General features: G+C 50.1%; 58 protein-coding genes, 1 other RNA gene and 2 other annotated features (1 of these 61 running past the window's edge). Of the genes, 51 read left to right on the top strand and 8 right to left on the bottom strand.

The window, feature by feature from the left end:
* From radC to pheA, 16 genes are all read left to right on the top strand, one after another.
* On the top strand, positions 1–372 hold the 3' portion of the coding sequence (gene radC / locus ABJ225_RS10120) for a RadC family protein (RefSeq protein WP_053426435.1). The gene continues 330 nt to the left of window position 1, outside the view; the window shows 372 of its 702 coding nt (coding positions 331–702); the start codon falls outside the window, past its left edge; the stop codon is at positions 370–372.
* 242 nt (positions 373–614) lie between these two features.
* Complete coding sequence (locus ABJ225_RS10115; protein WP_053426436.1) at positions 615–1,622, top strand: rod shape-determining protein; 1,008 nt, start codon at positions 615–617, stop codon at positions 1,620–1,622.
* Between the two features lie 157 nt (positions 1,623–1,779).
* Positions 1,780–2,658 (top strand): rod shape-determining protein MreC, encoded by an 879-nt coding sequence (gene mreC / locus ABJ225_RS10110; protein ID WP_056535104.1) that lies wholly within the window; start codon positions 1,780–1,782, stop codon positions 2,656–2,658.
* Complete coding sequence (mreD, locus tag ABJ225_RS10105; RefSeq protein WP_056535107.1) at positions 2,655–3,176, top strand: rod shape-determining protein MreD; 522 nt, start codon at positions 2,655–2,657, stop codon at positions 3,174–3,176. Before mreC ends, mreD begins: the two co-directional genes overlap by 4 nt.
* A 160-nt stretch (positions 3,177–3,336) precedes the next feature.
* On the top strand, positions 3,337–4,014 hold the full coding sequence (gene minC / locus ABJ225_RS10100; RefSeq protein WP_053427729.1) for a septum site-determining protein MinC: 678 nt from the start codon (positions 3,337–3,339) through the stop codon (positions 4,012–4,014).
* A gap of 1 nt (position 4,015) precedes the next feature.
* Positions 4,016–4,819 (top strand): septum site-determining protein MinD, encoded by an 804-nt coding sequence (minD, locus tag ABJ225_RS10095; RefSeq protein WP_056535109.1) that lies wholly within the window; start codon positions 4,016–4,018, stop codon positions 4,817–4,819.
* Positions 4,820–4,961: 142 nt separating this feature from the next.
* Positions 4,962–5,720 carry a M23 family metallopeptidase gene (locus tag ABJ225_RS10090; protein ID WP_238284448.1) on the top strand — a complete coding sequence of 253 codons (759 nt, stop codon included), beginning with the start codon at positions 4,962–4,964 and terminating at the stop codon, positions 5,718–5,720.
* A complete protein-coding gene (locus ABJ225_RS10085) occupies positions 5,713–6,579 on the top strand; it encodes a M50 family metallopeptidase (RefSeq protein ID WP_318341478.1) in 867 nt (288 codons plus the stop codon). Before ABJ225_RS10090 ends, ABJ225_RS10085 begins: the two co-directional genes overlap by 8 nt.
* Positions 6,580–6,667: 88 nt before the next feature.
* A complete protein-coding gene (locus tag ABJ225_RS10080) occupies positions 6,668–8,098 on the top strand; it encodes an Rne/Rng family ribonuclease (protein ID WP_347319949.1) in 1,431 nt (476 codons plus the stop codon).
* A 67-nt stretch (positions 8,099–8,165) separates the two neighbouring features.
* Positions 8,166–8,242 (top strand) — a sequence feature (ribosomal protein L21 leader region).
* Positions 8,243–8,255: 13 nt separating this feature from the next.
* On the top strand, positions 8,256–8,564 hold the full coding sequence (rplU, locus tag ABJ225_RS10075; RefSeq protein ID WP_048006231.1) for a 50S ribosomal protein L21: 309 nt from the start codon (positions 8,256–8,258) through the stop codon (positions 8,562–8,564).
* An 11-nt stretch (positions 8,565–8,575) separates the two neighbouring features.
* A complete protein-coding gene (locus ABJ225_RS10070) occupies positions 8,576–8,905 on the top strand; it encodes a ribosomal-processing cysteine protease Prp (protein ID WP_056535115.1) in 330 nt (109 codons plus the stop codon).
* 12 nt (positions 8,906–8,917) lie between these two features.
* Positions 8,918–9,208 (top strand): 50S ribosomal protein L27, encoded by a 291-nt coding sequence (rpmA, locus tag ABJ225_RS10065; protein WP_034757227.1) that lies wholly within the window; start codon positions 8,918–8,920, stop codon positions 9,206–9,208.
* A 143-nt stretch (positions 9,209–9,351) separates the two neighbouring features.
* Complete coding sequence (locus tag ABJ225_RS10060) at positions 9,352–9,882, top strand: Spo0B C-terminal domain-containing protein (protein WP_053426442.1); 531 nt, start codon at positions 9,352–9,354, stop codon at positions 9,880–9,882.
* Positions 9,883–9,912: 30 nt separating this feature from the next.
* Positions 9,913–11,202: a GTPase ObgE gene (gene obgE, locus ABJ225_RS10055; protein WP_056535118.1), complete on the top strand. Its 1,290-nt coding sequence runs from the start codon at positions 9,913–9,915 to the stop codon at positions 11,200–11,202.
* Between the two features lie 73 nt (positions 11,203–11,275).
* Entirely contained in the window at positions 11,276–11,731 is a 456-nt protein-coding gene (locus tag ABJ225_RS10050) for an ACT domain-containing protein (RefSeq protein WP_048006227.1), read from the top strand.
* A gap of 260 nt (positions 11,732–11,991) precedes the next feature.
* Positions 11,992–12,840, top strand: coding sequence for a prephenate dehydratase (gene pheA, locus ABJ225_RS10045; RefSeq protein ID WP_056538370.1), 849 nt, complete (start codon positions 11,992–11,994; stop codon positions 12,838–12,840).
* A 58-nt stretch (positions 12,841–12,898) separates the two neighbouring features.
* Here the strand turns inward: pheA and ABJ225_RS10040 are convergent, their stop codons facing one another.
* Together ABJ225_RS10040 and ABJ225_RS10035 are read right to left on the bottom strand one after the other, a co-directional pair.
* Positions 12,899–13,435, bottom strand: coding sequence for a transcription repressor NadR (locus ABJ225_RS10040; protein WP_218246285.1), 537 nt, complete (start codon positions 13,433–13,435; stop codon positions 12,899–12,901).
* A 31-nt stretch (positions 13,436–13,466) separates the two neighbouring features.
* Positions 13,467–14,582: an IscS subfamily cysteine desulfurase gene (locus tag ABJ225_RS10035; RefSeq protein WP_347319944.1), complete on the bottom strand. Its 1,116-nt coding sequence runs from the start codon at positions 14,580–14,582 to the stop codon at positions 13,467–13,469.
* Positions 14,583–14,707: 125 nt separating this feature from the next.
* Here ABJ225_RS10035 and nadB point away from each other — a divergent pair, with 125 nt between their 5' ends.
* The 13 genes from nadB to yajC all read left to right on the top strand — a co-directional run bounded on the left by nadB (position 14,708) and on the right by yajC (position 27,156).
* A complete protein-coding gene (gene nadB, locus ABJ225_RS10030; protein WP_347319942.1) occupies positions 14,708–16,261 on the top strand; it encodes an L-aspartate oxidase in 1,554 nt (517 codons plus the stop codon).
* A complete protein-coding gene (gene nadC, locus ABJ225_RS10025; RefSeq protein WP_318341474.1) occupies positions 16,230–17,090 on the top strand; it encodes a carboxylating nicotinate-nucleotide diphosphorylase in 861 nt (286 codons plus the stop codon). The genes nadB and nadC overlap by 32 nt, the downstream gene beginning before the upstream one ends.
* Positions 17,077–18,174, top strand: coding sequence for a quinolinate synthase NadA (nadA, locus tag ABJ225_RS10020; protein ID WP_218246281.1), 1,098 nt, complete (start codon positions 17,077–17,079; stop codon positions 18,172–18,174). Before nadC ends, nadA begins: the two co-directional genes overlap by 14 nt.
* Before the next feature lie 163 nt (positions 18,175–18,337).
* Positions 18,338–19,906 carry a SafA/ExsA family spore coat assembly protein gene (safA, locus tag ABJ225_RS10015; RefSeq protein ID WP_347319940.1) on the top strand — a complete coding sequence of 523 codons (1,569 nt, stop codon included), beginning with the start codon at positions 18,338–18,340 and terminating at the stop codon, positions 19,904–19,906.
* Between the two features lie 46 nt (positions 19,907–19,952).
* A complete protein-coding gene (locus ABJ225_RS10010; RefSeq protein WP_347319938.1) occupies positions 19,953–20,882 on the top strand; it encodes a phosphotransferase in 930 nt (309 codons plus the stop codon).
* An 88-nt stretch (positions 20,883–20,970) separates the two neighbouring features.
* Complete coding sequence (locus ABJ225_RS10005; protein WP_481900617.1) at positions 20,971–21,708, top strand: YhcN/YlaJ family sporulation lipoprotein; 738 nt, start codon at positions 20,971–20,973, stop codon at positions 21,706–21,708.
* A gap of 126 nt (positions 21,709–21,834) precedes the next feature.
* Entirely contained in the window at positions 21,835–22,365 is a 531-nt protein-coding gene (locus ABJ225_RS10000) for a BofC C-terminal domain-containing protein (protein WP_347319934.1), read from the top strand.
* Between the two features lie 449 nt (positions 22,366–22,814).
* Complete coding sequence (gene ruvA, locus ABJ225_RS09995; RefSeq protein WP_053426454.1) at positions 22,815–23,423, top strand: Holliday junction branch migration protein RuvA; 609 nt, start codon at positions 22,815–22,817, stop codon at positions 23,421–23,423.
* Between the two features lie 18 nt (positions 23,424–23,441).
* Complete coding sequence (gene ruvB / locus ABJ225_RS09990) at positions 23,442–24,443, top strand: Holliday junction branch migration DNA helicase RuvB (protein WP_218246276.1); 1,002 nt, start codon at positions 23,442–23,444, stop codon at positions 24,441–24,443.
* Entirely contained in the window at positions 24,440–24,646 is a 207-nt protein-coding gene (locus tag ABJ225_RS09985; RefSeq protein ID WP_048006216.1) for a DUF2905 domain-containing protein, read from the top strand. The genes ruvB and ABJ225_RS09985 overlap by 4 nt, the downstream gene beginning before the upstream one ends.
* Before the next feature lie 21 nt (positions 24,647–24,667).
* Positions 24,668–25,693: a tRNA preQ1(34) S-adenosylmethionine ribosyltransferase-isomerase QueA gene (gene queA / locus ABJ225_RS09980; protein ID WP_079516464.1), complete on the top strand. Its 1,026-nt coding sequence runs from the start codon at positions 24,668–24,670 to the stop codon at positions 25,691–25,693.
* Between the two features lie 33 nt (positions 25,694–25,726).
* On the top strand, positions 25,727–26,866 hold the full coding sequence (gene tgt, locus ABJ225_RS09975; protein WP_053426458.1) for a tRNA guanosine(34) transglycosylase Tgt: 1,140 nt from the start codon (positions 25,727–25,729) through the stop codon (positions 26,864–26,866).
* Positions 26,867–26,886: 20 nt separating this feature from the next.
* Positions 26,887–27,156, top strand: a complete 270-nt coding sequence (gene yajC / locus ABJ225_RS09970; protein ID WP_053426459.1) for a preprotein translocase subunit YajC — start codon at positions 26,887–26,889, stop codon at positions 27,154–27,156.
* A gap of 67 nt (positions 27,157–27,223) precedes the next feature.
* On the opposite strand, the gene ABJ225_RS09965 is transcribed toward yajC, so the two are convergent.
* Positions 27,224–27,613 (bottom strand): TIGR04086 family membrane protein, encoded by a 390-nt coding sequence (locus ABJ225_RS09965; RefSeq protein WP_162838958.1) that lies wholly within the window; start codon positions 27,611–27,613, stop codon positions 27,224–27,226.
* Positions 27,614–27,769: 156 nt separating this feature from the next.
* Between ABJ225_RS09965 and ABJ225_RS09960 the strand changes: the two genes are divergently transcribed.
* Positions 27,770–28,405, top strand: a complete 636-nt coding sequence (locus ABJ225_RS09960) for a DUF421 domain-containing protein (RefSeq protein ID WP_159640553.1) — start codon at positions 27,770–27,772, stop codon at positions 28,403–28,405.
* Between the two features lie 32 nt (positions 28,406–28,437).
* On the opposite strand, the gene spoVB is transcribed toward ABJ225_RS09960, so the two are convergent.
* Positions 28,438–29,982 (bottom strand): stage V sporulation protein B, encoded by a 1,545-nt coding sequence (gene spoVB / locus ABJ225_RS09955; protein WP_347319928.1) that lies wholly within the window; start codon positions 29,980–29,982, stop codon positions 28,438–28,440.
* Positions 29,983–30,116: 134 nt separating this feature from the next.
* Between spoVB and ABJ225_RS09950 the strand changes: the two genes are divergently transcribed.
* The 7 genes from ABJ225_RS09950 to dtd all read left to right on the top strand — a co-directional run bounded on the left by ABJ225_RS09950 (position 30,117) and on the right by dtd (position 39,326).
* Entirely contained in the window at positions 30,117–30,437 is a 321-nt protein-coding gene (locus ABJ225_RS09950) for a post-transcriptional regulator (protein ID WP_347319926.1), read from the top strand.
* 172 nt (positions 30,438–30,609) lie between these two features.
* Positions 30,610–32,871 (top strand): protein translocase subunit SecDF, encoded by a 2,262-nt coding sequence (gene secDF, locus ABJ225_RS09945; RefSeq protein WP_218246274.1) that lies wholly within the window; start codon positions 30,610–30,612, stop codon positions 32,869–32,871.
* A 187-nt stretch (positions 32,872–33,058) separates the two neighbouring features.
* A complete protein-coding gene (locus ABJ225_RS09940; RefSeq protein WP_218246273.1) occupies positions 33,059–33,403 on the top strand; it encodes a LapA family protein in 345 nt (114 codons plus the stop codon).
* A 109-nt stretch (positions 33,404–33,512) separates the two neighbouring features.
* Positions 33,513–35,873 (top strand): single-stranded-DNA-specific exonuclease RecJ, encoded by a 2,361-nt coding sequence (gene recJ, locus ABJ225_RS09935; protein WP_347319924.1) that lies wholly within the window; start codon positions 33,513–33,515, stop codon positions 35,871–35,873.
* Entirely contained in the window at positions 35,864–36,376 is a 513-nt protein-coding gene (locus ABJ225_RS09930) for an adenine phosphoribosyltransferase (protein WP_048006207.1), read from the top strand. The genes recJ and ABJ225_RS09930 overlap by 10 nt, the downstream gene beginning before the upstream one ends.
* Before the next feature lie 305 nt (positions 36,377–36,681).
* Positions 36,682–38,874 carry a RelA/SpoT family protein gene (locus ABJ225_RS09925; RefSeq protein WP_056535148.1) on the top strand — a complete coding sequence of 731 codons (2,193 nt, stop codon included), beginning with the start codon at positions 36,682–36,684 and terminating at the stop codon, positions 38,872–38,874.
* Positions 38,875–38,888: 14 nt separating this feature from the next.
* Positions 38,889–39,326 carry a D-aminoacyl-tRNA deacylase gene (gene dtd, locus ABJ225_RS09920; protein ID WP_056535151.1) on the top strand — a complete coding sequence of 146 codons (438 nt, stop codon included), beginning with the start codon at positions 38,889–38,891 and terminating at the stop codon, positions 39,324–39,326.
* Between the two features lie 44 nt (positions 39,327–39,370).
* Here the strand turns inward: dtd and ABJ225_RS09915 are convergent, their stop codons facing one another.
* Positions 39,371–40,924: an N-acetylmuramoyl-L-alanine amidase family protein gene (locus ABJ225_RS09915; protein ID WP_347319921.1), complete on the bottom strand. Its 1,554-nt coding sequence runs from the start codon at positions 40,922–40,924 to the stop codon at positions 39,371–39,373.
* A 178-nt stretch (positions 40,925–41,102) separates the two neighbouring features.
* Between ABJ225_RS09915 and ABJ225_RS09910 the strand changes: the two genes are divergently transcribed.
* The 11 genes from ABJ225_RS09910 (at position 41,103) to ABJ225_RS09860 (ending at position 51,456) form a co-directional block, all read left to right on the top strand.
* Positions 41,103–41,279: an RNA polymerase subunit sigma-70 gene (locus ABJ225_RS09910; protein ID WP_079516458.1), complete on the top strand. Its 177-nt coding sequence runs from the start codon at positions 41,103–41,105 to the stop codon at positions 41,277–41,279.
* Between the two features lie 58 nt (positions 41,280–41,337).
* Positions 41,338–41,561, top strand: a binding site (T-box leader).
* 87 nt (positions 41,562–41,648) lie between these two features.
* Entirely contained in the window at positions 41,649–42,920 is a 1,272-nt protein-coding gene (hisS, locus tag ABJ225_RS09905; protein WP_347319919.1) for a histidine--tRNA ligase, read from the top strand.
* Between the two features lie 24 nt (positions 42,921–42,944).
* Entirely contained in the window at positions 42,945–44,711 is a 1,767-nt protein-coding gene (gene aspS / locus ABJ225_RS09900; protein ID WP_347319917.1) for an aspartate--tRNA ligase, read from the top strand.
* Between the two features lie 72 nt (positions 44,712–44,783).
* A non-coding RNA gene (gene ssrS / locus ABJ225_RS09895) (6S RNA) lies at positions 44,784–44,973 on the top strand.
* Between the two features lie 206 nt (positions 44,974–45,179).
* On the top strand, positions 45,180–46,700 hold the full coding sequence (locus ABJ225_RS09890) for a Na+/H+ antiporter NhaC family protein (protein WP_218246269.1): 1,521 nt from the start codon (positions 45,180–45,182) through the stop codon (positions 46,698–46,700).
* Between the two features lie 110 nt (positions 46,701–46,810).
* On the top strand, positions 46,811–47,575 hold the full coding sequence (locus ABJ225_RS09885) for a tRNA threonylcarbamoyladenosine dehydratase (RefSeq protein ID WP_056535163.1): 765 nt from the start codon (positions 46,811–46,813) through the stop codon (positions 47,573–47,575).
* Between the two features lie 169 nt (positions 47,576–47,744).
* Positions 47,745–48,515: a hypothetical protein gene (locus ABJ225_RS09880; RefSeq protein WP_148984609.1), complete on the top strand. Its 771-nt coding sequence runs from the start codon at positions 47,745–47,747 to the stop codon at positions 48,513–48,515.
* Positions 48,516–48,518: 3 nt separating this feature from the next.
* Positions 48,519–48,899, top strand: coding sequence for a GntR family transcriptional regulator (locus tag ABJ225_RS09875; RefSeq protein ID WP_048006199.1), 381 nt, complete (start codon positions 48,519–48,521; stop codon positions 48,897–48,899).
* Positions 48,880–49,596 carry an ABC transporter ATP-binding protein gene (locus ABJ225_RS09870; protein WP_148984608.1) on the top strand — a complete coding sequence of 239 codons (717 nt, stop codon included), beginning with the start codon at positions 48,880–48,882 and terminating at the stop codon, positions 49,594–49,596. Before ABJ225_RS09875 ends, ABJ225_RS09870 begins: the two co-directional genes overlap by 20 nt.
* On the top strand, positions 49,593–50,519 hold the full coding sequence (locus ABJ225_RS09865; protein WP_056535167.1) for an ABC transporter ATP-binding protein: 927 nt from the start codon (positions 49,593–49,595) through the stop codon (positions 50,517–50,519). The genes ABJ225_RS09870 and ABJ225_RS09865 overlap by 4 nt, the downstream gene beginning before the upstream one ends.
* Positions 50,512–51,456: an ABC transporter permease gene (locus ABJ225_RS09860; protein ID WP_148984606.1), complete on the top strand. Its 945-nt coding sequence runs from the start codon at positions 50,512–50,514 to the stop codon at positions 51,454–51,456. Before ABJ225_RS09865 ends, ABJ225_RS09860 begins: the two co-directional genes overlap by 8 nt.
* A 379-nt stretch (positions 51,457–51,835) precedes the next feature.
* Here the strand turns inward: ABJ225_RS09860 and ABJ225_RS09855 are convergent, their stop codons facing one another.
* Positions 51,836–52,555 (bottom strand): protein-glutamine gamma-glutamyltransferase, encoded by a 720-nt coding sequence (locus tag ABJ225_RS09855; RefSeq protein ID WP_286188250.1) that lies wholly within the window; start codon positions 52,553–52,555, stop codon positions 51,836–51,838.
* 118 nt (positions 52,556–52,673) lie between these two features.
* The gene (locus tag ABJ225_RS09850) at positions 52,674–53,945 is read right to left on the bottom strand and encodes a replication-associated recombination protein A (RefSeq protein WP_347319914.1); all 1,272 of its coding nucleotides are present in this window, start codon (positions 53,943–53,945) and stop codon (positions 52,674–52,676) included.
* Between the two features lie 178 nt (positions 53,946–54,123).
* On the opposite strand from ABJ225_RS09850, the gene cymR reads away from it, so the two are divergent.
* From cymR to mnmA, 3 genes are read left to right on the top strand one after another with little or no spacing between them, the layout of a single operon-like run.
* A complete protein-coding gene (gene cymR / locus ABJ225_RS09845) occupies positions 54,124–54,543 on the top strand; it encodes a cysteine metabolism transcriptional regulator CymR (RefSeq protein WP_347319912.1) in 420 nt (139 codons plus the stop codon).
* A gap of 11 nt (positions 54,544–54,554) precedes the next feature.
* On the top strand, positions 54,555–55,697 hold the full coding sequence (locus ABJ225_RS09840; protein ID WP_218246268.1) for a cysteine desulfurase family protein: 1,143 nt from the start codon (positions 54,555–54,557) through the stop codon (positions 55,695–55,697).
* A 28-nt stretch (positions 55,698–55,725) separates the two neighbouring features.
* A complete protein-coding gene (gene mnmA, locus ABJ225_RS09835; RefSeq protein WP_218246267.1) occupies positions 55,726–56,841 on the top strand; it encodes a tRNA 2-thiouridine(34) synthase MnmA in 1,116 nt (371 codons plus the stop codon).
* A 110-nt stretch (positions 56,842–56,951) separates the two neighbouring features.
* Here the strand turns inward: mnmA and lasR are convergent, their stop codons facing one another.
* Complete coding sequence (lasR, locus tag ABJ225_RS09830) at positions 56,952–57,671, bottom strand: transcriptional regulator LasR (RefSeq protein WP_347032980.1); 720 nt, start codon at positions 57,669–57,671, stop codon at positions 56,952–56,954.

Raw genomic sequence — 57,671 nt, 5'->3', positions numbered from 1 at the left:
AGCATCCGATCCCCGGAGGACGGTGCAAACTATGTGATGAACGACATGCGATTCCTTTCTCAGGAACACTTCGTTTGCCTATACCTCAATACCAAGAATCAGGTCCTCCACAAGCAGACCATCTTCATCGGCAGCCTGAATGCCTCCATCGTACACCCCCGGGAAGTCTTCAAGGAAGCCTTCCGCCGCTCAGCTGCCTCCATCATATGCGTCCACAATCACCCTTCTGGAGACCCCACCCCCAGCAGGGAAGATATCGAGGTCACCAAGCGACTGGTGGAATGTGGCCGCATCATCGGTATAGACGTCCTCGATCACCTCATCATCGGCGAGAAAAAATTCATCAGTTTAAAGGAAAAAGGGTATTTATGACACTAGGATTTTTCCTCCAGTTGCGGTATAATAAAGCTTATGATTTTTGCAAACAATGTAAGCATGTTTCTTAAACGTAACGGATGAGGAATCAAGAGTCATTCACACCAGAATGAGTCTTTTCGTTATGCATGAACGAATGAACCTTGTGAAAATTCAACGTGTAGAGAGTCGGACAGCTCTCTTTATAAAAAACACATACATGCCAATTGGAATCAGCAGTAGAAAGGGAGATACCAGAAATGTTTGGAACAAAGGATTTAGGAATCGATTTAGGAACCGCCAACACACTCGTCTATGTAAAAGGAAAAGGAATTGTTGTGAGGGAGCCGTCCGTAGTGGCCCTTCAAACCGATTCAAAACAGATCGTTGCCGTCGGGAATGACGCGAAGAACATGATCGGACGTACACCTGGTAACGTCGTGGCCCTACGCCCCATGAAGGACGGTGTCATCGCCGATTACGAAACGACTGCCACGATGATGAAATATTATATCAAACAAGCGAACAAGAATAAGAGTGCGTTCTCCCGTAAGCCTTATGTAATGGTGTGTGTCCCTTCAGGCATCACCGGAGTGGAAGAGCGTGCGGTCATCGATGCGACGCGTCAAGCGGGCGCAAGGGATGCCTATACGATTGAAGAACCTTTTGCTGCCGCCATCGGTGCCAACCTTCCTGTATGGGAACCGACTGGAAGCATGGTCGTTGATATCGGTGGAGGTACGACGGAAGTGGCCATCATTTCCCTCGGTGGTATCGTGACGAGCCAGTCGATCCGCGTGGCCGGGGATGAAATGGATGATGCGATCATCAACTACATCCGCAAAACGTACAACCTCATGATCGGGGACCGTACAGCTGAAACGATCAAAGTGGAAGTGGGCTCTGCCGGCGCAACGGACGGTGTCGAAACCATGGAAATCCGCGGTCGTGACCTTTTGACTGGACTGCCGAAAACGCTTGAGATCTCTGCTGAAGAAATCGGTGCGGCGCTGCGTGATACGGTCTATACGATCGTCGATGCCGTGAAGAGCACGCTGGAAAAAACGCCTCCTGAGCTTGCGGCCGACATCATGGACCGTGGGATCGTCCTCACCGGTGGGGGAGCCCTTCTCCGCAATCTGGACAAGGTCATCAGCGAAGAAACGAAAATGCCTGTATTGATCGCCGAAGAACCACTCGACTGCGTGGCCATCGGAACGGGTAAAGCCCTTGATCATATCCATTTGTTCAAAGGGAACAATAAATAAGTTTGTCTTGAAGAGGGGACGTTCTCCAATGGGTTGCTGCCATTGGACCGGCCCCATCTTTTTTATTTCGAACAGCGAATATTTTGGTGAATAATATCAATCCCTAGCGAAATTTGGTATAGTTAAATAGAATTTGATAATGATTGAGGTGTACGTCATGCCACAATTCTTCCTGAATAAACGATTGATCATCTTATTGGTGAGCGTCATCGTTTTAGTCGGGCTGATCGGGTTTTCCCTCCGTGAGCGGGACAACATCAGCTGGCCGGAGCAGTTTGGTAAAGATATGGTAGGATTCGGACAGTCGCTGGTTTCAAAACCTGTGAATTATGTCGGCGGAGTATTCGAAAACCTGAAGGATCTGCAAAATACATACAAAGAAAACGAAAAACTGAAAACGCGCCTCGATGAGCTCGTGAAGCTTGAAACGCAGGTGAGGGACCTGAAGCAGGATAACGATGAGCTGAGGGACGTCCTTGATAAGAAAGAGAGTCTGACAGATTATAATCCAATTCAGGCGACAGTCATAGCCCGAAATCCCGATCGCTGGCAAGAACTCCTGACCATCGACAAAGGGGAAGTGAACGGAATTAAATCCGATATGGCCGTTATCTCCTCGAAGGGACTCATCGGAAAAGTGAAAAGCGTCAATAAGTTTTCATCCACAATCGAGTTGATCTCCACCAACAATACGAAAAACCGCATCTCCACCATCATTCAAGGGGAGAAGCAGGATGTGAACGGATGGATTGAAGGCTATGATGTGGAGAAGAAGCAGATCCTCATTAAAAAGATCGTCAATGATGTGAAGGTTGAGAAAGGATCCAAGGTCATTACATCCGGTCTCGGAGGCGTGTTCCCGAAAGGGCTTGTCGTCGGCGAGGTTACAGACGTGCAGCCGGATCAGTATGGATTGACCCAGACGGCATACGTGAAGCCGTCGGCGGACTTCTATCATCTCGAGCACGTCATGGTCATCGACCGTGACATGCCGCCTCCTGAAGAAGATGACGATGCCGAGGGTGACGCGCAATGATCGGGCGCTTCATCCTCCCTCTCATCACCCTGTTGGTGTTTTATGGTGAGAGCCTTTTCGTTCATCTCTTCCAGACGGAATCATGGTTCGGGGACAAGGTAATGGTTCCCCATTTCCTTGTCATCACCCTGATCTTGATCTGTGCCTTTTACCGGTACCGAACGGCCTTATTGTTCGGGTTCATCTTCGGATTCTTTTTTGATATCTATTACACGGAGATCAACGGAATCTATTTGATCCTGTTCCCGTTCATGGTTGTCCTGACCCAGCAGATGATGAAGATGCTACACAACAACATCATTGTCCTGGGGATGATTGCCGTGGTGAATCTATCGATCTTGGAAGTCATCGTCTACTATATCTATGTGATACTCAATCGGACGAATCTGACGTTCATGGAGTTTGTCGACTGGAGATTGTGGCCGACCCTGGTTCTGAACATTGTCTTCTATTTGATCGTATCGATCCCATTCAAACATTATTTATTATCCAGAAGAAAAGCTTGGTTGGGCGAATAAAGTCTGCCAGGCTTTCTCTTCCATAGGGGGTCTGTTCCTCCTGCCATCCTTCAGAGGACGGCAGGGGCGAAATTGTTTCAAATCTGTACCTTCCAAAAAGGAATCAGCACTGCTTATGTCGAATTATATGACGACTGAGGTGAAAAATGACGCCATGAACATGAATAAAAGGCCCAATGTTGTGATTAAAGGAACGAAAGAGGGGCTGACCCTCCATTTGAACGATCAATGCTCGTTTCACGAGCTGAAGGCAGAACTTGCCGAAAAGTTGTCTGCTCATCATCGTGAAACTGAAGGCCATACGCTGGCCGTGCATATCCAGACGGGGAACCGCTACGTGACCGATGAGCAATCCGAAGAACTTAAGGACATCGTCAGGCAAAAGCGGAACCTTGTGGTCAACGGACTCTCCAGCAATGTCATGACAAAGGATGAAGCGGAGAGACTCGTGGATGAACGGAATATCGAGACCATGACCGGTGTTGTGCGATCGGGTCAGGTGATTGAAGTATCCGGGGATATCCTTGTCGTCGGTGATGTCAATCCTGGCGGTAAGATCCACGCCGGCGGGAATATATACATATTGGGCACACTTAAAGGCATTGCCCATGCCGGCATCAACGGCAGGAAAGATGCCGTGATCGTCGCATCGAGGATGCTCCCTTCCCAGCTCCGGATCGCAGATGCCCTGAACCGGGCGCCGGACCGGATGGAGGAAGATGAAGAGCATGACATGGAGTGTGCATTCGTGGATGCCGAGGGTCAGATCGTCGTCGATCGACTGCAGGTATTGAGGCATCTTCGACCAAATATTACGAGTTTCAAAGGAGGACGCTAATGTGGGTGAAGCCATAGTTGTTACTTCAGGAAAAGGCGGAGTGGGCAAGACGACTACTTCTGCCAATGTTGGTACAGCATTAGCTCTACAAGGCAAAAAAGTATGTTTGATCGATACCGATATCGGCCTCAGGAATCTTGATGTGGTCATGGGCCTTGAAAATCGGATCATCTATGATCTGGTGGACGTGGTGGAAGGCCGCTGCAAAGTCCATCAGGCACTTGTGAAGGACAAGCGCTTCGAAGATAAACTGTATCTTCTCCCTGCTGCCCAGACAAGCGATAAATCGGCTGTCAATCCGGAACAGATGAAGAAACTGATCCAGGATCTGAAGCAGGACTATGATTATATCATCATCGACTGCCCTGCCGGAATCGAACAGGGATACAAAAACGCCGTGGCCGGTGCCGATCGTGCCATCGTCGTCACAACGCCGGAAATCTCTGCGGTCCGGGATGCCGACCGTATCATCGGGCTTCTTGAACAGGAGGAAATCGAGCCTCCGAAGCTTGTGATCAACCGGATCCGGAACCATATGATGAAAAGCGGGGAAATGCTCGACGTGAATGAAATCACGACCCATCTTTCTATCGATTTGATCGGAATCGTAGCCGATGACGAGAACGTGATCCGGTCTTCGAATAAAGGAGAACCCATCGCCCTCGATTCAACGAGCAAAGCATCCATCTCCTATCGGAATATCGCAAGGAGGATCCTTGGTGAGTCCGTACCCCTTCAATCCCTTGAAGAGGAAAAACCGGGTGTCTTTACGAAAATCAAACGATTATTCGGCGTAAAAGCCTGACCAAACCCGTGCATGAGTGCACGGGTTTTTTCTATGCGCTTTTGTGCCTTCCCGGTCATAATCATTTCGGACAAGTCATACATTGAAAGCAAGACAAGGTGCAGGGGAATCCCCGTGCAGCCAAAGAAAAGGATGGATGATGATGGGCAATCGAGCCGATGAAATCAGGAAGCGCATCGCCAGACGAAAAAAAATGAACGACGGGGCGTCCCGGGAGTACCCCATCGTCCCGTTGGTGGGGGATGAAGAAAAATACGGGATTGGTCAATCCTCATTCGAAGGGGGACCGCCATCCGATGGCCATCCCCTTTTCAAAAAGGAAACCTTTTTGTTGAAGGTGCTTGCTTCCGGGATCCTGGTCCTCTTGACAGCGATCATGTTCAAAAGCCCGAGCCCTGCCTTTGAAGAGGCGAGGACCATGGTGCATAAGACGATGGAAAACGACTTTCAATTCGCTGCGGTCTCTACGTGGTACGAGGATCAGTTCGGAAAACCCCTGGCACTGCTTCCGGATACGGGGAAACAGGAGGCGAAGGAGGAAACTGCGATTTCCATGCCTGCCACGGGCAAGGTGGTGGAGAATTTCAAAACGAACGGTCAAGGGATTATGCTTGAGACAGGTCTCGGAGAAGAGGTTGGGGCCATGAAGGGGGGACTCGTTATCTTCGCAGGGAAAAAGGATGACCTCGGCAACACGGTCGTCATCCAGCATGCAGACAAATCGGAGTCATGGTACGGGCATCTTGAGGCCATTGACGTGAAGCAGTATGAAAAGGTGGAAAAAGGTGGAGCGGTCGGAAAGGTATCAGCAGCGGAGGACGATGCATCGGGAGAATTTTATTTCGCCATCAAGATGGGGGAGGAATTCGTCGATCCGGTCCAGGTGATCTCCTTTGACTAATCTTTTAGCCATGCTTCGGAAATTCTATATCCACCCCCTCCTTTGGGTCGTCATCGCCGTGGCCGTCATGACGGCCCATTTTACGGAGATGATCATGCTCCTTGGCATCATCATCATCCACGAGCTCGGTCATGCCTGTACGGCCCAATATTTTTCGTGGAGGGTCAGAAGGATCGCCCTTCTGCCCTTTGGTGGTGTGGCAGAAGTAGATGAACATGGGAACCGGTCACTCGATGAGGAATTCTGGGTCGTGGCAGCTGGTCCCCTCCAGCATGTGTGGATGATCGGTGCTGGGTGGGTGCTCGCCAACCTTGATATCATCGCTCCCGGTACATTCCTGTTATTCCTGCATCTGAATCTTGCCGTCCTCCTCTTCAATCTCTTGCCGATCTGGCCCCTTGACGGAGGGAAGCTCGTTTCCCTTCTCATGGCCATGAAATGGAACTACCTGAAGGCGTACGAATACACGCTCCTCCTGTCGTTCGCGCTTCTCCTGTGCTTTCATGCCTTCGTCCTGCTGACTTCACCGGCGAACCTGAACCTTTGGGTGATCCTCACCTTCCTCTACTTCTCCTTATGGAAAGATTGGAAGCAAAGGCGGTACGTGTTCATGAAATTCCTGATGGAGCGTTACTATGGTGATCATCGTCAGTTCTTGGAGCTGAAGCCCCTTCCCGTCGATAGCGAATCTTCGGTCCTTGAGGTCGTGGAACGCTTCCACAGGGGAGTCAAGCACCCCCTTGTCGTCATGAAGGATGGCCAGGAGGTGGGGAAGCTTGATGAGAACGAACTCCTCCACGCATTCTTTGCCGACAAAATGACATCGGCCAAAACAAAGGATCTTCTCTATCTTTATTGACTGTGTACGGTGGAGAAGGGTAAAGTAAGGACATATGCCGGGAAGGGGCTGCCCCTTCCCGATTCTTTATGATAAGGGGGGATCAGCGTTGGACGAAATCATCATCCAGGCGAAAACGAGGGAAAAGCGCTGGGTATCCAGATCAGGCGGAGCCGTCAGTGGGCTGCGCGTGTATCGACCGGTCGGTGACACTTTGACCGGGAATCTCTATATCGGCAGGGTCGTTCGGATCCACAAAGGGCTGGATGCCGCGTTTGTCGATATCGGTGAAGGCAAAAACGGCTATCTGCATGCAAAGGACTGTCCTGATAATGTCAGAGCCTTCCATGGAGGGGATGAAGCGCTGCCCATCAATCAAGCCGTGCATGAAGGGGAAAAGCTCCTGGTGCAGGTCACGAAAGATCCAACGGGGACAAAAGGAGCCAAGCTCAGCGCTGTCATCGAGCTGAAGGGGGAATACCTCGTCTATATGCCGCAAGGGGTCTACGTGGCGGCCTCAAAGAAGCTGGATGAGAAAGAACGCAGTCATGTCAAAGCCGTGGCACACCGCTGGAAGCTCCCAGAAGAAGGGGTCGTGCTCAGGACAAGCAGTGCGGGTATTCCCGAAGAGGACATCAAGGAAGAGATTGTCCGCCTGAGGGGAAAGGCAGAGGACCTTAGGAAGCGTGCGCTTAAAGGAAAAGCCCCGTTTCTCCTTGAGAATCAGGATGCTTTGAAGGACGATCTCAAGGAACTGATGAAAAAAGGAGAAGGTCGGATCCTCGTGGATGATTATAACTTCTCCAATGAGCTTCAGAGCCTTGCAGCCCATCATGAAGGATGGAGTGTGGAGTTCGATCAGGGACGTGACGATATTTTCAGCAGGCACGGAGTCGACAGTGCGTGGGACAGGGCATTGAAGAAAGTGGTCTGGTTGAAGAACGGTGCCTATCTCGTGATTGAAACCACCGAGGCAATGACGGTGGTGGATGTGAACTCCGGGAAATTCACGGGGCGCGCAACCATGGAACAGACAACCCTCGAAACCAATCTCCTAGCAGCGGAAGAAACCGCCCATCAGCTCGCCTTGAGGAATATCGGCGGGATGATCCTCATCGATTTCATCGGTATGAAGACGGAGGGCGACCGTCAGCAGGTAGAGGATGCGTTCCGGACGGCCCTCGGCGCCGACCGCCAGCGGACGACGGTGGAGGGCTTCACGAAGCTCGGGATCCTGGAGGTGACGAGGAAACGTGCTCGTCAGGCGCTGGAGGAGTATCTGACAGAGCCGTGTCATGCATGCGGGGGAACCGGACGCACTGAAAGTCCCGATAGCCTCGCCTTCAGACTTGAACGTGAGATTTGGGACATGGATCATCCTGCCTGCGTGTCGGTTGAAGGGACCCCTGACGTGCGGGCGGCATTTTCCGGACCTGGTGATCGTCATATCGACCGGCTTGAGGCCCGTCTTGGGGTGAAGGTGGACTGGCTGGAGACCCAGGCAGTGAATCCATTCTATCGAATCACAAAGATCCAGTGATTTTCACTCATTGTGTTGACATCCATCACGAAAATATGATAGGATTCTACTGTTATTGATTGTAGCACCCGTGCTACAACCGCTCATAACAGGTCTTGAAGTACGGGCAACCGTCACCTGTGATTGGCGAGTCTGAGTCTATTAAGGAGGTGCGATTATGTACGCAATTATCGAAACAGGTGGTAAGCAAATCCGTGTAACGGAAGGTCAAGAGATCTTCATCGAAAAGCTAAGCGCTGAGCAAGGTGATACGGTAACGTTTGACAAAGTTCTTTTCGTTGGTGGCGACGATGTGAAAGTAGGAAGCCCATTGGTGGCTGGTGCTACTGTAACAGCGAAGGTTGAAAAACAAGGCCGCGCGAAGAAGCTTGTAGTATTCAAATACAAAGCGAAAAAGAACTACCGTCGTAAGCAAGGTCACCGTCAACCTTACACTAAAGTTGTCATCGACACAATCAACGCGTAAGGCGTGATCCCATGATCAACGTTAAGGTAGAGAAAGCCAAGGGAAGGATCCGTTCTTTCTCCATGGATGGTCATGCGAATTTCGATGAGCATGGTCAGGATATTGTTTGTGCCGGAGCTTCTGCCGTTTCATTCGGAAGCGTCAATGCCATCATGGCGTTGACGGGGATTGAACCTCACATCGAGCAAAACGATGGGGGACATTTCGTCTGTGTCATCCCTGATGACCTGCCGGAAGAGACTGACAGGAACGTCCAGCTGCTATTAGATGGCATGGTGGTAAGCCTGCAGACGATTGAAACTACTTACAGTGATTTTATTAAAATAACCTTCAAAAAGTAGGAGGTGGAACAGATGTTAAGATTAGATCTTCAATTTTTCGCGTCTAAGAAAGGGGTAGGTTCGACTAAAAACGGTCGTGACTCTATCTCAAAGCGTCTTGGTGCTAAGCGTGCAGACGGTCAAATGGTAAGTGGTGGATCAATCCTATACCGTCAACGCGGTACTAAGATTTATCCAGGACTAAACGTAGGCCGTGGTGGTGACGATACACTTTTCGCTAAAACTGACGGTGTTGTTCGTTTCGAACGCATGGGACGTGACAAGAAAAAAGTGAGCGTATACCCTGTTGCGAATGAAGCTTAATCGCATATCTTTAACGAAAACTCTAACCGACTTTCGGTTAGAGTTTTATTTATGTGCGGGGAAGTGAAATTTCATAAACGATATACGGAGGGGTCTTATCTTTGTTATACTAACAGATAAGCACTTAGTATAGGAGTTAGATTATGAGCCGAAAATGGGATGTCGTCGAGGTACTGCGGCATGCACGCCACGACTGGATGAATGATTTGCAACTGATAAAGGGAAATCTCGATCTCAATCGGATCGACCGGGCAAAACAAGTCATCGAAGAAATGGTCCTCGCAGCACAGAACGAATCTAAGCTATCGAATTTGAAACTTCCATTACTGACAGAATGGATCTTAACATATAATTGGTCCGGGTCGATGATCAAGCTGGATTTCGAAATACTCGATTGCACCGCTGATCATGGACTTGACGATCAAGGATTGGTTTCCTGGTGCACTCGCTTTGTGGACGAGCTGGTACAGTGTGTCAGCGGCAATGGGGAAAACCAATTGTCAATCCTGCTGCACATCACCAAGGACGCCCCCCGTTTTATATTCGATTTCACAGGTATACTAAGTCATGCAGGCGCCATGAAGGAATGGCTGGAGAATGAGCGCCGAAATGGCACCAACATCAGCATTGAACAAATCGAAGAAGAAGTTCTCGTTTTTCATGTTTCATTATAAGGGCATGAGAGCGTAAGGAGTGAAGAAAAAATGTTTGTCGATCAGGTCAAGATTTACACAAAAGGCGGAGATGGAGGTAACGGAATGGTTGCCTTCCGCCGTGAGAAATATGTACCAAAAGGTGGACCGGCTGGTGGAGACGGAGGACACGGTGCGAACGTCGTGTTCGAAGTGGATGAGGGTCTGCGCACGTTGATGGACTTCCGCTACCAACGCCACTTCAAAGCACCGAGGGGCGAGCACGGCATGAGTAAGAACCAGCATGGCCGGAACGCAGAGGAAATGATCGTAAAGGTTCCACCCGGTACCGTCGTCAAGGATGATGACACCGGCGAAACGATTGCCGACCTGCTTGAACACGGTCAGCGCGCCGTGATCACAAAAGGCGGCCGTGGCGGCAGGGGGAATACACGATTCGCGACACCTGCCAACCCGGCTCCGGAGCTGTCTGAGAAAGGGGAACCCGGTCAGGAGCGCTATATCGTCATGGAGCTCAAACTTCTTGCCGATGTAGGGCTTGTCGGATTCCCGAGCGTCGGAAAGTCGACGTTGCTTTCCGTTGTATCGGCAGCGAAACCGAAGATTGCTTCCTATCATTTCACAACGATCGTACCAAATCTAGGAATGGTTGAGACGGGAGATGGAAGAACCTTCGTCATGGCCGACCTTCCTGGACTGATCGAAGGAGCCCATGAAGGAGTGGGACTCGGACATCAGTTCCTCCGCCATATCGAGCGGACGCGTGTCATCGTTCATGTCATCGATATGAGCGGGATGGAAGGAAGAGATCCATACGACGATTACGTGACGATCAATGAGGAGTTGAAGCAGTACAATCTCAGATTGACTGAACGCCCTCAGATCATCGTAGCCAACAAAATGGATATGCCTGAAGCCGAAGAGAATCTGAAGGCGTTCAAGGAACGTTTGGACGATGAGTATCCGGTATTCCCGATTTCCGCCTTCACGCAACAGGGGCTGAAGGAACTTCTATTCGCTGTAGCGGATAAACTTGAGACAACAGCAGAGTTCCCGCTTCAGGTGGAAGAAGAGGAAACAGGCATCCACCGCGTGATGTACAAGCACGAAGAAGAAGAGAAAGAGTTCGAAATCACACGCGACCCGGATGGTGTATTCGTCGTGAGCGGTGCGAAGATCGAACGTCTCTTCAAGATGACCGACTTCACAAGGGAAGACTCGACAAGGCGTTTCGCCCGTCAGCTCCGTTCATACGGTGTGGATGAGGCCCTTCGTGAGCGCGGTGCAGAGAACGGTGATACGATCCGACTGATGAAATATGAATTTGAATTCGTTGACTGATCCAGCAGACGTCCCTGCAGGGGACGGCTGGACCTCGGGCTTCCCTTCAGCCGGATAACAGGAGGAATTGTCATTGGGGAAAAAATTTCAAGAAGGCAAGTTTTATCTGGTCAGGGAGGATGTCCTTCCTGAAGCGATGAAGAAAACGCTCGATGCCAAGGAACTGATCGAACGGGGAAAAGCTGAATCGGTCTGGGAGGCCGTCCAGCGTGTGGATCTCAGCAGAAGTGCCTTTTATAAGTACAGGGATACGGTTTTTCCGTTCCACACAATCGTGAAGGAACGGATCATCACCTTATTCTTTCAGCTGGAGGATCGCTCCGGGACGCTTTCGCATCTTCTCGGTGAAACGGCCAAGCATGGCTGTAACATCCTGACGATCCACCAGACGATCCCGCTTCAGGGCAGGGCCAATGTGACCCTATCCCTGAATGTGACGGATCTCTCCATCGGCCTCGAGGATTTCCTCGGAAAGCTGCGCCGGCTTGAATTTGTCGAAAAAGTAGAAGTGTTGGGCTCGGGAGCCTGACACTTCTTTTTTTTATCCCCAACATGATGGGACGGACAAACAGAGTCGTCTATTTGAGGGAACACCCTATTCTACAGTGAATGTCATGCTTCAAAAAAGAATCGGAAGGTGAGATGAAGGAGCAGAGGGACTGCAAAGAAAGCGATTTCAATCTTTTGGTCGTTTGGAATCCCCCTTCCGCTTTCCACAGCAACGTGATAGAATGTTCAATAAATTTAAGGCTCAGCTATGAGCCATCTACCGGTGAGAGGAAGAGTTCAGTGAAAATCGCATATTTAGGCCCTCAATCATCATTCACAGATCTTGCTGTGAAGAAAGCATTCCCAGAAGAAGAAACACTCCCGTTCACCACGATCCCTGACTGCATTGAAGCGGTCATGGAAGGGGAAGTGGACTATGCAGTCGTTCCCTTGGAGAATGCATTGGAAGGATCCGTACATATCACCGTTGACTATCTGTTCCATGAAGCCGACCTTGCCATTGTCGCAGAGTTGACCTCGGCGATTCAACAGCATCTCATGGTTCATCCCGACTGGAAGGATCAACCGGGACAACCCGAGAAAATCATGTCCCATCCCCATGCGCTTGCACAGTGTCACAAGTTCCTGCGCGGAACCTATAAGGGCGTGCCCCTTGAGCAGTCGACCTCGACTTCAGCCGGGGCAAAGTTTGTCAGTGAACACCCTGAATCCTTCCTGGGAGCGATCGGGAACGAGCTTGCGGCCGAGCACTATGGCCTGGCAATCCTCCATGATCATATCCATGATGTGACCTATAACCACACCCGTTTCATTGTCCTTCATAAGAAGCACAGGGAGGTCTCGATTCCCCATGAAACCAGTCTGCATAAGACGACACTGATGGTGACCCTGCCAAAAGACCGTTCTGGTGCACTCCACCAAGTGCTTTCTGCATTTGCTTGGAGGCAGCTTAATTTGAGTAAAATTGAATCGCGCCCATTGAAAACGGGGCTTGGCGACTACTTCTTCCTCATCGATGTGGATCATGAGCTGGATGACGTCCTCCTCCCTGGTGCGATCAATGAGATGGAGGCCCTTGGCTGTAGCGTAAAGCTGGTCGGGCATTACCCCTCCTTCATGCTCTCCTGATAGAAAAGGATCACCAAGAGCCCCTGATGCACATGCATCAGGGGCTCTTTCTGGTTGGCTATAAAGAACGGATCAGGAAGCCGGCCCTTTCCAGAGCGTTTTCTGCTTCTGAAAGTGCTTCACTTGTGGTGGCAGACAGGGTATGAAGGTGGACGCCATCTGTCAGTTCAGATAGGAATGCGGCGTTGGTAGACCTGATCTTCGTGAGGAATTGCTTCACTTCCTTGCGATTGGATACCATGATGGAGGCGGTAAGGTCACCGTATACCCCGTGCTCGATCTTTACGTCCTTTACAGTGACACCATGATCGACCAGGAGATTCAGCTCCTCTTCAGCCCGGTCGGGTGTGTGCTGACAGGCGACGGTCTTTTCATGGTGCGCTCCTTCATTGGGGTTCAGGTAAAGATATCCCTGGCTCGTGGCGATGATCGGTTCACCCTTGGCCTTAAGGAGCGTGATGTCGCTGACGATCACCTGGCGGCTGACCCTGCTCTCCTTTGCAAGTTCCCCACCCGTGATGGGAATCCCTCTGCTTTTGAGCGTATGGAGGATCCAATCCCGCCGCTCGTCCCCTAATAATTTTTTCTGTGACAACGTAATCTCCCCCGAGTAATTGATAAGAAAATCATATCACACCCCCGCTTAAAATGGACAGCCTGACTTCGGCGAGGGTGTCGGTGAGCCGGTCGATTTTCTCCAGTGTCGTGGAGGGACCGAACGATATCCGGATGAACTCCTTTCCATCCCGTTCAGTAGCTCCCATGCTTTTCAGCGTGATGGGAATTCCCTGCATTCCGGATTGACAGGCACTTCCCGTGGAAATGGCGATGCCCCGACGGTTGCATTCAAGCATGAGCCACTGCCCCTCAATGCCTTCAATCGCAAGCCCGATGACCTGTGGAAGCTGATGACCCACGGGTCCTTCGTAAACGCGATAGCTGTTCCCCATCTTCGAATCAAGGGAAGCGAAAAAGGAATTCCTCAGCATCTGATAATGATCCGGCATGGGGGTGGCTCTTTCTGCAGCGGCCGTAAAAGCAGTGATACCCGGCAGGTCCGGTGTGCCTGAGATCCTCTGTACAGGAAGGAGGTCAATCGACGGATCGATGTAAAGGGCACCCATCCCTTTCGGACCGTGGATCTTATGGGAAGACACCGTAAAGCTGTCTGCATGACGGATGGCCTCTTCGATGGGCCACTTCCCGAACGATTGGACAAGGTCAGAGTGAAGCAGGGCCGCGCTGTCGCGGAGGATCTCCTTGATATCCCCCATCGGCTGGATCACCCCGATTTCTCCATTGCAGTGGGCGATGCTGACGAGGATCGTATCCATCCTGACAGACGATTGCAGCCGCCGGAGATCGATGAGTCCGTTTTCCCTACTGGGGATGAACGTGATCTCGAACCCTGCTGACTGCAGTTGTCCAGAAGCGTTATGGATGGAGGCATGCTCTGCTCCACCGATGATGATATGGGATCCCAGGTGCTTCCTGCCGTGAGAAAGGCCGATCAGGGCGGCAGCATTTCCTGCACTCCCCCCTGAGGTGAAGGTCAAGCCTGCAGATGGCACCCCAAAAAGGCTGGCAAGGGTGTCTGTACACCGATCGAGAATCTCCTTGGCTGATCCGCCTATATCGTGAAGGCTGTTCGGGTTGCCCCAGTAATGCTCGGCGACCTCGCGATAGATGTCCAGGACTCTGGCATCCATGGGGGTGGTAGAGGCGTAGTCGAAATAATCCATGATGATATCATCCTTTATCGAATAATCTGACAAATGAGTTCGGAAGAAAAAACTCTTGTTATTAGTTTAATAATGTGTAAATATATGTGTCAAGACACCTGTAAGGTAAAACGGGAGGATTCTCTATGAGAAAAGCGGACGTATTGATCATCGGAAGCGGGGTAGCCGCATTACAGCTTGCAAAAAATATTCAAGATCGCATGAATGTGATGATTATCACAAAGTCGCGGATGAAATCGTCCAACTCCTACCTGGCACAAGGCGGGATCGCGGCTGCCCTTTCCCCGGATGATTCTCCCGGACTTCACATGAGGGATACGATCATAGCCGGGGAAGGTCTTCAGGAAGAGGGAAAGGTCATGTCTTTCGTCGAGGACGGGAAACGCGCCGTGAAAGCATTGCTCTCAGCTGGCATGACTTTTGATCCGAAACTCGGAATGGAAGGAGCACACAGCAAGAAGAGGATTGTGCACAGCGGCGGAGATCAGACGGGGAGGTTCTTGATTGATTTCCTGATTTCATCCCTTTCTGAAAATGTGAAGGTCATCGAAGGAGAGATGGCCTATCATCTTCTGAAAGATCGTAATGGACGGATTGCCGGAGTGAGAACAAAGGATGAAGCGGGTGTGATACATACGTACACCGGGGATCACATCGTCCTCGCAAGCGGCGGGGTCGGAGGGATTTATGCGTCCACATCCAATCATCCTTCGGTCACAGGAACAGGGATCGCCATGGCATTTTTGGCTGGAGCTGTAGTGGGCGATATGGAGTTCATCCAGTTCCATCCGACCCTCATGATATCGGGCGGGAGAACAAAGGGACTGATCTCGGAAGCCGTGAGAGGGGAAGGGGGAGTGCTCGTAAGGGAAGACGGAATAGCCCTTATGGAATCGATCCATCCATTGAAGGACCTGGCGCCGAGACATGTGGTGGCAGAAGCGATCTACAGGGAGAGGCTCGGGGGAGGAAACGTGTATCTCGACATTACAGGTATCCGGAATTTCCCAACCCGGTTCCCTTCAATCACGGCCCGCTGTGAAAAAGAAGGATTTCCGATTGAAAGGGGGAGGATCCCTGTGGCTCCGGGATGCCATTTCATCATGGGTGGGGTCGTGGTGGATGACGTTGGGAGGACGAATCTTGATGGCCTGTATGCAATCGGGGAAGCTGCATGCACCGGGGTTCATGGGGCGAATCGATTAGCCAGCAATTCCCTACTGGAAGGGATTGTATATGGGCAGAGGCTTGCGGACCATTTAAAGGAGGCGCTTCCCTCGAAGACCGCACCACTCGCCCATGCACCGATCACAGGCACACCCGGACAACTTCCCGATCGCACCATGTTAAAGAAGAGGATGATGGAAGAAGCCGGCATCATCCGTTCGAAGGAGGGCCTGCAGCGGTTAATGCAATGGCTGGGTGGATTCGGTCTCACCTATGAAAGCAAGATGGACGATCTGGACGTTGAGGACATGGAAGATTACTTAATCTGGGTTGTTTCACGTCTCATCGGGACGGCTTCCCTCCTGCGGGAAGAAAGCAGGGGTGGCCACATCAGGAGGGATCATCCCAAAAAGCGTCCGGAATGGGATAAAAAAAGCATTCACATGAAAATACAAACGGGAAGGTTGAAGGTGTCTGTCTATGAATCTGTTGAAACTAAGATCCATGCTTGAGGAATTTTACAGGGAGGACTTGGGGGAGGGGGACCTTTCATCAGAGACGCTCTTTCATTCACAGGAAGGGATGATCACGCTGATGGCCAAACAGCCTGGTGTCTTTTGCGGAGAAGACATCGTCCGGACCGCTTACGCCATGTTTGATGCATCCATTGAAGTGGATCTTTTCGTAAAGGATGGGGAGATCGTTGTTGAGGGGCAGCACCTTGGAACCGTGAAGGGCAGGATGAAGGATCTTCTGCAGGGAGAAAGGGTTATTCTCAATCTCATTCAACGCATGAGCGGGATTGCGAAAGAAACGGCAGAAGCGGTCAAGGCTGTCGAGGGAAGCGGTGCGAGAATCTGTGACACCAGGAAGACGACACCAGGCCTGCGCATGCTCGAGAAATATGCTGTCAGGGTCGGGGGAGGGTATAATCACCGATTTGGGCTTTACGATGCCGTGATGCTGAAGGATAATCATATCGCTTTTGCCGGTTCCATCACCAAGGCTGTGGAAACGATTCGGTCGGCTACGGGGCATATGGTGAAGATCGAAGTGGAGATCGAGACGGAAGAACAACTCATCGAAGCTGTCGCAAGCCATGTGGATGTAATTATGTTCGATAATTGCACCCCGGAAGAGATCAAGGAATGGATGCGCCACGTTCCCGCCGGGATCATCACGGAAGCGTCGGGGGGCATTTCCCGTGAAATGCTTAAAGACTATGCGTGGACAGGGATCGACTACATTTCACTCGGATACTTGACCCACTCGGTCGCGGCACTCGACATCAGCGCACGAGTGGACATCAGAAAGGATGAACAAACACATGGGAATTCTTGATACACTGCATGTTTCCCTCCCACCGTCCATCACCTCCATGACGACGGCTGAAATGGAGGAAAGGGTAAGGGAGATCAAACAACTGATGGGAAGCAGGCTCTTTATCCCTGGTCATCATTATCAAAAGGATGAAGTGATCCAGTTTGCCGATGCCGTTGGGGATTCACTCCAGCTCGCACAGGTTTCAGCCGAGAATAAGGAAGCGGAGTACATCGTCTTCTGCGGGGTCCATTTCATGGCAGAGACAGCTGATATGCTGACCTCACCCGAACAGACGGTCATCCTCCCTGACATGCGGGCAGGGTGTTCTATGGCCGACATGGCCGATATCTTCCAGACAGAGAAAGCTTGGAGAAAATTGACGGAGACGTTTGGCGATGGGATCCTGCCGTTGACCTATGTGAATTCCACCGCAGCCATTAAAAGCTTTGTAGGAAGGTACGGGGGGGCAACGGTTACCTCGTCAAATGCCCATAAGATGGTGGAATGGGCACTGGGGGAAAAAGAAAGGATCCTGTTCCTCCCTGATCAGCACCTCGGCAGGAACACGGCTGCAGACCTCGGGATATCCCTTGATGACATGGCCGTATTCGATCCAGCCACAAATGACCTTGTCTATGATGGGGATTTTGAAAACATCAAAGTCATCCTTTGGAAGGGCCATTGTTCCGTGCATGAGAATTTCACCGTGAAGAATATAGAGAGCGTGCGTAAGAATCACCCGGACATGCAGGTCATCGTCCATCCTGAGTGCAGGAGGGAAGTGGTTGAGCAATCCGATTACAACGGCAGCACCAAATATATCATCGACATGATCGAGCGTGCACCATCCGGATCATCGTGGGCTATCGGGACGGAAATGAACCTGGTGAAACGTCTCATTGCGAATCATCCAGACAAACACATCATATCGTTGAACCCGTATATGTGCCCTTGCCTCACCATGAACCGGATTGACCTGCCGCATCTCCTATGGGCCCTTGAGCATGTAATGGCAGACGATCCTGTCAATGTGATCAAAGTGGAACCTTCCGTAACAAAAGAAGCCGTTCGGGCACTGGAGCGCATGTTGATTCGGGCCTGACCTTACGCCGGGGGATTCTCTCCGGCATTTTTTTCGTGCTGTTCAAATCAGGGGCCCTGGCATAAAAGAATCCGCATAATCATAAGTTTTTATGTAGATGATTAGCAATTTGCCCATCTTATCATAGGATATATAGACTTATGCCTGAGGAGGGGAATGACGCGTGAAGATTCATATCGTACAAAAAGGTGATACGCTCTGGAAAATCGCCAAAAAATATGGCGTCAATTTTGAAGAGTTGAAGCACATGAACGCCCAGCTGTCCAACCCGGATATGATCATGCCCGGAATGAAGATCAAAGTCCCTACATCCGGCGGTACCGTAAAAAAAGAGACACAGATCAAGTACGGTTCCAAGGAGGCTCCCAAAAAGGAAATGCCGAAAGCAGAGCATCCTTTTAAAGAGCAGAAACCGATGACGATGCCGGCGGAACAGCCCAAGGCTGAAAAGCCGAAAGAAGCACAAAAACCGTTCACGCCAAAGATGCCACAGCCGGTCATTCCGGAGATCGACATCAATAACTATTACATGATGAATATGCAGGTCCAACCAAAGCAGCAACCGATGCAACAACCAGTCCAGCAGCCGAAACAACAGCCGATGCAACAAGTAAAACCGCAAGCAAAGCCTCAGCCACAGACTCCGCCTAAACCTACCAATATCCTTCCAAAAGCAACAGAACCAAAAAAAGAAGCACCAAAAGCAAAGCACAGCGTACAAGGGGTACAACAGGAAGAAAGCCTGGAAATGCCTCAACCACAACAAGGGGGATTCACTCAGCCTATGTATTATAATCCAAATCAATGTGTTCCTGTTTCACCGGTCATGCCGGGATTCGGTCAAGGTGGAAGCATGCAGCCGTGGCAAGGCGGCGGAATGGGCCACTGGAACCAAGTCCAGGGAGCTCAAGCACCGTGGAATCAGGTTCAGGGAGCCCAATATCCTCAGATGAACATGCCGATGATGCAGCAAGGATATGATGAAGACTCTTCCTCATTCATGCCGTTCATGCCGAATGCCCAGTCGCCGATGCAAATGCCAATGCAGTCACCGATGCAGTCACCGATGCAAATGCCAATGCAGTCACCGATGCAGATGCCGATGCAATCACCGATGCAAATGCCGATGCAAATGCCAATGCAGATGCCAATGGGCCAGCCTGGAGTAATGGGTGCAGAGGATGAGAATCAAATGATGCACCAGGGGATGCCACAACCATGCCATCCGGTATCACCAATAATGCCTGGACCAGGTTTCTGCGGACCTGGAGGATTTGGAATGCCTGGACCATGGGGGCAAAACCAAGTGCAAGGCGCCATGATGGATGGACAAATGCCGATGGGTCAGCCAGGTGTGATGGGAGCAGAGATGCATCATCAGATGCCAATGGGTCAGCCGGGTGTGATGGGAGCAGAGATGCACCATCAGATGCCAATGGGTCAGCCGGGCGTGATGGGAGCACAGATGAACCAACAAATGCCGATGGGTCAACCCGGTGTGATGGGAGCGAGTGATCAGGAAGATTGTGGATGCGGGGGTCCTCAACCACAGGGTCAGCCACAATGGCAGCAGCAGGCTCCCCAATGGAATCAGCCGATGCCATATGGAATGCCTCAGCCACAAGGTTTCGGGCCGGGAATGATGGGGCAGGGTTTGCCTCAAGGTATGCAAATGGGTGCCCCAAGAGCATTCTCCATGCCGAACTTTTATGACGAAGACAATGAAGGATAGATGGGAGCATGGAGGAGACGACTACACAGTTCGTCTCCTTTCTTTTTTGCAATGGAAGTTGGGGGAAGTCGGAGCGTCGATTGAACCCCTGAAAGACGGGAAATGGGTATTGAGGTCCGGAGGCAGGAAGTGGTTTGTCAAACGTTACTCCTCGGAGAAACGGTTTATCATCCAAGAAATGCTGATCAAGGAGCTTCTGCAAGGAGGGTTTGACCATGTCATCCCGATGCATCCACTGCATCAGACCGGAGTCATCTCGTTCGAGGGTAGTGTGATCGGGATTTCATACTGGCTTGAGACAGCTTCTGACATCGATTACGCAGATGCTTCAGACAGGCAGGAAGCGTGGCGTGTATTAAAAGGATTCCACCGTGCCTCAAGGAGGATTCAGAGCTCATGGGTCGAAGATGTGCCTGAATTCAGGTGGATTGACAAGTGGAAGAAACGGATGACGTTATTTGATTATCATCAGCCTTATCTTCAACACTTTATCGCCCCGTATTATCTGTCCACCTATCATGAATGGGGAAGGTGGGCATTGGAGGAGCTTGATGCACTTGGTCCTTATAAAGGGAGAAGATGCATGGTCCACGGGGATGTGGCCCATCACAATTTTTTGAGAGGAACAGACGGCCGTGTATACCTCATCGACTTTGATTTGTTATCAAGGTCTCCTGCCATCACAGATGATATCCAGATGGCGAACCGGGTCCTTCCGTATTTGGATTGGTCTTTGGCGGATGTAATGGCCATACCTTCTATAAGGAAGTATCGACATGATGCAGCATTCTTTCTTGGACTGATGTATCCGAGTGATATTTTCAGGGAATGGAACCGGTTCATCCGGGAAGGACAGTCATACAGGGAGCATGTGTGGCCTTATCTGGTACAGATCACATTGGGGCAGTTTCACCAGCGGATGCGTTTCGTTCAAGAGCTGCACAGTGAATTAAGGAGGATCGTCACCCATTTGTAGGAGGTTGTCCCAACTATTGATGGAATGATTGGCTCCGTTCCTCCGCACCCTATAAACGAGCACTATGCTCAAATAGTGGTGAGGGGGAATGAATACGTTGAAGAGGCGCTATGCATTTCTTGGTATGACAGCATTCATGTCGCTTAACCTTGCTGCCTGTAGCAGTGGGGAGAAAGAATCCGGTCAGCAATACACCAATTCTTATGAACCACTGGGCTACTATTCGAATGAAGGTCACGGTGGAGATAAAAATGACCGCCATGATGGTCCTTTGACCGAAATGTTTGATCACTCCGTAGGCATGGAAGGTCAAGACATCCGCAGTCAGAAACAGAAATTTCTGCAGGTGAGGGATGATGACGGCAATCCCCAGAATCCCACCACCCCCCTGGCGCCATATGACGCAGGTTTCTTTGCCCAGGATAACCGTGGAAGCCACGGCGATGCCAATTATCATGGCCATTTGGATGATAATACGCGCAAAGCACGGAATTCGTACTATACTGCCTATGAGGGAGATCTTGCCGAAAAGATCGGCGATGTCACGGGGCATGTGAAGAACGTCAGTGACGTTCGCGCCGTATCGTACGGAACCGACGTGCTGATCGCCATCGAGGTCAGGGACCATTCAAAAGAAGAAGAAACAAAGCAACGCGTAGAAAAAGCAGTACAGCCATACCTCGAAGGCAGGACGGTTTCCGTCGTGACAGATGAAGGCACATTCAGCCGGGTCCGAAATATCGATAATGACCTGAGGGGCGGCGGACCGCTGGATGGAATCAATCTGGACCTTCATGATATGTTCAATACAATCCGCAATTCGTAGAAGCTTGACTGTACGAAGGGGTGCTCCTTTGTACAGTCTTTTTTCAACGATCGGGATAAATCGTCCCACGGATGGTAAGACTAGGGATAGCAATACATAATGAATCCCGAGGTGATCACGATGACGATGAACGTTCGAATCGTGTTTATGGTGATGTTGTTGACTGGAGCCACATATTTTACTTTCTTCTATTCAGATGAAAAGCAGGCGGCGGACGGGCCGGTTCTAGAAGTACCCGTAGAGGAGACATCCGCGCATACCGTCACGCTGATCCTGGAAAGGATTTATCTGGATGGTGAAGTAAGTGAAGAAATCGTACAGGAAACCATCTGGAGCATGGAAGATTTCTGGGCTGCCTACGAAGAGTGGCAACTGATTGATATGAGCGAAGAACAAATCGTCTTCCAGAAGCAGATGGATGATATTTCACCTCTGCTCAAAACGAATGGTTACTTCGGCCTGACCGAAAAAGGGGTATTATCCATTTTCAACGGCAAGCCAGGTCAAGCGGAAATCATCCAATCCTTTTTCCAAATCGATCTTGATAAGCTGGAAAGCAATCGGCATGATGATCTGGTAAATGGGATCCCCATTACATCCAAGGAAGCGTATGTAGACGTTCTCGAACAATTGAAACCTTACTCCCTGCCACAGTGAACAGCCGGTCATTTGACCGGCTGTTTTTTCATGCGCGCATTTCAGAGGAAGCTTGTGTCGGACAAAAACCGAAAAACAAGAACAAACGTTTCTTTTTATCGGTGCTTTTCCATAAAATCAATAAGTGATATGATACAATAGATTTAATATGCGAGGCGGCGATGGCCAGTACGGAAGGCTCCCGTGAGGAGATGCACAAGGGGATTGAGAGTATAAGTGGAACCGGACCAAAAGTCAAAAGACGCCTTTCCGCTCAGCCCATCTTATGCTTGTCGCCCCTATCAAAGCCCCTCCGCATTTCTGTTGTCCAGCTCCGGAGGGTTGGCCCTCGAGGTCTTAAGTCGAGCCGGACCAAAAGGCAAAGGACGCCTTTCAGCCCGTCCCGCCTTAAGCTTGTCGGGCCAGAGCGACCCTCCTGCGTATTTCTTGTCAGAAAGTGAAGTGATATTATGTATGAATATATTCGAGGTACTGTACAGATGGTGAGTCCCGAGTATGTGGTTGTTGAAAATGGAGGGATTGGGTATCAATTGTTTGCAGCCAATCCGTTTGCATATTCGAAATATCAGGGTCAGGAAATTCAGATTTTTACATATCAGCATGTGAGGGAAGACATCATTGCCCTCTATGGGTTCCTTGCTTTGGAAGAGAAACTATTGTTCATGAAGCTCCTTAATGTATCAGGCATCGGGCCGAAAGGGGCTCTTGCCATCCTTGCATCGGGTGCGCCTCAGCAGGTGATTACCGCCATTGAGGAAGAGAATGATACATTCCTGACGAAATTCCCCGGCGTAGGGAAAAAGACGGCGAGGCAAATGATCCTTGACCTGAAAGGGAAACTGCAGGATGTTGTTCCGGACTACTTCCCAAGCCTCTTCAATCCTGAAGAAACGGTCCTTGATTCCGGGGATGAAGCATTTGAGGAAGCCATCCTTGCCCTGAAGGCGCTTGGGTATTCCGATCGAGAGGTCAAGAAAATCAAACCGAAGCTCAAAGGGCAGGAGCTCTCTTCGGATGAATATATCAGGAAGGGCCTCCAGCTTCTTCTGAAATCATAATGGAAAGGAGCAGATGAGATGGACGATCGATTGGTATCAGGCGAATCGGAACAGAATGAGGATCGTTTCGAGTTCTCCTTAAGACCACAGACCATCAAACAATATATCGGTCAGGACAAGGTCAAACACAATCTTAAAGTATTCATCGAAGCGGCGAAGATGCGGGAGGAAACCCTTGATCACGTACTCTTGTACGGGCCGCCTGGTCTCGGAAAGACGACCCTTGCAGCAGTCATCGCCAATGAGATGGGAGTCAACATGAAAACGACATCGGGTCCTGCCATTGAAAGACCGGGGGATCTTGCTGCCGTACTGACGGCCCTTGAGCCCGGAGACGTGCTGTTCATTGATGAGATCCACCGTCTGCCACGTGCCATCGAGGAGGTCCTTTATCCAGCCATGGAAGACTTCTGCCTGGATATTGTCATCGGCACCGGTCCGAGTGCACGTTCTGTCAGGCTGGATCTTCCGCCGTTCACCCTCGTGGGGGCCACGACGCGCGCCGGCGCACTCTCCGCTCCCCTCAGGGACCGCTTCGGTGTCCTCTGCAGGCTGGAGTACTATAATGAAGATCAGCTGAATGAGATCGTGAAGCGGACCGCCGCGATCCTCAGGACCGAGATCGACCCCGTGGCCGCAAGGGAGCTCGCCAGGAGATCCAGGGGTACGCCCCGAATCGCCAACCGACTCCTGAGGCGCGTAAGGGATTTTGCCCAGGTCAAATCGGACGGGAACATTTCATCGACGCTATCGAAGGAAGCGCTGGATCTTCTACAAGTGGATCAGCTCGGACTCGACCACATCGATCATAAGCTTCTCAGGGGCATCATCGAACGCTTCAGGGGTGGTCCCGTGGGGCTCGATACCATTGCAGCAAGCATAGGGGAGGAATCCCATACGATCGAAGATGTGTATGAACCTTATCTCCTGCAGATCGGATTTCTGCAACGGACCCCCAGGGGCAGGATCGTGACGCATCTTGTGTATGAGCATTTCCAACTGGAGGTGCCGGCCAATTGAGCGGCCTACCGAAACTTTTGATGATCGCGGGAGCCGTCCTTCTCGTGGCCGGCTTGCTCCTTCAATTCACGAAACTCGGGAAACTACCGGGTGATATCGTAGTGAAGAAGGAGAATGCAACTTTTTATTTCCCGCTTATGACTTCTGTCCTGTTAAGTGTTATACTGTCGTTGGTCTTTTATTTTATCGGCCGATTCAAATAATGATAAGTCAGGTGACCTAAAGTGAAAGTTGAAGATTTTGATTTCCATCTGCCGGAGGAACTGATCGCTCAGACCCCGCTTGAGAATCGTTCTGAAAGCAGACTGATGGTACTGGATAAAGAAGATGGATCCATAGATCATCTTCGATTTAAAAATATTGTAGATCTACTGGATGAAGGCGATTGCCTCGTACTGAATGATACACGTGTATTACCGGCCCGGCTTTTTGGGCAAAAAGAAGAGACGGGGGCCAACATCGAAGTCCTTCTCCTCAAACAGGAAGAAGGGGATCAATGGGAGACCCTCGTCAAACCCGCCAAGCGCGTGAAGGTGGGTACGGAGGTCGTCTTCGGGGACGGGAAGCTGAAAGCAACCTGTGTCGGGACGAAGGACCATGGCGGGAGGATCATGGAATTTGCGTACGATGGCATTTTCTATGAGGTACTTGAAGAGCTTGGTGAAATGCCTCTGCCTCCATACATCAGGGAGCGACTCGAAGAGCAGGACCGCTATCAGACCGTCTATGCCAAGGAGCGCGGATCTGCCGCAGCCCCTACTGCCGGACTCCACTTCACCGAGGAGCTACTGGAAGAGCTAAAGCAAAAGGGTGTTCATATTGCCTTCATCACGCTTCATGTCGGCCTCGGAACATTCCGCCCGGTGTCGGTGGATTCCATCGAGGATCATGATATGCATTCGGAATTCTATCAAATCTCTGAAGGCACTGCACGCCTCTTGAATGATGTCAGGGATAAGGGCGGGCGCATCATCACCGTCGGTACCACATCGACTCGGACGTTGGAGACAATTGCCTCCAAGCATGATCGTTTTGTGGAAGAGAACGGATGGACGAATATCTTCATCTACCCGGGGTATGAGTTCAAAGGCATCGATGGCTTGATTACAAACTTCCATCTGCCGAAATCGACCCTCATCATGCTCGTAAGTGCCTTCGCAGGTCAGGAGCATGTCTTGAAAGCCTATGAAACAGCCGTTCAAGAGAAGTATCGCTTCTTCAGCTTCGGCGACGCCATGTTCTTAAAATAATCAGCTGCAACACTGAAAAAGGAGAATCACACGTTGACTGCAATCAGATATGAGCACATTAAAACATGTAAGCAAACAGGTGCGCGGCTCGGGAAGGTCCATACCCCACACGGCACATTCGAAACACCGGTATTCATGCCTGTCGGTACCCTTGCCACGGTCAAGACGATGTCACCGGAAGATCTGAAGGCGATGGATGCAGGAATCATCCTGAGCAACACCTATCACCTTTGGCTGCGCCCGGGTCATGAGATCATCCGGGAAGCGGGCGGTCTCCACAAGTTCATGAACTGGGACCGTGCCATCTTGACTGATTCAGGCGGTTTCCAGGTATTCAGCCTGAGCAAGCTCCGTAAAATTGAAGAAGAAGGGGTCCATTTCCGTCACCATCTGAACGGCGATAAGCTTTTCCTTAGCCCCGAGAAGGCAATGGAGATCCAAAATGCCCTCGGATCCGATATCATGATGGCCTTTGATGAATGCCCGCCGTACCCAGCAGAATATGATTATATGAAGAGTTCAGTCGAGCGTACATCGCGCTGGGCAGAACGCTGTCTCGAAGCCCATCAGCGTCCGCAGGATCAAGGGTTGTTCGGAATTGTACAAGGAGGGGAGTATGAGGAACTCAGGAAGCAAAGTGCCCGTGACCTCACTTCACTCGACTTCCCTGGATATGCAGTCGGTGGATTGTCTGTAGGAGAACCGAAGGACGTCATGAACAGGGTCCTTGAGTTCACCACTCCTCATCTGCCTTTCGATAAGCCGAGATACCTCATGGGCGTAGGATCCCCGGATTCATTGATCGACGGAGCCATCAGGGGGATTGATATGTTCGATTGTGTCCTGCCGACGAGGATTGCCCGTAACGGTACCCTTATGACGAGTGAAGGCCGTCTCGTGGTGAAAAATGCCAAGTATGCGAGAGACTTCAGACCGATCGATGAAAAGTGCGACTGCTATACATGTAAGAACTACAGCAGGGCTTATATCCGTCATTTGATCAAATGTGACGAAACGTTCGGAATTAGGCTTACGACTTATCATAACCTGCATTTTCTGTTAAACTTAATGGAACAAGTCAGACAAGCGATTCGAGAAGATCGACTGGGGGACTTTAGGGAAGAATTCTTCGAACAGTACGGTTTCAACCGTCCGGACGCGAAGAACTTCTAATTTGAAAGGAGGGGAAACACATGCAAGGAGGACTAGGTTCAATCATCATGCTCGTCTTGATGTTCGTATTGTTTTATTTCCTGCTTATCCGCCCGCAGCAGAAACGTCAAAAAGCCGTTTCACAAATGCAAAGCGAGCTGGCTAAAGGCGATAAGGTAATAACGATCGGCGGACTTCACGGCTTCATCGATGCCATCGAAGAAGGAAAAGTCATCATCAAATGCGGTGATGGAAGCCGTCTTACATATGATCGGAATGCGATCAGGGAGATTGTTAAGACAGAAGTATAAGTATAAAAAAAGCCTGTGCTCTTCCATGCTGTCAAGCGTGGACGGGTGCAGGCCTTTTTTGTGTGATTCAGTTTTCCTGAGGGTTGCCTCCGCTCAGATTGACCCCGAGTACGCCACCCATCATCGCCGTCAGGATATAGCAACCATGATAGATGAGCTGCTCTGAAGACGGGGATGAGTCCAGCCCGAGATATTGAAAAAGGAAGACGAAAAGGGTATAAAGTATTCCCGTGGAACCTCCGAGCATCCATCCCTTGGTCTTGCCTTTTCCCCCAGACATGAATCCCCCGATGAACAGCGCCAGGAACGAAACGATGGTAATGAATAAGGAAATGGAACTCTCCGTCAGACTAGTGAACCGCAACAGCAATGAAAAGATCAAGCTTGCAGCGATGGCAATCACAAAGATGGTGACCGTGCCGAAGAGTACTGCGCCCCCTAATTTTTTGGCTTCTATGATCGATCTCTCCCTTCCAATTCTTCATTTGATGAGCTCTAGTACAAGCATATTCAGCACTAGCGGAAAAAAGACTGGCTTTTGGGCAAATATCCCTCTCATGAATGATTATCTCGAGTCGATACTATGAAGGATGAGCTGATGGAGGTGAAGTATATGGAGGAATATATCGTCATCGTGGCCCGGACGCTTATTCTTTACTTTTTGATTGTATTGATCTTCCGGATCATGGGGAAACGGGAGATAGGCGAACTGAGCATCTTGGATCTTGTGGTGTTCATCATGCTCGCCGAAATTGCGGTCATGGCAATCGAAAAGCCGAAAGATCCACTTGCCCATTCCTTGATTCCCATGGTTGTGATGGTCGTTCTGCAGCTGCTGTTCGCCATGATATCCCTCCGTTCAAAATCCTTCCGGGAGATGATCGACGGGAAGCCGGCTGTCGTCATTCATAATGGGAAGATCGACGAAGCGGTAATGAAGAAACAGCGATACAACTTCGACGATCTCCTTCTCCAGCTGAGGGAAAAGGATGTATTCAACGTGGCGGATGTCGAATTTGCAATCCTTGAAACATCGGGAAAGCTGTCGGTACTGAAGAAGCAGGGGAGCGCCGACACTTATGCTCTTCCCATCATCCTCGACGGCGAGATCCAGACCGAACATCTCCAGCAGCTCGGTAAATCCCCATTCTGGCTGAGGGGAGAGATGAAAAAGAGGGGCTATCCTGCGATCAGGGATATTGCGTTCTGCAGCTATGACAACGGAGAATTCTATATAGATGAAAAATGATCCGTGCCGAGGTCCGGATCATTTTTCTATGGTTAGACAAACCGTTTGATTACGGGGATCTTCTTCATGTCTTCCTTTGTAATCAAGCGAAGAAGGACTGAACAAAAGATATAGACGATGCACGTCGTGATAATCCCGATGACCAGGCGGATGGAAACGGGCTCAGATGGGAAGAAAGTGAGCCAGGAGTAATGACCCCACAGTCCCGAGATCACGATGACGGCTGCCACCACTGCATAGTCTCTGATATAGATCATGATGGGGACGGCTTTTAAAATGGTCATGAAGTGCAGGATGGTCACAAGGACGAAACCGACTACCATGCCTAGGGCCGCACCGTTGATACCGAACCCCGCCTGTGACGCAAGGACGAAGATCACCCCGGTCTTCACGACGGCCCCGATCAGGCTGTTGATCATGGCTGCCCTTGCGAGGTTCAGTGCTTGGAGGACTGCCTGCAACGGGCCTTGGTAGTAATAGAACAGAAGGAAAGGCGCCATGATCATGATGAACATTGCCCCACTTTCGCTGCCATACATCAGTTGCATGAGAGGCTTAGCGTAGATATAGAGGATCACGATGGATAAACCACCCGTGATCAGGCAGATCCTCAGAGCCTGTTGAAGCCGATGCTCAATCAATTTGTAATTCTTCCCGGCGTTCGCTTCGCTGATTGCCGGCACGAGGGATTGAGATAGCGATACGGTGATGAAGGAAGGGAGAAACAGGAGCGGCATGGCATAACCTGTCAGTGAACCGTATTGGGCCGTGGCCATGGAAGCTGTCACACCGGCGAGGGCCAGGCTGTGTGCGACCACGATCGGTTCGAAGAATAATGAAACCGATCCGATCATCCTGCTCCCCGTTGACGGGAGTGCCACTTGCATGAGTTCCCGCAGGGTTTCTTTCCCCTTATGGATGGATGAAAAGAATTGCTTCCGCACCCGGAATGTCTTTTTTCGTTTAAAGTAGGTGAAAAGGAAAGCCAAAGATGCAAGCTCCCCGAGGACGGAAGCCACCATGGCCGCCGCTGCAGCATATTCGATGCCGTATGGGAGGAAGGTTTTGGTCAGGACAGCGATGAGTGTGATCCTTACCACCTGCTCGATGACTTGGGAATAGGCAGGGGGCTTCATCTGCTGCCTCCCTTGGAAATAGCCCCGCAGCACGGAGGAAATGGCCACGACCGGGATGATCGGTGCGATGGCGACCAACGGATAATATGTACGCGGATCCGTAAACAGCGTCTGGGATAGATAAGGGGCCAGGAGGATGAGGGCAGGTGTGAAGATCAGGGATAGACCAAGGGTGATGGAGAGGGAGACGACCAGGATCTTTTTTACCTTTTGCCGGTCCCCGTTGCTCTCTGCTTCCGATACCGTTTTGGAAATGGAGATAGGAAGCCCGAATTGGGTGATGGTGATGACAAGGAGCAGCGTAGGGAAGGCCATCATGAAGAGACCGACACCCTCTGCCCCGATGAACCGGGCCACCACGATGCGGTTGACGAACCCCAGGACCCTCGTGATCAAGGAAGCGAGCATGAGGATGACCGTGCCTTTCAGAAATTTTGACATATACTTCCCTGCCTTCTCAAAATTGGTATAATCGTATACAATGATATATATGCATCCCAATGGTCCAAGCATGACAAGTTGGGAATAAATACGGCCGTATATTGCCGATCTTCCAAAATGGAGTGGGGAATGGAATGAAACCTAATCAGCATCCTTACGATCGATTTTATGATTCACTGGAACCTGCACTGTTAAGCAAGGTGGAGGAATTCCAACTATTCGGGTACGAGGAAGCAACTCTGGAAAGACTATGGTTATACCTGACCAAGAAGAAATGGAAAAAGCCCGAAGTGGATGTGAAAGTGTACGAGTTGGTCAGCGATATCCTCTCGGCAAAAGCAGGGGAATATATGACCTTCGAGACGATCCAGGCATATCGCTCGCCGAATTGGTTCGCCGATGTGAATGAGGATGAATTGAAGGAACTTCTGCATCCTTCCAGGGAAGAGAAATAGCACGGGAACAAATTGACATGGAATTCGTTCTCCGCCATAATGGGAATGTTGAAAGATAAAGGAATGGATTGAATATCACAGGCGATTGAAGGGGATATCTCAGACAGCCCCGGCGATCAGTCAATACGAAAAGATCATATTTGGGATGGTTTTCAAGGAGGAACTGTACATAATGGTAAAGCGTGGCCGCATCGTTGCCTTTTTCGTCCTGCTCGTCCTGCTGGCAGGAACGGTCGGGGGAACGGCAAAATCGATTATCAATGATATCAAACTCGGTCTTGACCTCCAAGGTGGATTCGAAGTGCTGTATGAAGTGCAGCCAGTCAATGGAGAAAAGATCACGAAACAGACAGTCGCCAATACGGCAGAAGCTCTCGATGAGCGGATCAACGTCCTGGGTGTAAGTGAACCAAGCATCCAGATCGAGGATAACAACAGGATCCGCGTTCAGCTCGCAGGTGTCGAAGATCAGAACCAGGCAAGGGAAATCCTATCTACTCAGGCAAATCTATCGTTCCGTGATGTAGATGATAAAGTCCGCCTGGACGGATCAGACCTGGTATCCGGTTCTGCGAAACAAACATTCAACGATAAAAATCAGCCAATCGTATCCTTGAAGCTGAAGGATCGCAAGAAATTTTATGAGCTGACACAGAATATCTATCAGATGGCTCCCCAAAATCAGCTTGTCATCTGGCTGGATTTTGAAGAAGGAAAAGATTCTTATAAGAAGGAAGCAGGCAAGGAAGATCCTAAGTTCCTTTCAGCTCCTAATGTCAACAAGCCAATCAACTCCGATGAAGTCATCATCGAAGGGAACTTCACCGTAGAGGAAGCGCAGAATCTAGCCAAACTTCTTGACGCAGGAGCACTTCCAGTCAAGCTTGAAGAGAAGTATTCCACTTCCGTCGGTGCCCAATTCGGTCAGGAAGCACTGGATAAGACCATCACGGCAGGGATCATCGGGGTGGCCCTGATCTTCTTGTTCATGATTGTGTATTATCGCCTGCCAGGATTCGTTGCCACCGTCACTCTATCGGTATACATGTATCTCGTCCTTCTACTATTCGAATTGATGAACGGGGTCCTTACATTACCTGGTATCGCCGCGATCATATTGGGAGTAGGTATGGCCGTAGATGCCAATATCATCACGTATGAGAGGATCAAAGAGGAAATCCGGGTTGGGAAACCGATTAAATCGGCCTTCCAGGCAGGGAACAAGACTTCCTTCCTTACCATCCTTGATGCCAACTTGACGACTCTCATCGCAGCGGCCGTGCTGTTCTACTTCGGGACAAGTTCGGTCAAAGGATTCGCTACCATGCTTATCATCTCCATCCTCGTCAGCTTCATCACGGCTGTCTGGGGATCAAGGGTATTGCTCAGTCTGTTGGTCAACAGCAAGCTGTTCCACAACAAACCGGGCTGGTTCGGGGTTCATAAGAAAAATGTCCACTCCCTCGCTGAGAATGTGGATACGCTCGATCTGAAAACGAAATTCGATCGCTTCGAATTTGCCAAGAACCGCAGGAAGTTCTATGCAATTTCAGCCGTTCTCATGATTGTCGGTGTGATTGCTCTTTCAATCTTCCGACTGAATCTCGGCATTGATTTCGTCAGCGGTTCCCGCGTGGATCTCATGTCCGATAAACCGCTTCAGACGGAAACGCTCAAAAAGGAACTTGATCAGATCGACCTTTCGACAGACGATATCGTCATCTCAGGCGATAACAGCCAGACAGCTGTCATCCGCTATTCAGATGATCTGTCCAAGGAAGAAATCGCAAAGTTGAAAACCTCGATGCATGATCTGTACGGGAAAGATCCAAGCATCAGCACCGTTTCCCCGGTTGTCGGGAAGGAACTTGCTAAAAACGCTGTCAAAGCCGTGGGTATTGCTTCCCTGTTCATCATCTTGTATGTAACATTTAGGTTTGAATGGAGGATGGCGATCGGTGCTATCATTGCCCTGCTGTTTGATGCGTTTCTCATTGTGTTCTTCTTCAGCGCGACCCACCTTGAGGTCGATATTACGTTCATTGCGGCGGTCTTGACGATCATCGGGTATTCCATCAATGATACGATCGTGACCTTCGACCGTCTGAGGGAGAACCTCCTCAAGCTGAAGCGGGTCAAGACTCAGGAAGAATTAGAAGATGCCGTCAACAAGAGTATCAGGCAGACGCTTGGCCGTTCCGTCAATACCGTCTTGACTGTTGTTTTCACAGTTGTTGCCATCCTGATCTTCGGAAGTGAGTCGATCCGTAACTTCTCCATCGCCTTATTGGTCGGATTACTTTCAGGGGTCTTCTCTTCTATCTACATCGCTTCTCAGATTTACCTGTCACTCAAGATCCGACAGTTGAAGAAGCACGGTCCGTTCAAAACCGTGAAAGAGAAGAAGAAATGGAGCAACGAACCTCAGGTTTAATCAGAAAGCGGGATAGGGGGCAACCCCTATCCCGCTTTTTTCATAAAGAGCAGATAAGTGGGAATCCTATGAGGAAAACGGACTAAAAGTCCGCATAGGGTTTCAGGAATCCGGAGAAAAGGGTAAATGACTAACATCCATTAGAAATCAGATGGACAGAGAAAAAGTCATATGAGGAGGGAAATGTATGAAATTTCAATGGACGTTGCTATTGGGGATCGTATTCGCACTCATCGTATCGATCTTTGCCGTCATCAATGTCGACCCGGTAACAGTAAACTACCTTTTTGGTGAAGCAGACTGGCCTCTTATATTAGTTATTCTCGGATCTGTGTTCATGGGCGGCATCATCATCGGGTCTGTAGGGCTGTTTCGGTTATTCGTCGTTCAGAGAAGGGTGAAGGCCCTTGAAAAGGAAAACCTGACCTTGAGGGAACAGATTGAGAAGACCCGGGATCAAAAGCGCCTCGATTCACAGGATACCTCATTAAAGAAGCAGGCACCCGATTCCATACAAGAAACATCTGAATGACCGGAATGAAGGCACCCATAAAGGGTGTCTTTTTCTTTTGTTCGACTTTGATGTAGATTGAAACCCCCTTACTGTTTTTGTATAATGAGAAAGGCTGAGGGGTGAAAATATGTTAAATGCAAAAACACGCTGGAAAATGAAAGATTCTGACCAGCACAAGATAGCAGAATTGGCAGAAGAGTTGAAGGTTCCCCCGCTTGTTGCGAAATTATTGATAAATCGGGATCTGGCAGATGCCGATGATGCCCGGGACTTTTTATTTGATACAGGCGGATCGTTTCATGATCCATTTCTTTTTGATGATATGCAAAAAGCGAAAGAGCGCATCATGCGGGCAATCGAGCATGAGGAGCGCATCCTTGTGTATGGTGACTATGATGCCGACGGAGTAAGTTCCACATCAGTCCTGATGACGGCACTCACAGATCTCGGAGCACAGGCTGAATTTTATATCCCCAACCGGTTTACAGAAGGATATGGACCGAATGAAGACGCCTTCAGATGGGCTGCTGATGAAGGGTTCGCCGTTATCATTACGGTGGATACCGGTATATCCGCAGTGGGAGAAGCCAAGCTTGCCAAAGAACTTGGCATCGACTTGATCTTGACGGATCACCATGAACCGGGTCCCGAATTGCCGCCGGTCTTCGCGATGATCCACCCGAAAGTGGAAGGATGCTCCTATCCATTCAAGGAACTGGCAGGGGTCGGGGTGGCTTTGAAGCTGGCTCACGCTCTCTACGGGGAGTTTCCCGACCATCTGCTGGATTTGGCCGCAATCGGTACGATTGCCGATCTGGTTCCCCTCCATGGGGAAAACCGGCTGATTGCTAAAAAGGGGATCGCCAGGCTGAAGGTAACGGACCGCCTTGGAATCAAGGCCCTGTGCCGTGTGGCGAATGCCCAGCAAAATGAGATGAATGAAGAGACCGTTGGATTCATGATTGCACCGAGGATCAATGCCGTCGGCAGGCTGGGTGATGCCGATCCCGCAGTGGATCTCATGCTTTCCCGTGATCCGGAAGAAGCAAAGGCACTCGCAGAAGAGATTGACGGCTTGAACAAAGAGCGCCAATCCATCGTAGCGAAAATGACGGAAGAAGCTGTAGAGATGGTGGAGAAGGAATTCCCTCCATCTGAAAACGGTGTTCTTGTCATCGGGAAGGAAGGCTGGAACCCTGGGGTAGTGGGGATCGTTGCCTCCCGTCTCGTCGACAGGTTTTACCGTCCGACTATTGTCCTTAGTTTCGATCCTGATTCGAATAAAGCGAAAGGTTCGGCAAGAAGCATTGCCGGGTTCGATCTGTTCAAGAATCTGTCCATGAATCGTAAACTCCTTCCCCATTTCGGGGGGCATCCGATGGCTGCGGGAATGACCCTTGCCCTATCCGATGTCGATGAGCTCCGTTCAAGATTGAATGAACAGGCAAAAGAAGTCCTGAGCGAAGACGATTTCATCCCGGTTACAGAGCTCGATGCCGAAGTCGCCGTGGACGAGATCACCGTTGAATCCATCGAGAAAATGCAGCTCCTTGCGCCATTCGGGATGAACAACCCGAAGCCGAAGTGGGTCATACGGGATGTATCGATCGATCATTATAAAAAGATCGGTTCTGCTCAGAATCACCTTAAGCTTGTCCTAGCCGAAAACGGTGTACAAGTGGATGGGGTTGGGTTCGGCCTCGGTGAACTTGCCGATCACATGACGCCTTATGTAAAAGCTTCCGTTATCGGAGAACTGTCGATTAATGAATGGAATAATCGCAAGAAGCCTCAGATCTTCCTGCAGGATATCCAGATTTCGTCCTGGCAGCTTTTCGATATGAGGGGGATCAAGCAGGTGACGAAATGGGCCCCTCTCATTCCTGATGGTGACAGGGTGATCGTATGCTTCCATCCGAAATCGGCGGATACAACGCTGTTCAAAGGGGAAGTCCGGTACATCCAGAGTGAATCCGATCTTGAAGGGCTCGTGGTGGATGGATGCAATCTCGTACTCCTCGATCTCCCTGGGGACCGTCGACTGATGGAGCAGCTTCTTGAACTCGGCAGGCCGCATCGCATCTACGCCCATTTCCACCAGCATGAAGACCATTTCTTCAGTACGATGCCCACCCGTGATCATTTCAAATGGTATTATGCCTTCCTTCATAAGAGGGGTTCATTCGATCTGAAGAAACACGGTAATGACCTTGCCAAGTACAAGGGGTGGTCCTTGGAAACAATCGATTTCATGTCAAAGGTGTTTTTTGAATTGAAGTTTGTTACAATAGAAGATGGTTTGATTTCTCTTCATCCTGTCAAAGTGAAGAAAGACCTGTCCGAATCTCCTGCCTACATGAGGAAGCAGCATCAGTACGAGCTTGAAAATGAGCTCCTGTACTCGTCATATCAGGAACTGAAGACATGGTTCAGCGAAAGGATGAAAGAGTCCGCTATAGTTGAGGAGGAAGTAGAAGCATGGACTTGAAACAATATGTCACGATCGTTGATAACTGGCCTAAAGAAGGCATTAAGTTTAAAGACATCACCACTCTAATGGACAATGGTGATGCATATAGATACGCAACGGATCAGATCGTGGAATACGCAAAGGAAAAACAGATCGATCTGGTTGTCGGACCGGAAGCAAGGGGCTTCATCATCGGCTGCCCAGTGGCGTATGCTCTTGGGGTAGGATTCGCTCCTGTCAGGAAACCTGGCAAGCTCCCACGTGAGACGATCCAACAGCAATACGGGCTTGAGTACGGAAAAGATGCCCTGACCATCCATAAGGATGCCATCAAACCGGGACAGCGCGTATTGATCACAGACGATCTACTCGCTACAGGCGGTACGATCGATGCGACAATCAAGCTTGTAGAAGAGCTCGGCGGGATCGTTGCCGGTACAGCCTTCTTGATCGAACTGACCTATCTTGACGGTCGTGATAAGCTTGAAGGCTACGATATCATGACTTTGATGCAATACTGATCATACATAAGGGACCGACATCATAGAAAGATGCCGGCCCTTATTTTTTTATAGCCGTTCACGATCCATGTCGGAAGTTCCCTCCATGACAGGTAAGTTATCTTTCTATGTAATCGTCACCATTCGACAAAACCAGATGAAATCTGAGAATTTTAGCCCAAACCCTTTACATAATCGCTTTTTTTTTTGATAATGGTAACAATCGTTTTATTTTCAAAACGCGTCAGAGCGTTCGAATAGATAGAGTATGTCGGTGCCTTTCATTAGGCGCTGAACCAAATTTATATATAAAGGTGATTTTGATCATGGCGAAGGATCAAGTATTAACCCCTGAACAGGTTATAGATAAAACAAGAGAATATTTGAATGACGAGCATGTAGGATTGGTGGAAAAGGCATACGAGTATGCACGGGAAGCCCATAGCGAACAGTACCGAAAGTCGGGTGAACCCTATATCATCCACCCGATTCAGGTGGCTGGGATCCTGGCAGATCTCGAGATGGATCCGGCAACTGTGGCTGCCGGTTTTCTTCATGATGTTGTAGAGGATACAGGGATATCCCTGCAGCAGATCGAAGAAGACTTCAACTCTGAAGTGGCCATGCTTGTTGACGGGGTGACAAAGCTCGGGAAGATCAAGTACAAGTCCCAGGAAGAGCAACAGGCAGAAAACCACCGGAAGATGTTCGTGGCCATGGCAAGGGATATCCGTGTCATCTTGATCAAGCTCGCCGACCGCCTCCATAATATGAGGACGCTCAAGCATCTTCCTCAGGAAAAACAGCGCAGGATCGCGAACGAGACACTGGAAATCTTCGCCCCTCTTGCCCACCGTCTTGGTATATCCAAGATCAAATGGGAGCTCGAGGACACCAGTCTCCGGTACTTGAATCCACAGCAGTATTACCGCATCGTCAACCTCATGAAGAAGAAGCGTGCAGAGCGGGAAGAGTATTTGGAGGAAGTCGTCGACGATGTGAAGGATCACCTCAGTGATGTAAAGATCATCGCTGACATTTCCGGCCGTCCGAAGCACATTTACAGCATCTACCGGAAAATGGCCCTTCAAAATAAACAATTCAATGAAATTTATGACCTTCTGGCCGTAAGGATCGTCGTGGACAGCATCAAGGATTGCTATGCCGTCCTCGGAATCATCCATACAAGATGGAAGCCGATGCCAGGCCGTTTCAAAGACTACATCGCCATGCCCAAACCGAATATGTACCAGTCCCTCCATACGACCGTGATCGGACCGAAAGGGGATCCCCTTGAAGTGCAGATCAGGACGCTTGAAATGCATGAGATCGCGGAGTACGGTGTTGCAGCCCACTGGGCATATAAAGAAGGCAAGGAAGCCAATGAACCGGTTTCCTTCGATAAGAAACTCTCATGGTTCAGGGAGATCCTTGAGTTCCAGAATGAATCGGCAAACGCCGAGGAGTTCATGGAGTCCCTTAAGATCGACCTATTTTCCGACATGGTCTTTGTCTTCACTCCGAAAGGGGATGTCCTGGAGCTTCCGTCCGGATCGGTACCGATTGATTTTTCATACCGGATCCATTCGGAAATCGGGAATAAAACGATCGGGGCCAAGGTCAACGGGAAGATGGTCACCCTCGATTATAAATTGAAAACCGGGGATATCATTGAAATCCTTACGTCCAAGCACTCCTATGGACCGAGTCAGGACTGGCTGAAGCTTGCCCAGACGTCTCAGGCGAAAAATAAGATCCGACAGTTCTTCAAAAAGCAGAGAAGAGAAGAAAACATCGAGAAGGGCCGGGAAATGGTCGAGAAAGAGATCAAGGCCCAGGATTTCGATGTGAAGGAAATTCTCACGTCTGAAAACATCAAGCGGGTGTTCGAGAAGTTCAATTTCTCCAATGAAGATGATATGTACGCGGCTGTCGGCTATAACGGCATCACCGCAGCGCAAATCGCCAACCGCCTCACGGAGAAGGAACGAAGGAAACGGGAACAGGAAGATATTCTTGAAGAAACCGTGAAAGAACTGAACGCCCAGCCTCAGAAGCGGAAGAAGAAGGATGCAGGTGTGCATGTGGAAGGGATCGATAACCTTCTGATCCGTCTGTCCCGCTGCTGTTCACCTGTACCTGGCGATGAGATCGTCGGCTTCATTACGAAGGGCCGTGGTGTGTCCGTCCACCGCTCCGACTGTACGAATGTCTTGGCGGAAGGGGTGGAACAACGCCTCATACCCGTTTCGTGGGAAAGCGACCGCTATGACCAGAAAGAGTACAACGTGGATATCGAGATCTCAGGTTATGACCGTCGCGGTCTTCTGAACGAAGTGCTCCAAGCGGTCAACGAAACCAAAACGAATATATCGGCTGTCAGTGGGAAGTCAGATCGGAATAAAGTGGCAACCATCAATATGTCGATTTCCATTCATAATATTTCCCATCTCCATAAAGTTGTGGAGCGGATCAAGCAGATTTCTGATATTTATGCTGTGCGAAGAATTATGAACTAAAGGGGTTTTAGGTAATGAAAGTTGTACTGCAACGGAGCAAACAAGCATCCGTGACGGTGGACGGCGAAGTGAAGGGCCGTATTCAGTCTGGACTCGTCCTCCTTGTCGGGATCACTCACGGGGATACGGAGGCGGAAGCGGCCTATATTGCCGATAAGGTCGTAAACCTCAGGATCTTCGAAGACGGAGATGGAAAGATGAATGATTCCCTTCTAGACCGGGGAGGAGAGATTCTCTCCATATCACAGTTCACCCTCTACGGGGACACCCGGAAGGGCAGGAGGCCCAACTTCATGGATGCTGCTAAGCCTGAAGAGGCAGAAGCCATCTATGACCGTTTCAATGCACTCCTCAGGGAGAAGGGCATTCAGGTAGAAACCGGGGTTTTTGGTGCCATGATGGACGTACAACTCATCAATGATGGCCCTGTGACCTTGATTGTAGAGAAATAAACGCAATGAGAAAAGCCAGGGAGGTGAGCCTCCCTGGCTTTTCGTCAATCTGTAAAGTATTCGCTCAATCCGTAATAGATGCTGGTGGCCGCAGTATCCTGGAAGTAGGCCGTATTTACATTTGCCTCTTCGGATGCATTGCTGAGGAATCCAAGCTCCACCAGGACGGCCGGCCTCATGTTTTCACGGATCACATGGTAGTCGCCGTTCCGGACGCCGCGATCGGCATTAGGCATTCTTCCGGAAAGGGCAGAATGGACCGATTCGGCCAAATCCTTTTGCTGTGCCCCGTTATAATAGGTGGTATGTCCTGTGATGGACGAATCGTAGATGCTGTCGAAGTGAAGACTGACAAACGCATCGGCCATATAATAATGAGATAATGATACCCTGGATGGAAGGGAGATGAATTCATCGTTCCTTCTCGTCAGAATCACTTCCGCACCTGCACTCCTTAATTTGTCTGCCACGAGCTGGGCAGTCTTCAGGGTCAGGTTTTTTTCATGTGTGCCGTTGACACCTGTCGTCCCTCCGTCACGTCCGCCGTGCCCCGGATCGAGGACGATGGTCTTACCTTCAAGTCCGCCGGACGTTTCAGGAGCCGGGGACGTACCGCCTTTTTTGCTTGATACAATCCAGTTGGCTACAAACGCACTGGCACCGTCGGAGAGCCTGATTTCGTACCAGTCACCCGATGTTCCCACCACATCGAAGGTCGAACCGCTGCCGGCCCTTTCCACGACGCTTGCCTGGCTGTTTGGACTGCTTCTGAGGTTGGTGCCATCATACAGGATTGTGATGGAATCAGGAGCGCCTTCTGACATGGACGTTCCTTCAGTTTGTTCCTCTTTGTCATCACCGGCGATTTTCATGAACCAGCCTGCCACCCATCCATCCCCGCCGTTCGAGAGTTGGATCCGATACCATTCATTTGATTCTTCAAGGATGGAATAGGATTCTCCTCGGGTGACTTTCCCGACGATACTGCCATTCAGGGAGGCCTCATCGCGCACTAGCAGCGATTCCACATTGACGGTGGCGGTAGCAGAAGGAGAACCGGGTTCTTCTTCTGCGCCGGATTCTATACCGGAAAGGGACAGATAATCTTGATTGATCCAGGCTGTGCCCCCATCATAAGAGATTTCATACCAGCCCTGTACACTTCCGGTGATTGACACTTCTTCCCCGCTTGATAGGGTGCCGAGGCGATCGCTATCCGTGGACGGGGCTTTCCTTATATTGATCGAATCTTCTGTCGTCGTCCCTTTAAGACCGGAGGATGCAGAAGCCTGCGCTGTCCCTGCAGAATCAGATTGGGTAACGAGCCACTCAGCTACCCAGCCTTCTCCTTGGGGCGTATCGATTTTGTACCAGTCCCCATCATTCCCGGTGACCGTATACTCTTCCCCTTTGGCTGCCTGCATGAGGATTGGATAGCTGAGTCCTGGCCCCGTCCTCACATTGAGGGTAGGAACCCCGATACTCACCTGTTCCCCGGATGCACTTGCCTTCACAGAGGTAAGAAGGGGGACCAGGAGACAGACGATCAGGAAGGATATGTAGATTTTCTTGATGTTGACAACCTCCTCTCTCTTCATGGACATCATTAGTAATATCGGACTGTCACACGTATTCTGAACTCATTTTGAAGAAAACACCTTCAAAAATGACCCATACCCACATAAATACGAGATAAAAAATAAAATTCCTTTATTACAATAGAAATTTAGTCATTTGGAAAGGATAGATGGTAGGAATAGTGAAAGGGAGGGTACTATGCGATCAAGCGATAAAGCTTTTCTGAATATGACTAGTGAAAAAGCACTATTTCAGACGGATTTTCACCATTTCATGGAAATGGAAAAAGGCGCGTTGAACATGGAGCTTGCATCTGAGTTCGGTCTGACGCTGAAGGATGTCCGCCTATTGAAAAAGAAAATGGAGAGGTCCTGACGAAACCCCTTGACATGAACCTGCCTCATCCGTATTATTATAGAAATAATATAGCTTTCAAAAACCGACGATCGAGAATAGTAGCTGGTCTCCACCTGCGAAGAGAGGAAATGCCCTGGGCTGCAAGCATTTCTGCAAGGTACATCAGTGAATGAACACTCGGGAGGCTCCGCCCTGAAACCAGAGTAGGGGATGGACGTACCAGGCGTTAACTGGTGAAGTGGGAGTCTATAGGACTCCAATTAGGGTGGCACCACGGGAATAACAGCTCTCGTCCCTTGTATTTATTACAAGGGATCGAGGGCTTTTTTTATTGCCTCGATTTACGGGGACATACATATCAAGGCTTTATGAAAAGGAGGAATCCCCTTGTCTATTCAAATACCAAGAGGAACACAGGACATTCTGCCCGGAGAAGTAGAAAAGTGGCAATATATCGAAAAGGTGGCGACCGATCTTTGTCGCGCTTATCAATACAATGAAATCCGAACGCCGATCTTTGAATCGAGTGAACTTTTCACGCGTGGTGTCGGTGACACGACCGATATTGTACAAAAGGAAATGTACATGTTCGAAGATCGCGGAGGAAGGAGCCTGGCACTCCGCCCTGAAGGTACGGCGTCCGTCGTACGTTCATTCGTAGGAAATAAGCTGTTCGGAAATGCGAATCAGCCGACCAAACTGTTCTATACCGGACCGATGTTCCGCTACGAGCGTCCACAAGCTGGCCGCTACCGCCAGTTCGTACAGTTCGGTGTGGAAGCACTTGGAAGTGAAGACCCGGCCATCGACGCAGAGGTCCTCTCGCTCGCCATGGGCATTTACAAAAAACTTGGACTTCGCAAGTTGAAACTTGTTGTCAACAGCCTGGGTGATGGAGGCAGCCGACAAGCGCATCGTGAAGCGCTGATCAATCACTTCAAGCCTAGGATCGGTGAGTTCTGCTCCGATTGTCAGAATCGACTAGAGAAGAATCCACTTAGGATCCTGGACTGTAAGAAGGACCGCGACCATGAATTGATGGCAACGGCTCCGTCCATCCTAGACTACCTGAATGAAGAATCCAAGGCCTATTTTGAAAAGGTGCAATCGTATCTCACCAGCATGGACGTAGAGTTCGTCGTAGATCCGACTCTTGTTCGCGGCCTGGACTACTATAACCATACAGCGTTTGAAATCATGAGTGAGGCAGAAGGCTTCGGTGCCATCACCACCCTCTGCGGAGGGGGTCGCTACAACGGACTCGTTCAGGAAATCGGCGGACCCGAAACACCGGGTATCGGATTTGCATTCAGCATTGAAAGGCTCATCGCGGCCCTTGAAGCCGAAAAAGTGGAGCTCCCGATCCAACAAGGCGTCGATTGCTATATCGTCGCCATGGGGGAAGAGGCCAAAGCATATGGCGTTAAACTCCTTCATCAGCTGAGGGAAGCGGGGATCTCTTCCGAGAAAGATTATCTTGACCGAAAAGTGAAGGCCCAGTTCAAGAGCGCTGACCGTCATCAGGCCAAATACGTAGCTGTGATCGGTGAAAATGAACTTCAGGAAAACAAAGTGAACGTGAAAGATATGGCAACAGGGGAGCAAGAGGAAGTCGCCATTGACTCATTCGTTGACCACATCAAGAGCAAGCTTGTCTAACATAATCGCCAGGAGGAGAAAAAAATGCCAAAACGAACAACCTATTGTGGAAACGTAACGGAATCATTCATCGGTGAAACGATTACCATCAAAGGATGGGTGCAAAAACGACGTGACCTTGGGGGTCTGATCTTCATCGACCTCCGCGACCGTGAAGGGATCGTTCAGGTCGTATTCAATCCCGATCTTTCTCAGGAAGCACTCGAACTGGCGGAAAGAATCCGAAACGAGTATGTCATTTCCGTAACGGGATCGGTCGTTGCACGGGGTGAAGGAACGGTCAACCCGAACCTGAAAACCGGAAAAATTGAGATTCATGCAGAAGATGTACAGATCATCAATGAAGCGAAGACCCCACCATTCATGATCGACGATCAAATGGAAGTATCAGAAGACGTGCGCTTGAAATACCGCTATGTGGATCTCCGCCGCCCGGCTATGGCCGAGACGTTCAGAATGCGCCATAATGTCACTACGTCATTCCGCAGTTTCCTGAATGAGAATGGATTTCTTGATGTGGAAACCCCGATCCTGACGAAGAGCACGCCTGAAGGAGCACGTGACTATCTTGTGCCGAGCCGGGTTCATCAAGGAGAATTCTACGCCCTTCCTCAATCGCCGCAGATTTTCAAACAGCTTCTGATGGTGTCCGGATTCGATCGTTATTACCAAATTGCCCGCTGCTTCCGTGATGAGGATCTTCGTGCAGACCGTCAGCCTGAATTCACCCAGATCGATATGGAAATGAGCTTCATGGAACAGGAAGAGATCATCCTGTTGGTCGAAGAAATGATGGCGAAGCTAATGAAGGACGTGAAAGGCCTGGATATCGAATCGGTCTTCCCACGCATGACATATGATGAAGCCATGAGCCGCTATGGATCGGATAAGCCTGATACCCGTTTTGCCATGGAACTGATCGATGTATCCGAAATCGTGAAGGATTCAGGATTCAAGGTGTTCTCGGGTGCTGTAGCAGGCGGTGGTCAAGTGAAATTGATCAATGTGAAAGGGGCCGCTTCCAACTACTCAAGGAAAGATATCGATGGTCTCACAGAATTCGTATCCCGCTATGGAGCAAAAGGGCTCGCATGGTTGAAGGTAGAAGAAGAAGGTCTTAAAGGCCCGATTTCCAAGTTCGTATCGGAAGAGGATGCATCCAGCCTGTCTGCTGCTTCAGAAGCAGAAACAGGGGACCTTCTCCTATTCGTCGCCGACAAAAAATCCGTCGTGGCCGATGCCCTTGGGGCGCTTCGCCTCAAGCTTGGTAAAGAGCTCGGCCTGATTGATGAGTCTATGTTCAACTTCCTATGGGTGACGGACTGGCCGCTTCTTGAGTTCGATGAAGGAGACAATCGCTACTATGCAGCACACCATCCTTTCACCATGCCTGTGAGGGAAGATCTCGAGCTTCTTGAGACCAACCCGGGTGAAGTAAGGGCTCAGGCCTATGACCTTGTATTGAACGGATATGAGCTTGGCGGTGGATCACTCAGGATCTATGAGCGTGACATCCAGGAAAAAATGTTCAGCGTCCTCGGATTCTCTAAAGAAGAAGCGAATGAGCAGTTCGGATTCCTTCTGGAAGCATTTGAGTACGGTACTCCTCCACACGGCGGGATCGCCCTTGGCCTTGATCGTTTGGTGATGCTCCTTGCAGGTCGTTCGAACCTTCGCGATACCATTGCATTCCCTAAAACGGCCAGTGCAAGCTGCGTCCTCACCGATGCACCTGGAGGCGTTAGCGAAGCCCAGTTGAAAGAACTGTCACTATCACTGGATGTTGAATGATGTCGGAAATTCTCCAGCGGTTGTGAATTGCAAAATTGGCCGCTCCCATGCTATGATGATGTAAATAACAGACGAGTCCTGATGTGTCCGACGTTTTAACCTATCAGTTTTGACCGAACACTTCAAACCTTGGGAGCTTGACTTTTCGCTAGGCGTTCATGCCTCGCTTCAAGAGGACTAACAAGTAGTGGAATAAAGCACCCACCTGCCGAGAGCGGGTTCAAAACAAAGGAAACGCAGCGACGGCACGATTGGGACTCGTTTCACAAATGGATACGTAATGCACAAGAGCCGGATCTTTCGAGATCCGGCTCTTTTTTATAGTTACAAGAGTTGCTTCGTAAAATATGTTTGTTTAAAAATACATGAAAATGAATAAATATCAAAAAACCATTGCGGAAACTGTCGACAAGCCCTATACTTTTTAAAGGTAATCTTTGCTAACTTTACATCATAGGAGTGGTCAAAATGGAACATATGGGCTGGTTATCCCTACTGCCGCCGATCATCGCCGTGCTGCTGGCGGTCATCACGAAAAATGTCATTATTTCTTTATTCTCCGGCGTATATGTCGGTGTCCTCATGCTTGTGGGCGGAAGGCCCCTTGAGGCCACAATGCAAACCATCGGGGAATTTATGTTCCCGCAGGTGGCAGACAGCTATAATGCCGCTGTGCTAGTCCTGCTCTTTTTCATCGGGGGATTCGTCGCCCTCATGGAGAAGTCGGGAGGAGGAGCGGCCCTGGCCAATAGTGCCACCAACTTAATCAATTCAAAGGCGAAAGCCCAAGTATCAGCCTGGATCGGCGGCATCATCATCTTCTTCTCCGATCTCGGCACCCCTTTGATCGTAGGGCCCGTTTTTGAGAAGATATTCGATAAAGTGAAAGTCTCACGTGAGAAGCTTGCATGGATCATTGACTCCACTTCCTCACCGGTGGCGGTGTTGGTTCCGTTTATCGGGTGGGGCGTCTACATCATGGGACTGATCAAGAAGGAGTTTGATCATCTCGATATCACCACCTCTGAATTCAGCACGCTGGTTCATGTGATCCCGTTTCAATTTTATGCTCTCCTTGCCGTGTCTATGGTGCCACTGGTCGCACTTCTGAAGCTGGACTTCGGACCGATGAAATTGGCTGAGGATAGGGCCAACAGAGGTGAACTCTACTGGAAAACATCTAAGCCTCTGAGAAAAGCAGAGGATGGGGGACTCAAGCCGAGTAATCCGGTTTTAATCTGGCTTCCCCTATTGATCCTATTCATCACGCTCTTCGGTCTCCTGGCATCAAAAGGCTTCCCGTTCAAACCGGTGGAAGGCAGTGCTTTCAGGGTGGCACTGAGTACCGCCTATCTTTTTGCGGCCATATCCCTTATCATTCTGATGATTTCGTACAAATTGAAGACATTCAATGAGATCTTTGAGATCTATACGGGGGGCATGCAAAAGATGGTGTATGTCGCCGTGACCCTTGTGCTTGCCTGGTCGCTCAGCAAGGTGATCAGCGAAATGGGGACAGCTTCCTACATCGTTGAACTGGTGAAGGGGAATATTCCAGCCTTCATCATCCCGGCGATCCTCTTCCTGGTAGGAGCAGGCATGTCCCTTGCATCCGGTTCCTCCTGGGGGACATTTGCTATCATGCTCCCGATTGCCATCCCAATGGCGGTCTCACTAGATGCCGAGCTTCTCGTGTGCATCGGAGCGGTTCTATCCGGGGGGATCTTCGGAGATCACAGTTCTCCGATCTCGGATACGACGCTATTGTCGTCAACAGGTGCCGGTGCGGATCATATCGATCACGTGAAAACGCAATTCCCGTATGCAGCAGTGAATGCAAGCATCGCACTCATCGGTTTTGTCATCGCCGGCCTGACCGGGAACCCGTATACCATCATCATCCTCCTTGCAGGCTTGGTCGCATTGATGCTGTTCCTTGGGAAGCGAAAAGCTTCCAAGCTTCAACACTCACAGGAATTAAACTCCTGAAGAAGCAAAACTCCATGGAGAATGAACGCAATATATTGATTTTCAGTGCTCAATCCTTTATTCTAATTCAGAATAAACCTAGTTGAATACTTACAATGGAGTTGATCATATTGCTTCACCAGTTCTCACGTAATGAGTTAGCGATCGGGAAAGAAGGTCTTCAGACCCTTAAAAATAGTACAGTGGCCGTTCTCGGGATCGGCGGTGTCGGTTCGTTCGCAGCCGAAGCCCTCGCCCGTTCCGGAGTTGGCCGCCTTGTCCTTGTTGATAAGGATGACGTGGATATCACAAATGTGAATCGTCAGGTGCATGCCCTGCTTTCTACCGTTGGCCAGCCGAAGGTCGACCTGATGCGGGACAGGATCAAGGATATCAATCCAGACTGTGAAGTCATCGCCCTTAAGATGTTCTATACCGAAGAAACGTATGAAGAGTTCTTCCATTACGGGCTGGACTTCGTAGTGGATGCATCCGATACGATTTCGTACAAGATCCATCTGATGAAAGAGTGCTTGACGCGTGACATTCCGCTTATCGCATCCATGGGTGCTGCGAACAAGAATGACCCTACCCGCTTCCAGATTGCGGATATCTCCAAGACCCATACGGATCCCATCGCCAAGGTCATCCGCACCCGTCTGAAAAAAGAAGGGATCAAAAAAGGGGTTACGGTCGTCTTCTCCGACGAGAGTCCGATCGTCATCCGTGAAGAAGTACGGAAGGAAGTGGGGAAGGATGATGCCAAAATTCGAAAGGCACAGCTTCCGCCTTCATCGAATGCATTCGTTCCGTCTGTTGCCGGCCTCATCGCTGCCAGCCATGTCATCAATCAGCTCTTAAAAGAAATTGAAATCAGACGTGTGAAAGATAAATAACAAATTGAAAGGCCCGTACCTCCCTTGAGGCACGGGCCTTTTTGCGTGCAGTATTAACATTCCTTTGGAGTGCATACAAATTTTAGGCAAAAACCCTATTGACTACTATTTGTGTCTTAGTGTATTATCTAACTAGTACACTGGAACACAAACAGAAAGGAGTGAAAAAATGAATGCATTCAGAGGCCTTCTTTGGAAGGATTTCCATACATCCAAGGTGTGGTTCATAGGGTGGTTGGCGATTATCATCGTCGTTTATTCCCTTGGGCTCGGCGCAGGGGGATACTTCGATGAGAAAGGGATCCCTGTCGGATTCGCTATCATGCTCGGCGTCTTCCACTTTGCTTTTCTACCGGTCATCGTCTACTCCATGCTCCGGCTGGAAGGGAAGACACAGCTTTGGTTGCATACCCCGCTCAGCGGATTTACACTGCTTTCTTCAAAACTACTCGTCGCAATGGTTTACTTGATCATTTCCTTGCTTCTCGTAGATCTTCTTGGATTCATCAGCTTCAGCAGGCTTCCTGATATCGGATACTGGCCGGTCAAGGAGGGCGTGTATTTCAATATCGGTGTTCTCTTGCTCGGCCTCAACATGTCGGGATGGCTGATCTTTTTCTGGACGGTCTATCACTCCATGGGGAAATTCCCGGCAATCAAGAACATTCGCTGGCTCATCCTCGCCGGATTATGGATCTTGTACACATCGGTGACAACATTCGTTACCAGTCTGAAACCTGTGGAAACCTTCGTTAACAACACATGGGTAGTCGACCTTCCAGCCAGTTTCTTTTTCACCATCGGCTCAGGAGGAGAAGACAGTGGATTCAATATCGATATCATTCCCCTGCCGCTTCTCCCATTCATCTGGGAAGGGGTCATGTGGCTCATATTATTCATCATTTCATGTAGACTATTAGATCGCAGGATTGAGGTGTAGATCATGGTAGAAGAATACTCAGCGTCCAAACCCATATACCTGCAAATCGCCGATCGGATCATCCGTGAAATCGTCAGGAGGGAACGACACCCTGGCGATAAGCTTCCCTCAGTCAGAGAGATGGCTTTGCAAGCCGGGGTGAATCCGAACACCATACAGCGGACATACAGTGAGTTGGAAAGGATGACCATTGTGGAAACGAAACGAGGACAGGGAACGTTTGTGACGGAGGAAGATGACGTGCTATCTGTGTTAAATCAAAGAGTGCAGCGAGAAGTAATCGAAATCTTCATTAAAAATATGAAGGAGCTCGGTCTCAGTAAAGAAGAAATGATTGAAAGCATCAAACGGTACGGAGAGGAGAATGATCGTGATCCGGTTTGAGAATGTCACGAAGAAATACGGCAGCGGACTTGCTCTTCGGAACACCTCCTTGCAATTTGAAAAAGGAAAGATCTACGGACTCCTCGGACCGAATGGTAGCGGGAAATCCACAACGCTGAAAATGATCGCCGGCCTTGTACTCCCCAGTGCAGGCAAGGTGATGCTCGATGATGAACCGATCAATCGTAAGGTGGCTGAAGAAGTGGCCTACCTGACGGAGCTTGATATGTTCTATGAGACGTTTACGGTGAAAGGGATGCTCAAATTTTACAACTCACAGTTCAGCGACTTCGATATGGAACGGGCAGAAGAGCTTGTCTCGTTCATGCAGCTGGATGGGTCGAAAAAGATCAAGCACCTTTCCAAAGGGACGCGTGGAAGGCTGAAGCTTGTCCTCACACTATCCAGGCAGGCTAGAGTCATCCTACTCGACGAGCCATTCTCAGGTCTAGATCCGATGGTGAGGGACACCATTGTGAAGGGGCTCCTTTCCTATATCGACTGGGGAGAGCAGACGGTCCTCATCGCCACTCATGAAATCGATGAAATCGAGGCCATCCTCGATGAAGCCTACATCATCCATAACGGAGAAGTGAAAGGTCACTGCAACGTTGAACAATTACGGGAAGAACAAGGACTGTCGGTCCTTCAATGGTTGAAGCGCACGACTCAAATAGAAGGGATGGAACTGGAATGAAGACGATTGCTCAATTGCAAAATGTCACGAAAGTCATCAAAGGCAAGAAAATCATCGATTCACTATCATTCGAAGTGAATGAAGGGGAGGTCTTCGGATTCCTCGGGCCGAACGGTGCCGGAAAGACCACGACGATCCGGATGATCGTCGGACTGATGAAGATTACAGAAGGGGATGTCCTTATCTCAGGTAAGAGCATCCAGAAGGACTTCGCTGAAGCCATCAGTGAAGTCGGGGCCATCGTGGAAAATCCCGAGCTCTATAAGTTCCTTTCAGGCTACCAAAATCTGAAGCACTTTGCCCGCATGCATAAAGGCATCACGGAAGAGCGAATCAAGGAAGTAGTGGAACTCGTCGGATTGACGAGCCGGATCAAGGATAAGGTCAAAACCTATTCACTCGGGATGCGCCAGCGCCTAGGTATCGCCCAATGTCTTCTCCATAAGCCGAAGCTCCTTATCTTGGATGAGCCGACCAACGGACTCGATCCTGCAGGAATCCGTGAGATCCGTGCGTATATCCGCAAGCTAGCAGCTGAGGAAGGAATGGCCGTCATCGTTTCATCCCATCTTCTTTCTGAAATGGAAATGATGTGTGACCGCATCGCCATCCTGCAATCTGGAAAACTGGTAGACGTCCAGGATATTCGCGCCTTCGTCGGTGGAACCGAACAGATCTACCAGATCGATGTCGCTGATGCATCCCTGATCAAAGCCTCGATCAAGACGTTCGATCCTGCAATCCAATTCGAAGTGAAAGACAATCAGGTGCAGCTGGCTATCGAAAAAGAACGGATCCCTGCACTGGTCAAAGCACTGGTGGAAGATGGAATGGACATTTTCGGAGTCATGCCGATTTCGAAAACCCTTGAAGATCGCTTCCTGGAAATCACCAACGACAAAGGAGAGACAGTCAATGTTTAATTTGATCAGAAATGAATGGATGAAGATTTTCAAGCGTGTCGGTACATACGTCATGCTGGGCCTCCTCGTGGCCATCATTGGGATCACGGGAGCAACAAGCAAGTATCTGGACAGCCAGTCGAAGGTGTCTGATGATTGGAAGAAGGACGTCCAGACTCAGATTGCTGACGATAAGGAAATGCTCAAAGGGAACATGCCTGGTTATATGAAAGAAGAAACGGAAAAGGGTATTGCTATCAATGAGTACCGTCTTAAAAATGATTTGAAACCTTATGAAAAAGCAAATGTGTGGTCATATGTAGAAGACAATGCCTACCTTGTGATGTTTGTCGGATTGTTCACCATCATCGTATCTGCCGGGATCGTGGCGAGTGAGTTCACATGGGGCACGATCAAGCTCCTATTGATCCGTCCGATTTCAAGGAGTAAAATACTGATCTCGAAATATATCACGGTCTTATTGTATGGTTTGAGCCAGCTTGTCGTCCTGTTTGTGGTTTCATTCCTCCTGGGTCTCATCCTTTTCGGTGGAATCGGGGAATCGGCGCATCTTGCCTATGTTGATGGAGCTGTCGTGGAACAAAACATGGTATGGTACCTCATCAAGACGTATCTATTGAAAACGATCGATGTCGCCATGATGGCAACAATGGCCTTCATGATATCGGCTGTGTTCAGAAGCAGCTCTTTGGCAATCGGAATCTCAGTGTTCCTATTGTTTATGGGGTCGAATCTTACCAGCCTGATTGCGATGAAATTCGACTGGGCGAAGTTCAGTTTGTTCGCGAATACGGATCTCACGCAGTACACAGGATTCCAGCCTCCGCTTGTGAAGGGGATGACGATGGGCTTTTCCATCACGATGATCCTGATTTACTTTGTGATTTTCCAAGTGCTTGCTTTCGTCTTCTTTACGAAGCGTGATGTGGCTTCATAAGCAGATTCAAAAAAAGGATGCCGGTTTCGGTATCCTTTTTTTGTCGCGTCTTTTTGCTTTTGGAAAGGTTCGTTCCTTTCCGCTGCGGGCGCTTGCTTTCCTGCGGGGAGGTAGGTGGTCAAGCCTCCTCGTGCCTGCGGGGTCTTGCCCGACCTCCTATTCCGCTGGAGTCAACCGCCCTCCGCTCCAATCCACTCTGTGCTTGTGTATTGGGGAGTGGCCGTAGATTGGGTGCTTTTTGTAATTGTGTACGTTCGAACTGGAGGTTTAGTAGGCGATCGTACGGTGGCTGCAATGGGTAGTGGGTTGGTAGTGCGATGAACGGTCTGTGCCTGCTGTTGGGTGTTTGCTGAAGTGTTGCGTTACTCTTCGGCCCTTTTTATCGTCTGTAGGGGTAGAATCTTGCTGAGTTCAACCGGGTCACCTGATTGAGTAGGTAGGCGGATTTTTTTGCTCCTTCGATTCTCAGGGTGTCCAATGCTTCGATCATCTTTTTGTGCGAAACCATGCCGATTCCGTGACCGAAGTAAAGATCTTCTGCCATATAAACGGAGTTTTCTCCCATCCATATGGGGTCGGCGTAATCTGGGTTGTAGAAGTAATACACGTCTCCTGGGATGCGATCGACGCCGCGGTATGTTTCCATCCATAGGTTTTCATTGTAATTGGAGCCCCAGATGAACAAATGGGAATAGAGGTCATTGAATATGGATGGTTCAATGGAGTCAAGGATGCTCTTATAGTAGATCAGGACGATCGTGGTCACGCACTCGAAGCTGTAGAGGGCGCTGTTGGTGAAGACGTCCCGGATGGCGTCGGAGGGAAGTCGGCCCCGCCTGAGCTCATATCCATATGGGGTCTTGATCCAAAAAGCCGGATTGAAGCGGGAGTCGGCGAAAGCGGAGAATTCCGAATCACCTTCATCGATCTTTTTGGCGTTTTGAAGTATATGGGTTCTCATATTGATTTCAAACTTCAGCTGGTCTTTTGACGGGAAATTATAATCCATGGGGGAATTGTTCAATGCTTCATAGATGGCGCGCTGTTCGTCGGGGAGGCTTTTCGGGTCCATGGGCATTCCTTCATTCAGATGTATCAAGATAGATCACCTCCTGGTTAGTATCAGGGTATGTAGATTTTGGTCATGGGTGAGAGCGGAAAGGCTAGAGACAGCATGAAAAAAGCCCGGAGCGCTTTGCCCCGGGCTTAACCTGTCACTACCTATGCTTATTGATATTTTCATAAACCTGGCCGATGGCCTGTTCGAATTTGCCTGTTTTCTTTGGTTGATAGTATTTGGCGTTTTTGATCCGGTCAGGCAGATAGTCCTGTTTGACCCAGCCCGATTCATGATCGTGGGGGTACTTGTATTCGATTCCTCTGCCAAGTTCTGCAGCGCCCTGGTAGTGGGCGTCCTTGAGATGAGGTGGTACTTCGCCGCTTTTCCCCTTCCGGATATCGGATAGGGCCGAATCAATGGCCGAGATCGCCGAATTGGATTTCGGTGACAAGCAAAGCTCGATGACAGCATTGGCAAGGGGGATCCGGGCTTCGGGGAATCCGATCTTCTCAGCCGTCTCCACGGCAGCAAGGGTGCGAGGCCCTGCCTGGGGACTGGCAAGACCGATGTCTTCATAGGCGATGACCAACAATCTTCTGGCGATGCTCGGCAGGTCCCCTGCTTCCACCAGTCTTCCGAGATAGTGGAGAGCGGCATTGGCATCGCTTCCCCTGATCGATTTCTGGAATGCGCTGATCACATCATAATGGGCGTCCCCGTCTTTATCATGGGAGAAACTTTTCTTCTGTAAGCACTCCTCGGCTATGGGAAGGGTAATGTGAATGACTCCCTCTGCATCAGGGGAAGTGGAGAGCACGGCAAGCTCCAATGCGTTCAGTGAGCTCCTGACATCACCGAAACTGCTGCTGGCAAAGTGCTCGACCGCTTCTTCGCTGACATCGAGCTTGTACGTTCCAAGTCCGCGTTCTTCATCTTGGATGGCCCGGCGGATGGCCTGCTTCATTTCATCTGTGGATAATGGCTTCAGCTCGAAGATCTGACACCGGCTCCTGATGGCAGGGTTGATGGCGTGATAAGGGTTGCTCGTGGTGGCACCGATCATGGTGATCATCCCATTTTCAAGATAAGGAAGGAGAAAGTCTTGTTTTCCTTTATCAAGGCGATGGACCTCATCGAGGAGGAGGATGACCTTGCCTGACATTTTGGCTTCCTCCACTACGATCTGGATGTCCTTCTTATTATTGGTGACCGCATTCAATGTTTTGAACCGGTACTGGGTGCTCCCTGCAATGGCACTGGCGATAGACGTTTTCCCGATTCCGGGCGGTCCATACAGAATCATCGATGATAGCTGTTTCGCCTTGACCATCCGATCGATGATCTTTCCTTCTCCGACAAGATGCTGCTGACCGAGGATCTCATCGATGGTCCGCGGCCTCATTTTGAAAGCGAGTGGTTTTATCGACATGGTATATCTCTCCAAACTGGCGTTCTGATACCTTTTACTTTATCACAGGGGTACCCTTTATGGAAATAACCTGCGCATGTGCCACCTTTCACAGTGGGACATGGAATATGCTATAATGGCAGGAGCGAATGAAACCATACAGTTAATGTAATTACCCTATATAGCAGAGGTGCTTGAAATGAAGATATCCACGAAGGGCCGGTACGGCTTGACGATTATGATCGAACTGGCCAAACGCCACGGCGAGGGACCGACATCCCTCAAGACAATCGCGCAACAGCATGATTTATCAGAACACTATCTTGAACAGCTGGTCGCCCCGCTTCGCAACGGCGGGTTGGTCAGGAGCATTCGGGGGGCTTATGGGGGATATGTCCTCGGCCACGAACCTAAGGATATTACCGCTGGTGATATCATCCGGATCCTGGAGGGGCCGATCAGCCCAGTGGAAGGGATCGAGGATGAGGAGCCTGCAAAGCGCGAGCTCTGGATCCGCATCCGAGATGCCGTGAAGGACGTGCTTGATAATACAACGATCGAGGATCTCGCCAATCATACAGATGACGGAGAATCCGATGCATACATGTTTTACATCTAGGAGGTAAGTGAATGAACAGAATCTACTTGGATCATGCGGCAACATCTCCCATTCACCCTGCGGTGATCGAGGAGATGATGACGGTCATGCAGGGAACGTTCGGTAATCCGTCGAGCATCCATTCATTCGGAAGGGAAGCCCGCTCCATCGTGGACCGCTCCCGTTCCATTGCTGCAGCATCGATTCACGCAGACCATAATGAGATCATCTTCACTAGCGGTGGTACGGAGGCCGACAATATGGCCATCATCGGCGCTGCCATGAAGAATCGGAAGCTCGGGAATCATATCATCACCACTGAAATCGAGCATCACGCCGTTCTCCATACATGTCAGCATCTTGAACAACAGGGGTATGAGGTGACCTATCTGCCCGTTGATAAGACAGGAAGGATCAGTGTGGATGCCGTGAAGGCCGTCCTGCGTGAAGACACGATCCTAGTCACAATCATGTTCGGGAATAACGAAGTGGGGACGATCCAGCCCATCTCCGAGATCGGACATCTCCTGAAGGATCACCAGGCCCTCTTTCATACGGATGCGGTACAAGCCTATGGACTCCATGAGCTGCATGTCGGCGAACTGGGAGTCGATCTTCTTTCTGTTTCAGGACATAAGATCAATGGACCCAAAGGGGTGGGCTTCCTCTATTGCAGGAAGGATGTGGACATCCTCCCCCTCGCATATGGCGGTGAACAAGAGAGGAAGCGCCGCGCAGGAACGGAGAATGTTCCTGGAATCGCCGGACTGGCCAAAGCCATTGAGATAGCCTCTTCATCCATGGAAGAGAAGCGCACACGATACGTAGGATTCAAAGAGATCCTCAAGGGGAACCTCGATGAATCCGGTATTTCTTATGAGGAAAACGGATCGCTTGAGCACGGGCTTCCTCATGTGCTAAACTTGAGCTTTGCCGGCACGGATGTCGAATCCATGCTGGTGAATTTCGATATGTCAGGAATCGCCGTATCAAGCGGATCTGCTTGTACGGCTGGATCAATAGAACCATCTCATGTCCTGGTGGCGATGTTTGGAGGGGACTCGGAGAAGATCCGCAACTCCATCCGTTTCAGCTTCGGACTCGGGAACACGGAAGAAGACATCGTGCGGGCCGCAGATGAAGCGGTGAAGATCATCCATCGTCTCACGACATGAAGAAGGAAAGATAAGGGAGGTGGCATAGATGAAAAAAGAACCGAAAGACACAAGGGTGGTCGTCGGAATGTCAGGTGGGGTGGACTCATCTGTCGCGGCGCTCCTCCTGAAAGAGCAGGGCTATGAAGTCATCGGCGTGTTCATGAAAAACTGGGATGACACCGATGAGAATGGCGTCTGCACTGCAACGGAAGATTATGATGATGTCATCCGCGTCTGCAATCAGATTGGAATTCCGTATTATGCAGTCAACTTCGAGAAGCAATACTGGGATAAGGTCTTTACCTATTTCCTTGATGAATACAAAGCGGGACGTACACCGAACCCGGATGTGATGTGCAATAAGGAAATCAAGTTCAAGGCATTCCTTGATCATGCACTGAAGCTTGGGGCGGACTATCTTGCCACAGGGCATTACGCACAGGTGGAATACCGCGACGGAGAATACAAAATGCTCCGTGGGGTAGACAACAATAAGGATCAAACCTACTTCCTCAATCAGCTTGGGCAGGATCAGCTTGAGAAAGTCATGTTCCCCCTTGGAAACATCGACAAGAAGAAGGTTCGCGAAATCGCGAAAGAAGCAGGACTTGCCACGGCAACAAAGAAAGACAGCACGGGTATCTGCTTTATCGGCGAACGGAATTTCAAGGACTTCCTCGGAAACTATCTTCCAGCACAGCCTGGTAATATGGAAACCTTGGACGGAAAAGTCATGGGTAAACATGATGGACTCATGTATTACACCATCGGACAGCGCCATGGACTTGGAATCGGCGGAGCCGGTGACCCTTGGTTTGCCATCGGGAAAGACCTTGAACGCAATGTCCTCTATGTGGGACAAAGCTTTGAGCATCCGGCCCTGTACTCAGATTCCATCTTGGCGACGGACGTTCACTGGACATCCAATGACCCTAAACGGGAATCCTTCGCGTGCACCGCGAAATTCCGCTACCGTCAGGATGACAACAAAGTGACCGTCATCCCCCAGGAAGATGGCACCGTATCCGTCGTATTCGATGAACCGATCCGCGCCGTCACACCTGGACAGGCCGTCGTCTTCTATAACGGAGATGAATGCCTTGGAGGCGGAACCATCGACACCATCTACCGAAACCAAGAAAAACTCACCTACGTGGGGTAAAGAAAAGCGGAGGGGGCTCGATCTGGGGCGACAAGCATAAGAGGGGAAAGCCAAAAAGGCGTTCTGTGCCTTTATGGATTTCACAGCTTATGACCTCGAGCCCCAAGCCCTCAGAGAGTAATAAGACCCAAATTAACGGCCATAATGGCCGCTACGCGGCGGGAGGTCACACCGAACTTCCGCCGAATATTTCCCATATGGAAGTTCACATTGGCTTCCGAGCAGTTGCAGATAACCGATATCTCCCAACTGGTCTTGCCGATGGCGCACCACTGCAACACTTCCTTCTCCCGGCTGGTCAGAACCACCGGTTTGCTGACCGGATGTTCGAAGGCCAGTCCGGCACCGCTCTGCAGTGCGTAGTCCTTGAGCATCCACAGGGTCGGCAGGACCGACTCTATGAAACGGTTGGCCTCGGCCCGGTTTTCCGCTTCCACGCTGAGGCTCAGCGCGCCGAGTTCGCCGCGAGCACCATGCAGCGGCATGGTCAGCCCATACACCAGGCCGGCGGCCGAGGCTTCCTCGAAGAACTCGTGCTGCTTTCGCGTCTGGTAGATGGACGGTTCCCAGAAAATCGGCAGTACGCTCTGGGTACAGTGACTGACCGTCGGGTCGACCCGCGCGTAGCCAGCCCGGTCGTAATGCTCGCGCCAGGCGGCCGGGTAGTTGCCGACGATGAAGGCGTTCTCGTAGTCCTGGCTGTCCTTAGGCAACAGGCCGAACAGGATCTTCGAGAATCCAAGGTCGCTCGCCATCTTCTGCAGGATGGCGCTCCACTCCAATTTTCCACTTGAGCGTTCCAGCTCAAGAAAACCGTCAACCAAGGCCAT

This window comes from Rossellomorea sp. RS05 (assembly GCF_039822645.1).
Taxonomy (GTDB): Bacteria; Bacillota; Bacilli; order Bacillales; family Bacillaceae_B; genus Rossellomorea; species Rossellomorea marisflavi_B.
The sequence above is the reverse complement of the archived record's forward strand: the minus strand, read 5'-3'. Positions and strand labels throughout refer to the sequence as shown.

Bases quoted from the DNA above. Each gene is read 5' to 3' on its own strand.
- ABJ225_RS09960 (WP_159640553.1), top strand. From the start codon at position 27,770: ATGGAGGAATATATCGTCATCGTGGCCCGGACGCTTATTCTTTACTTT.
- minC (WP_053427729.1), top strand. From the start codon at position 3,337: ATGAATAAAAGGCCCAATGTTGTGATTAAAGGAACGAAAGAGGGGCTG.
- spoVB (WP_347319928.1), bottom strand. From the start codon at position 29,982: ATGTCAAAATTTCTGAAAGGCACGGTCATCCTCATGCTCGCTTCCTTG.
- ABJ225_RS10000 (WP_347319934.1), top strand. From the start codon at position 21,835: ATGAACGTTCGAATCGTGTTTATGGTGATGTTGTTGACTGGAGCCACA.
- ABJ225_RS10005 (WP_481900617.1), top strand. From the start codon at position 20,971: ATGAATACGTTGAAGAGGCGCTATGCATTTCTTGGTATGACAGCATTC.
- ABJ225_RS09840 (WP_218246268.1), top strand. From the start codon at position 54,555: ATGAACAGAATCTACTTGGATCATGCGGCAACATCTCCCATTCACCCT.
- ABJ225_RS09940 (WP_218246273.1), top strand. From the start codon at position 33,059: ATGAAATTTCAATGGACGTTGCTATTGGGGATCGTATTCGCACTCATC.
- ruvA (WP_053426454.1), top strand. From the start codon at position 22,815: ATGTATGAATATATTCGAGGTACTGTACAGATGGTGAGTCCCGAGTAT.
- lasR (WP_347032980.1), bottom strand. From the start codon at position 57,671: ATGGCCTTGGTTGACGGTTTTCTTGAGCTGGAACGCTCAAGTGGAAAA.
- dtd (WP_056535151.1), top strand. From the start codon at position 38,889: ATGAAAGTTGTACTGCAACGGAGCAAACAAGCATCCGTGACGGTGGAC.
- ABJ225_RS10060 (WP_053426442.1), top strand. From the start codon at position 9,352: ATGAGCCGAAAATGGGATGTCGTCGAGGTACTGCGGCATGCACGCCAC.
- ABJ225_RS10115 (WP_053426436.1), top strand. From the start codon at position 615: ATGTTTGGAACAAAGGATTTAGGAATCGATTTAGGAACCGCCAACACA.
- ABJ225_RS09910 (WP_079516458.1), top strand. From the start codon at position 41,103: ATGCGATCAAGCGATAAAGCTTTTCTGAATATGACTAGTGAAAAAGCA.
- ABJ225_RS10090 (WP_238284448.1), top strand. From the start codon at position 4,962: ATGGGCAATCGAGCCGATGAAATCAGGAAGCGCATCGCCAGACGAAAA.
- ABJ225_RS10070 (WP_056535115.1), top strand. From the start codon at position 8,576: ATGATCAACGTTAAGGTAGAGAAAGCCAAGGGAAGGATCCGTTCTTTC.
- ruvB (WP_218246276.1), top strand. From the start codon at position 23,442: ATGGACGATCGATTGGTATCAGGCGAATCGGAACAGAATGAGGATCGT.
- ABJ225_RS09880 (WP_148984609.1), top strand. From the start codon at position 47,745: ATGAATGCATTCAGAGGCCTTCTTTGGAAGGATTTCCATACATCCAAG.
- obgE (WP_056535118.1), top strand. From the start codon at position 9,913: ATGTTTGTCGATCAGGTCAAGATTTACACAAAAGGCGGAGATGGAGGT.
- aspS (WP_347319917.1), top strand. From the start codon at position 42,945: ATGCCAAAACGAACAACCTATTGTGGAAACGTAACGGAATCATTCATC.
- ABJ225_RS09925 (WP_056535148.1), top strand. From the start codon at position 36,682: ATGGCGAAGGATCAAGTATTAACCCCTGAACAGGTTATAGATAAAACA.
- ABJ225_RS09915 (WP_347319921.1), bottom strand. From the start codon at position 40,924: ATGAAGAGAGAGGAGGTTGTCAACATCAAGAAAATCTACATATCCTTC.
- ABJ225_RS10035 (WP_347319944.1), bottom strand. From the start codon at position 14,582: ATGGATTATTTCGACTACGCCTCTACCACCCCCATGGATGCCAGAGTC.
- ABJ225_RS09890 (WP_218246269.1), top strand. From the start codon at position 45,180: ATGGAACATATGGGCTGGTTATCCCTACTGCCGCCGATCATCGCCGTG.
- secDF (WP_218246274.1), top strand. From the start codon at position 30,610: ATGGTAAAGCGTGGCCGCATCGTTGCCTTTTTCGTCCTGCTCGTCCTG.
- cymR (WP_347319912.1), top strand. From the start codon at position 54,124: ATGAAGATATCCACGAAGGGCCGGTACGGCTTGACGATTATGATCGAA.
- mnmA (WP_218246267.1), top strand. From the start codon at position 55,726: ATGAAAAAAGAACCGAAAGACACAAGGGTGGTCGTCGGAATGTCAGGT.
- ABJ225_RS09875 (WP_048006199.1), top strand. From the start codon at position 48,519: ATGGTAGAAGAATACTCAGCGTCCAAACCCATATACCTGCAAATCGCC.
- mreD (WP_056535107.1), top strand. From the start codon at position 2,655: ATGATCGGGCGCTTCATCCTCCCTCTCATCACCCTGTTGGTGTTTTAT.
- rpmA (WP_034757227.1), top strand. From the start codon at position 8,918: ATGTTAAGATTAGATCTTCAATTTTTCGCGTCTAAGAAAGGGGTAGGT.
- yajC (WP_053426459.1), top strand. From the start codon at position 26,887: ATGCAAGGAGGACTAGGTTCAATCATCATGCTCGTCTTGATGTTCGTA.
- ABJ225_RS09950 (WP_347319926.1), top strand. From the start codon at position 30,117: ATGAAACCTAATCAGCATCCTTACGATCGATTTTATGATTCACTGGAA.
- nadA (WP_218246281.1), top strand. From the start codon at position 17,077: ATGGGAATTCTTGATACACTGCATGTTTCCCTCCCACCGTCCATCACC.
- nadB (WP_347319942.1), top strand. From the start codon at position 14,708: ATGAGAAAAGCGGACGTATTGATCATCGGAAGCGGGGTAGCCGCATTA.
- nadC (WP_318341474.1), top strand. From the start codon at position 16,230: ATGAATCTGTTGAAACTAAGATCCATGCTTGAGGAATTTTACAGGGAG.
- recJ (WP_347319924.1), top strand. From the start codon at position 33,513: ATGTTAAATGCAAAAACACGCTGGAAAATGAAAGATTCTGACCAGCAC.
- ABJ225_RS09930 (WP_048006207.1), top strand. From the start codon at position 35,864: ATGGACTTGAAACAATATGTCACGATCGTTGATAACTGGCCTAAAGAA.
- ABJ225_RS09870 (WP_148984608.1), top strand. From the start codon at position 48,880: ATGATCGTGATCCGGTTTGAGAATGTCACGAAGAAATACGGCAGCGGA.
- mreC (WP_056535104.1), top strand. From the start codon at position 1,780: ATGCCACAATTCTTCCTGAATAAACGATTGATCATCTTATTGGTGAGC.
- rplU (WP_048006231.1), top strand. From the start codon at position 8,256: ATGTACGCAATTATCGAAACAGGTGGTAAGCAAATCCGTGTAACGGAA.
- ABJ225_RS09860 (WP_148984606.1), top strand. From the start codon at position 50,512: ATGTTTAATTTGATCAGAAATGAATGGATGAAGATTTTCAAGCGTGTC.
- ABJ225_RS09850 (WP_347319914.1), bottom strand. From the start codon at position 53,945: ATGTCGATAAAACCACTCGCTTTCAAAATGAGGCCGCGGACCATCGAT.
- ABJ225_RS09865 (WP_056535167.1), top strand. From the start codon at position 49,593: ATGAAGACGATTGCTCAATTGCAAAATGTCACGAAAGTCATCAAAGGC.